This window comes from Flavobacterium sp. (assembly GCF_044369455.1).
GTDB lineage: Bacteria > Bacteroidota > Bacteroidia > Flavobacteriales > Flavobacteriaceae > Flavobacterium.
Window position 1 is genome coordinate 1 of the sequence record NZ_JBIPLW010000002.1, and the last position, 57,671, is coordinate 57,671.

General features: G+C 34.4%; 45 protein-coding genes (1 of these 45 running past the window's edge). 14 read left to right on the plus strand and 31 right to left on the minus strand.

Features of this window, described 5'->3' with window-relative positions:
* Nucleotides 1–447: 447 nt before the first annotated feature.
* From ACIQ2L_RS02135 to ACIQ2L_RS02145, 3 genes are all read right to left on the minus strand, one after another.
* Nucleotides 448–1,266 (minus strand): hypothetical protein, encoded by an 819-nt coding sequence (locus ACIQ2L_RS02135; RefSeq protein WP_396155978.1) that lies wholly within the window; start codon nucleotides 1,264–1,266, stop codon nucleotides 448–450.
* A gap of 385 nt (nucleotides 1,267–1,651) precedes the next feature.
* The gene (locus ACIQ2L_RS02140; protein ID WP_396155980.1) at nucleotides 1,652–2,308 is read right to left on the minus strand and encodes a response regulator; all 657 of its coding nucleotides are present in this window, start codon (nucleotides 2,306–2,308) and stop codon (nucleotides 1,652–1,654) included.
* A 38-nt stretch (nucleotides 2,309–2,346) separates the two neighbouring features.
* On the minus strand, nucleotides 2,347–3,225 hold the full coding sequence (locus ACIQ2L_RS02145) for a LytR/AlgR family response regulator transcription factor (protein WP_396155982.1): 879 nt from the start codon (nucleotides 3,223–3,225) through the stop codon (nucleotides 2,347–2,349).
* A 459-nt stretch (nucleotides 3,226–3,684) separates the two neighbouring features.
* On the opposite strand from ACIQ2L_RS02145, the gene ACIQ2L_RS02150 reads away from it, so the two are divergent.
* Nucleotides 3,685–4,422 (plus strand): DUF3575 domain-containing protein, encoded by a 738-nt coding sequence (locus ACIQ2L_RS02150; RefSeq protein WP_396155984.1) that lies wholly within the window; start codon nucleotides 3,685–3,687, stop codon nucleotides 4,420–4,422.
* Between the two features lie 52 nt (nucleotides 4,423–4,474).
* Nucleotides 4,475–5,065 carry a hypothetical protein gene (locus ACIQ2L_RS02155; RefSeq protein ID WP_396155986.1) on the plus strand — a complete coding sequence of 197 codons (591 nt, stop codon included), beginning with the start codon at nucleotides 4,475–4,477 and terminating at the stop codon, nucleotides 5,063–5,065.
* Nucleotides 5,066–5,157: 92 nt separating this feature from the next.
* On the opposite strand, the gene ACIQ2L_RS02160 is transcribed toward ACIQ2L_RS02155, so the two are convergent.
* On the minus strand, nucleotides 5,158–6,702 hold the full coding sequence (locus tag ACIQ2L_RS02160; protein ID WP_396155988.1) for a glycine--tRNA ligase: 1,545 nt from the start codon (nucleotides 6,700–6,702) through the stop codon (nucleotides 5,158–5,160).
* A gap of 98 nt (nucleotides 6,703–6,800) precedes the next feature.
* On the opposite strand from ACIQ2L_RS02160, the gene ACIQ2L_RS02165 reads away from it, so the two are divergent.
* Entirely contained in the window at nucleotides 6,801–7,484 is a 684-nt protein-coding gene (locus ACIQ2L_RS02165; RefSeq protein WP_396155990.1) for a ComF family protein, read from the plus strand.
* Nucleotides 7,485–7,557: 73 nt separating this feature from the next.
* Nucleotides 7,558–9,159 (plus strand): Ig-like domain-containing protein, encoded by a 1,602-nt coding sequence (locus tag ACIQ2L_RS02170; RefSeq protein WP_396155992.1) that lies wholly within the window; start codon nucleotides 7,558–7,560, stop codon nucleotides 9,157–9,159.
* On the opposite strand, the gene ACIQ2L_RS02175 is transcribed toward ACIQ2L_RS02170, so the two are convergent.
* The 8 genes from ACIQ2L_RS02175 to ACIQ2L_RS02210 all read right to left on the minus strand — a co-directional run bounded on the left by ACIQ2L_RS02175 (nucleotide 9,156) and on the right by ACIQ2L_RS02210 (nucleotide 19,275).
* Nucleotides 9,156–9,926, minus strand: a complete 771-nt coding sequence (locus tag ACIQ2L_RS02175; RefSeq protein ID WP_396155994.1) for an amidohydrolase — start codon at nucleotides 9,924–9,926, stop codon at nucleotides 9,156–9,158. The genes ACIQ2L_RS02170 and ACIQ2L_RS02175 overlap by 4 nt on opposite strands.
* 43 nt (nucleotides 9,927–9,969) lie before the next feature.
* Entirely contained in the window at nucleotides 9,970–12,804 is a 2,835-nt protein-coding gene (locus tag ACIQ2L_RS02180; protein ID WP_396155996.1) for a GH92 family glycosyl hydrolase, read from the minus strand.
* A 37-nt stretch (nucleotides 12,805–12,841) separates the two neighbouring features.
* The gene (locus tag ACIQ2L_RS02185) at nucleotides 12,842–13,681 is read right to left on the minus strand and encodes an endonuclease/exonuclease/phosphatase family protein (RefSeq protein ID WP_396155998.1); all 840 of its coding nucleotides are present in this window, start codon (nucleotides 13,679–13,681) and stop codon (nucleotides 12,842–12,844) included.
* 111 nt (nucleotides 13,682–13,792) lie between these two features.
* Nucleotides 13,793–14,557 (minus strand): succinate dehydrogenase/fumarate reductase iron-sulfur subunit, encoded by a 765-nt coding sequence (locus ACIQ2L_RS02190; RefSeq protein WP_396156000.1) that lies wholly within the window; start codon nucleotides 14,555–14,557, stop codon nucleotides 13,793–13,795.
* 7 nt (nucleotides 14,558–14,564) lie between these two features.
* On the minus strand, nucleotides 14,565–16,574 hold the full coding sequence (locus ACIQ2L_RS02195) for a fumarate reductase/succinate dehydrogenase flavoprotein subunit (protein WP_396156002.1): 2,010 nt from the start codon (nucleotides 16,572–16,574) through the stop codon (nucleotides 14,565–14,567).
* 67 nt (nucleotides 16,575–16,641) lie between these two features.
* On the minus strand, nucleotides 16,642–17,307 hold the full coding sequence (locus ACIQ2L_RS02200) for a succinate dehydrogenase cytochrome b subunit (RefSeq protein WP_396156004.1): 666 nt from the start codon (nucleotides 17,305–17,307) through the stop codon (nucleotides 16,642–16,644).
* Between the two features lie 160 nt (nucleotides 17,308–17,467).
* A complete protein-coding gene (locus ACIQ2L_RS02205; protein WP_396156006.1) occupies nucleotides 17,468–18,343 on the minus strand; it encodes a hypothetical protein in 876 nt (291 codons plus the stop codon).
* A 77-nt stretch (nucleotides 18,344–18,420) separates the two neighbouring features.
* Entirely contained in the window at nucleotides 18,421–19,275 is an 855-nt protein-coding gene (locus ACIQ2L_RS02210; RefSeq protein ID WP_396156008.1) for a ChaN family lipoprotein, read from the minus strand.
* Nucleotides 19,276–19,335: 60 nt separating this feature from the next.
* Between ACIQ2L_RS02210 and ACIQ2L_RS02215 the strand changes: the two genes are divergently transcribed.
* Both ACIQ2L_RS02215 and ACIQ2L_RS02220 read left to right on the plus strand, forming a co-directional pair.
* On the plus strand, nucleotides 19,336–20,628 hold the full coding sequence (locus ACIQ2L_RS02215; RefSeq protein ID WP_396156010.1) for an aminopeptidase P family protein: 1,293 nt from the start codon (nucleotides 19,336–19,338) through the stop codon (nucleotides 20,626–20,628).
* A gap of 164 nt (nucleotides 20,629–20,792) precedes the next feature.
* Nucleotides 20,793–21,575 (plus strand): alpha/beta fold hydrolase, encoded by a 783-nt coding sequence (locus tag ACIQ2L_RS02220; protein ID WP_396156012.1) that lies wholly within the window; start codon nucleotides 20,793–20,795, stop codon nucleotides 21,573–21,575.
* A 95-nt stretch (nucleotides 21,576–21,670) separates the two neighbouring features.
* On the opposite strand, the gene ACIQ2L_RS02225 is transcribed toward ACIQ2L_RS02220, so the two are convergent.
* From ACIQ2L_RS02225 to ACIQ2L_RS02245, 5 genes are all read right to left on the minus strand, one after another.
* Complete coding sequence (locus ACIQ2L_RS02225) at nucleotides 21,671–24,442, minus strand: PD-(D/E)XK nuclease family protein (protein WP_396156014.1); 2,772 nt, start codon at nucleotides 24,440–24,442, stop codon at nucleotides 21,671–21,673.
* A gap of 64 nt (nucleotides 24,443–24,506) precedes the next feature.
* Complete coding sequence (locus ACIQ2L_RS02230) at nucleotides 24,507–25,901, minus strand: OmpA family protein (RefSeq protein WP_396156016.1); 1,395 nt, start codon at nucleotides 25,899–25,901, stop codon at nucleotides 24,507–24,509.
* A gap of 123 nt (nucleotides 25,902–26,024) precedes the next feature.
* Nucleotides 26,025–27,224 (minus strand): glycine C-acetyltransferase, encoded by a 1,200-nt coding sequence (gene kbl / locus ACIQ2L_RS02235; RefSeq protein ID WP_396156018.1) that lies wholly within the window; start codon nucleotides 27,222–27,224, stop codon nucleotides 26,025–26,027.
* Nucleotides 27,225–27,246: 22 nt separating this feature from the next.
* Nucleotides 27,247–30,426: a UvrD-helicase domain-containing protein gene (locus tag ACIQ2L_RS02240; protein ID WP_396156020.1), complete on the minus strand. Its 3,180-nt coding sequence runs from the start codon at nucleotides 30,424–30,426 to the stop codon at nucleotides 27,247–27,249.
* On the minus strand, nucleotides 30,423–30,947 hold the full coding sequence (locus ACIQ2L_RS02245) for a GNAT family N-acetyltransferase (protein ID WP_396156022.1): 525 nt from the start codon (nucleotides 30,945–30,947) through the stop codon (nucleotides 30,423–30,425). Before ACIQ2L_RS02245 ends, ACIQ2L_RS02240 begins: the two co-directional genes overlap by 4 nt.
* A 114-nt stretch (nucleotides 30,948–31,061) precedes the next feature.
* Here ACIQ2L_RS02245 and ACIQ2L_RS02250 point away from each other — a divergent pair, with 114 nt between their 5' ends.
* A complete protein-coding gene (locus ACIQ2L_RS02250) occupies nucleotides 31,062–31,670 on the plus strand; it encodes a superoxide dismutase (RefSeq protein WP_396156024.1) in 609 nt (202 codons plus the stop codon).
* Nucleotides 31,671–32,096: 426 nt separating this feature from the next.
* Here the strand turns inward: ACIQ2L_RS02250 and ACIQ2L_RS02255 are convergent, their stop codons facing one another.
* From ACIQ2L_RS02255 to ACIQ2L_RS02270, 4 genes are all read right to left on the minus strand, one after another.
* Nucleotides 32,097–33,995 (minus strand): amidophosphoribosyltransferase, encoded by a 1,899-nt coding sequence (locus ACIQ2L_RS02255; protein WP_396156026.1) that lies wholly within the window; start codon nucleotides 33,993–33,995, stop codon nucleotides 32,097–32,099.
* Nucleotides 33,996–34,206: 211 nt separating this feature from the next.
* A complete protein-coding gene (locus ACIQ2L_RS02260) occupies nucleotides 34,207–35,133 on the minus strand; it encodes a PfkB family carbohydrate kinase (protein WP_396156028.1) in 927 nt (308 codons plus the stop codon).
* 88 nt (nucleotides 35,134–35,221) lie between these two features.
* The gene (rnhA, locus tag ACIQ2L_RS02265; protein ID WP_396156030.1) at nucleotides 35,222–35,701 is read right to left on the minus strand and encodes a ribonuclease HI; all 480 of its coding nucleotides are present in this window, start codon (nucleotides 35,699–35,701) and stop codon (nucleotides 35,222–35,224) included.
* 15 nt (nucleotides 35,702–35,716) lie between these two features.
* Nucleotides 35,717–36,286, minus strand: coding sequence for a phosphoribosylglycinamide formyltransferase (locus tag ACIQ2L_RS02270; RefSeq protein WP_396156032.1), 570 nt, complete (start codon nucleotides 36,284–36,286; stop codon nucleotides 35,717–35,719).
* 246 nt (nucleotides 36,287–36,532) lie between these two features.
* Between ACIQ2L_RS02270 and ACIQ2L_RS02275 the strand changes: the two genes are divergently transcribed.
* The 6 genes from ACIQ2L_RS02275 to ACIQ2L_RS02300 all read left to right on the plus strand — a co-directional run bounded on the left by ACIQ2L_RS02275 (nucleotide 36,533) and on the right by ACIQ2L_RS02300 (nucleotide 41,769).
* On the plus strand, nucleotides 36,533–36,769 hold the full coding sequence (locus ACIQ2L_RS02275) for an acyl carrier protein (RefSeq protein ID WP_007137004.1): 237 nt from the start codon (nucleotides 36,533–36,535) through the stop codon (nucleotides 36,767–36,769).
* Between the two features lie 175 nt (nucleotides 36,770–36,944).
* The gene (gene fabF, locus ACIQ2L_RS02280; RefSeq protein WP_396156034.1) at nucleotides 36,945–38,198 is read left to right on the plus strand and encodes a beta-ketoacyl-ACP synthase II; all 1,254 of its coding nucleotides are present in this window, start codon (nucleotides 36,945–36,947) and stop codon (nucleotides 38,196–38,198) included.
* 7 nt (nucleotides 38,199–38,205) lie between these two features.
* Nucleotides 38,206–38,946, plus strand: a complete 741-nt coding sequence (gene rnc / locus ACIQ2L_RS02285) for a ribonuclease III (RefSeq protein ID WP_396156036.1) — start codon at nucleotides 38,206–38,208, stop codon at nucleotides 38,944–38,946.
* 112 nt (nucleotides 38,947–39,058) lie between these two features.
* Entirely contained in the window at nucleotides 39,059–39,547 is a 489-nt protein-coding gene (locus tag ACIQ2L_RS02290) for an IPExxxVDY family protein (RefSeq protein ID WP_396156038.1), read from the plus strand.
* Between the two features lie 5 nt (nucleotides 39,548–39,552).
* Nucleotides 39,553–40,980 (plus strand): pyruvate kinase, encoded by a 1,428-nt coding sequence (gene pyk / locus ACIQ2L_RS02295; protein WP_396156040.1) that lies wholly within the window; start codon nucleotides 39,553–39,555, stop codon nucleotides 40,978–40,980.
* Nucleotides 40,981–41,013: 33 nt separating this feature from the next.
* A complete protein-coding gene (locus ACIQ2L_RS02300) occupies nucleotides 41,014–41,769 on the plus strand; it encodes a Bax inhibitor-1/YccA family protein (RefSeq protein WP_396156042.1) in 756 nt (251 codons plus the stop codon).
* Nucleotides 41,770–41,823: 54 nt separating this feature from the next.
* Here the strand turns inward: ACIQ2L_RS02300 and dinB are convergent, their stop codons facing one another.
* Nucleotides 41,824–42,906, minus strand: coding sequence for a DNA polymerase IV (gene dinB, locus ACIQ2L_RS02305; protein WP_396156043.1), 1,083 nt, complete (start codon nucleotides 42,904–42,906; stop codon nucleotides 41,824–41,826).
* Between the two features lie 177 nt (nucleotides 42,907–43,083).
* Here dinB and ACIQ2L_RS02310 point away from each other — a divergent pair, with 177 nt between their 5' ends.
* Complete coding sequence (locus tag ACIQ2L_RS02310; RefSeq protein WP_396156045.1) at nucleotides 43,084–43,551, plus strand: CYTH domain-containing protein; 468 nt, start codon at nucleotides 43,084–43,086, stop codon at nucleotides 43,549–43,551.
* On the opposite strand, the gene ACIQ2L_RS02315 is transcribed toward ACIQ2L_RS02310, so the two are convergent.
* The 9 genes from ACIQ2L_RS02315 to ACIQ2L_RS02355 all read right to left on the minus strand — a co-directional run.
* Nucleotides 43,552–44,091: a septal ring lytic transglycosylase RlpA family protein gene (locus ACIQ2L_RS02315; protein ID WP_396156047.1), complete on the minus strand. Its 540-nt coding sequence runs from the start codon at nucleotides 44,089–44,091 to the stop codon at nucleotides 43,552–43,554.
* Between the two features lie 75 nt (nucleotides 44,092–44,166).
* Nucleotides 44,167–44,595, minus strand: a complete 429-nt coding sequence (locus ACIQ2L_RS02320) for a hypothetical protein (protein ID WP_396156049.1) — start codon at nucleotides 44,593–44,595, stop codon at nucleotides 44,167–44,169.
* Between the two features lie 74 nt (nucleotides 44,596–44,669).
* Entirely contained in the window at nucleotides 44,670–46,313 is a 1,644-nt protein-coding gene (gene pgi, locus ACIQ2L_RS02325) for a glucose-6-phosphate isomerase (RefSeq protein ID WP_396156051.1), read from the minus strand.
* A gap of 98 nt (nucleotides 46,314–46,411) precedes the next feature.
* A complete protein-coding gene (locus ACIQ2L_RS02330) occupies nucleotides 46,412–47,644 on the minus strand; it encodes a peptidoglycan DD-metalloendopeptidase family protein (protein WP_396156053.1) in 1,233 nt (410 codons plus the stop codon).
* A 10-nt stretch (nucleotides 47,645–47,654) separates the two neighbouring features.
* Nucleotides 47,655–48,587 (minus strand): tryptophan 2,3-dioxygenase family protein, encoded by a 933-nt coding sequence (locus tag ACIQ2L_RS02335; protein WP_396156055.1) that lies wholly within the window; start codon nucleotides 48,585–48,587, stop codon nucleotides 47,655–47,657.
* On the minus strand, nucleotides 48,587–49,363 hold the full coding sequence (locus ACIQ2L_RS02340; protein WP_396156057.1) for a DUF3108 domain-containing protein: 777 nt from the start codon (nucleotides 49,361–49,363) through the stop codon (nucleotides 48,587–48,589). The genes ACIQ2L_RS02335 and ACIQ2L_RS02340 overlap by 1 nt, the downstream gene beginning before the upstream one ends.
* 445 nt (nucleotides 49,364–49,808) lie before the next feature.
* Nucleotides 49,809–51,680 (minus strand): OmpA family protein, encoded by a 1,872-nt coding sequence (locus ACIQ2L_RS02345; RefSeq protein WP_396156059.1) that lies wholly within the window; start codon nucleotides 51,678–51,680, stop codon nucleotides 49,809–49,811.
* 18 nt (nucleotides 51,681–51,698) lie between these two features.
* Nucleotides 51,699–52,619 carry a type IX secretion system membrane protein PorP/SprF gene (locus tag ACIQ2L_RS02350; protein WP_396156061.1) on the minus strand — a complete coding sequence of 307 codons (921 nt, stop codon included), beginning with the start codon at nucleotides 52,617–52,619 and terminating at the stop codon, nucleotides 51,699–51,701.
* 36 nt (nucleotides 52,620–52,655) lie between these two features.
* A protein-coding gene (locus ACIQ2L_RS02355) for a fibronectin type III domain-containing protein (protein WP_396156063.1) crosses the window boundary here: on the minus strand, nucleotides 52,656–57,671 show its 3' portion. 4,263 nt of this gene lie beyond the right edge of the window; the window shows 5,016 of its 9,279 coding nt (coding positions 4,264–9,279); the start codon falls outside the window, past its right edge; it ends in the stop codon at nucleotides 52,656–52,658.

Below are 57,671 nucleotides of genomic sequence, written 5' to 3' on the forward strand. Positions count from 1 at the left end.
TTTTTAACGCACATGCTTTCAATTACTTTGCTGTCTGCTTTTCCATCTGATTTTGAAACCTTTAGAATAGACAAACCACTTAAGAGCAGTTCGCCTCCTTTTAGAACATTTTCAAGATCGGATTGGGCTTTGCCTAAAACAGGCATTATCATTAAAACTAAAAATAAATAAAATTTCATTTTAATTTATTAAAGTTAACCTCTTAAAAATTAATATTGCCCTACTTATACTTATTAATAAAAATCAATATAAATAGAGCAATATCTAATCATATTAGAAAAATTGAAAGTATAATATAATTCCAATACTAATTGCCATTATAATTACTCCAAAAAAATAGTTGTAATTTATTTTTCGATTCTGGTAATAAAACCGTGAAAGTTTGAAAGTATAAACTATAAATAGGACTGAGAATAATAGAAGAGGTAAAAATTTCATATTTTTAGATTATTGGTTACTTGTCCATAATGCAAATGAATATTTCATAACATTTAGTGAGTTTTTCAACATTATTTTTTCTTCTTCACTGAAAGATTTTGAAGTATCAACATTGTTTATTTCATTTTTTATAAACTCTTCAATGTTAAAGTTTGTATTATTTGATAACTCGTAAAGTGCTTGCATAACAGTTAAATAATAATTGCTATATTCCGTGCTATTAGTTTTTGCTTTAACAATTTCACCCATTTTAATAATCACTTTATAATCATTTTCAATAGAAGATAATTCTGTATAATTATTAAGATTTTCAATTAACAATTCTTTAGGGAAAGCTTTTTTCAACTTATTGATATCTATGTCATACTCTTTAGAAACCATTATACATAAAGGATTATAAAATTCATCCATAAATTCTTTTGTTGATTTGTATGTTGCCTGATTAATATTAATAAATTCTTCACAGAATTTATTATGTAAATAACCACATCTTTCAAACTCACTTTTATATGAATTAACGAACTCATCTTTAGGATGATTAACAGGTATTGACGCAGATCTATTTTCCCAATGAAAAGCCCAAGTGGTAGTGCAAAGACCTCCAAGAACAGCGCCAGCTGCAGTTCCTAATGGTCCTAATGCCGATCCCGCTGAACCCCATGCCCATGCACCACCTGCATCTACACCTGCATAATACCATCCATTTTTTGGTCTACAAAAGTTGTCATCGATTTCATTGTCAGCTTTTATAAAATCTTTATTGTTGTTTGCAATTCCTGAATCTGCAAATAATATTGTGGCCATTAAGCCGAATAATAAATTTTTCATAATTTTGTAAATAATTTTAATTATTGCAGTCCAGCTTTGTGTCGTCGAAAACATTTTAAAGTTGGGCTGTTTTTTTTGGTTGGTTTGGTCGTTCAGCTATTTAATAACAAACCTCTAAAATAAACAGTAGTTTCTAATTCTCATTTTAGCGTCAGTTCGAGTTTCCGCCGCGGCGGATGTATCGAGAACATCTTACTAAGGATAATACCAACAAAAAACTAGAAAAGCATCTTTTGTATCGTGTCACTTTTGTGGTGGTCAGCCACTTTACACTACCTAATAACGAAGTTAAATTACTATTAGTTTGATTTTGATAGTGTAAAATTAAGAGGTTAAAATGACTTTTTGGTACACAAAAAGTGTACATTTTTATAAAATTTAAATTTTATAGATACCCTTGTTTTCGGGCTTCTTTAAGTATGTCTTCATCGGTGCCTTTGTCAATACCGAAAATTTGTTTGAGAATCGCTTTTCTCTTATTGATAGCACTTATAGACAGATTGAGCAAATCAGGAATGCTTTTCGTTTTTACACCTTGAGACAGCAATAACAGAATTTGACGATTATAATTATCCATCACTTTATTCTTCTCTTCCCAATTCTTTTGATGAAAGACCACCGTTGCACTATAATAAATTCCTCCTTTTAATATAGTATCAAATGCCGCAATAAATTCTTCAGATTGAAAGTCACTTTTAATCAAAAAGCCTTGCGGATTGTGTTCTTGCATTAGTTTGTAGAGTACTATGGATTCTGAATGAGATGTAAGCACTATAATTTTTGATTTAGGATGATACTTTTTTACAACCGGAATTAAATCTTCTCCTGAATGAATGTTTTTCTCTTTAAACGGTGGTAAGGTTACATCTAAAAATACAATATCAAAAGAATGATTTGCTGAAGTAATAGTATTATAGGCTGATTCGCAGCTATACGCTGTCGTTGTAATTAATTTATATCCTTGGTTATTTAAAGATAAAATTGATTTGTAACCCTCGATAATTGGTGGATGATCGTCAACCATTAATACATTTACTTCCATACTGTAGTTTTAGCAAAAGTAAATGTATTATTTTTCTTCTAAATCTCCAAATAATTTCCGGCAGCGATTCGGCTAATGATTAAATCGACGTTCTCTTTATAGGATTTTGAAAACGGAAGTTTGGTGGTCGAGTTCTTGATATAGCAAACGGTATTCCCAGTATGAATTCGGGAAACTTGGTTTACATTAATAATATAACTGTTGTGAATTCTAAGGAACTGGTGTGAAGGTAAAACCGTTTCGAAATGTTTCAGCGTTTTAAATGCAGTAATCATTTCACCATTATTTAAATGAATATCGGTTGAGTTGTTATCGGCTTCAAAATAGAGTACATCTTGTGACTCTATATAACGGTAATCTCCATACGATTTTACACAAATGATAAGCGATTGGTCTTTTTGAAATACAATAGGTTTTTCAGAAGTTGGGATAGTATTTAGTTGCACATCGTTTTCTGTTTCTAATTCTTCAACCAACGTTTCGTCCAAAACTTCAAAAGTAGCTGCAGGATTTTTGGCTTCTACATGAGGCAAGTTTGATTTTATGGCTCTGTCAAATTTCAGAATGGCTTTCCTGAAATCATTAATATCTAATGGTTTTAATAGATAATCAATGACTTCATATTTTAGAGCGTCATAAGCCAAGTCTTTTTTGCTGGAAGTAATGATGATTTTTGGAACTACAGGCAAATAGCGATACAATTCATTTATGAAGGACAAAGAAAGTTTACTTTTTTTATCCGATGGATCTATTTCTAGAAAAACAAGATGTGGCTGATGTTCAAGAATCAGATTTACGCCATCATCATAATTATTGGCGGATGCCAAATACGATAAATTACGAAAACGCTCCGCAATGGCCTGAGTTTTCTCGACATCGTCCTGACTGTCATCAATAATAATAAAAGTTTGGCTCATCTCGCTTTTCCATTGATTTAGGGAAAGCATTACCAAATTGAATAAAAGGTAGTTTTGGGGAAACTTTTTTGTGTTTTTCGTTCTGACGAAAATAGAAGATGTTATTTTAATTTATTAAAAATGTTGACAGATATGGCAATACTGTTAATATGTGCTTTTTAATTTAAGTACATACTTACAAAAAACTAACATCCTAATTTATTAATGTTAACCCGTTGGGTGTAATTATTAAAAACGTCAGTTCGAGTGTTTTTTGTGCAGAGAAACGGAACAAAAAATGTATCGAGAACCGTTTTTAATGAAATTTTTCTTGTTCTCGATACGATTTTCTATCGAAAATCACTCGAACTGACGAAAAATTATCATTAAAAACTAATTACACGGAACGGGTTAATGTTAAATAAACCTGAGTTTTTTCAAGTGCTATATTTTGCATTATATTTGAAAAAAAATATTGTAATGAAAAAAATTATTATTCTTTTGTCCTTGTTTCTTTATTCAAGTGTAGGTTTTGCTCAAGACGTACTCACAAAAAAAAACGGCGAAGATATTTTGGCTAAAGTTCTCGAAGTAAACACTACAGAAATAAAGTATAAGAAATCTGAAAATCCAAATGGCCCTACTTTTACGATTTTAAAATCGGAGGTCTTATTAATTCGCTATGAAAACGGAACTAAAGATGTTTTTAATGAACCACAAAAGGTATCGTCGCAGCCGGAATCTGTTATTGAAAACCCTATTTCCTTTAAAAAAAATGAAATAAAAGGAAATGCATTGGCCTTGATTTTAGGGAGTTTAGCGGTTACTTATGAGCGCATTTTAAATGAGGAGTCGGCTGTTGGTTTTGCACTTAATGTACCCGCTAATAATTATGTTTTTGATATTAATTATACGGCAACTGCATATTATCGTTATTATTTTGGAGAAAAACCTGCTGCCGGATTTTTTGGTGAAGCATTTGGTATGTTAAATAGTGTTGACGATTATGTTTATGATGACAATTTTAACTATGGCTACGAAAGAAAAAACTTGACCGATTTTGCTATAGGTGTAGGTCTTGGTGGAAAATGGGTAACTAAGAAAGGATTGGTTTTAGAATTGAATGCTGGTATTGGGCGCAATTTATTTAATAGCCAATTTGATCGCGATTTTACTATAATTGGAAGAGGTGGCGTTAGTATTGGTTACCGATTTTAAAATGATGTTCCTTAAAGCATTTTTTTATAATTGAAAAAAGAAATCAAGGTGTATGAAAAAGAGTATTGTTTTTATGTTGTTTTTGTTTTCAAGCATAGGTTTTGCACAAGACTTATTGACTAAAAAGAACGGCGAAGATATTTCGGCTAAAATTCTTGAAGTAGATATTACAGAAATAAAGTATAAAAAATTTGATGATTTAAACGGTCCTATTTTCACGATATTGAAATCGGAGGTTTTACTCATTCGCTATGAGAACGGGACTAAAGATATTTTTGCTGGTGATGAAAAAATCGGAAGGGATATTTTTTTAAATGACAATCCTTTTGCTCAAGGACAATCAGATGCTTTACAATATTATAAAGAATATAAAGCCGCTAGTACTGGCACGTTGATTACTAGTCTTTTTTCACCTTTTTTAGGTCTTGTTCCTGCTATAGTGACTTCTTCAACACCTCCGAAAGAAATAAATTTAGATTATCCGAACAAAACTTTTTTGGGTAATCCCGAGTATGTGAATGGGTATACTACTAAAGCTAAAAAGATTAAGCAGGATAAAGTATGGACTAATTATGCTATTGGTTCTGGCACTTGGTTAGTAGTAGCGACTTTATTAATTGTTGTTTTTACATCAGGTTTCTAAAGAAAAGCATTTGTGTTTGGTTACATCAGTTTTATAAAAAAACGGGACTAAATTTTTAGTACCCGTTTTTATTGTTAAAGAATTAAGAAACGTTACAAAGTTCGCATTAACCAATTTTTAACTGAAACTTCAGAAGTTATTATGTCGCTAAGTTCGGTAATTTTTACGCGGTCTTGTTTCATAGAGTCTCTATGGCGGATAGTTACTGTTTCATCTTCCAAAGTTTGGTGGTCAACCGTAATACAGAAAGGTGTTCCCAGTGCATCTTGTCTGCGGTAACGCCTTCCGACGGCATCTTTTTCGTCATACGCTACATTGAAATCCCATTTCAAGTCATCGATTATTTTTTGGGCTGCTTCAGGCAATCCGTCTCTTTTAATTAAAGGAAAAACGGCCGCTTTTGTTGGTGCTAAAACGGAAGGCAATCTCAAAACCGTTCTCGTTGAACCATCTTCCAAAGTTTCCTCTTGTAACGCTGTGGCAAAAACCGCTAAGAACATTCTATCCAAACCAACCGATGTTTCCACTACGTAAGGAACATAGTTCGCATTGGTTTCGGTATCAAAATATTGTAATTTTTTGCCTGAATACTGTTCGTGTGCTTTCAAATCGAAATCGGTTCTCGAGTGAATTCCTTCCAATTCTTTGAAACCAAAAGGGAAATTAAATTCAATATCGGCAGCCGCATTGGCATAATGGGCTAATTTTTCGTGGTCGTGGAAACGGTAGTTTTGTTTGCCTAAACCTAATGACAGATGCCATTTTAATCTTGTTTCTTTCCAGTAGTCGTACCATTTCATTTCTTCGCCCGGTTTTACAAAAAATTGCATCTCCATTTGCTCAAATTCGCGCATGCGGAAAATGAATTGGCGTGCTACGATTTCGTTACGAAACGCTTTTCCAGTTTGTGCAATTCCAAAAGGAATTTTCATTCTGCCTGTTTTTTGAACGTTGAGGAAATTGACAAAAATACCTTGTGCGGTTTCTGGACGCAAGTATAAATCCATGGCGGTATCGGCAGAGGCACCGAGTTTTGTGCCAAACATCAAATTAAATTGACGCACTTCGGTCCAGTTTCTGGAACCCGTTTCTGGATCTGCAATTTCTAGTTCTTCTATTAATGCTTTTACATCTTCCAAATCGCCAGCGCCCAATGAACGTCCCATTCGTTCTAGAATCTCTCTTTCTTTCGAAAGGTATTCCATCACACGTGGGTTGGTGGTTTTGTATTGTTCTTCGTCAAAAGAGTCGCCAAAACGTTCTTTTGCTTTTTCGATTTCTTTTTTGGCTTTTAGGTTTAATTTTTCGGCATAATCCTCAATTAAAACATCAGCGCGGTATCTTTTTTTAGAGTCTTTGTTGTCTATCAATGGATCGTTAAACGCATCAACGTGTCCAGAAGCTTTCCAGGTGGTGGGATGCATCAAGATTGCGGCATCGAGCCCAACAATGTTTTCGTGCATTTGCACCATGGCTTTCCACCAATATTCTCTGATGTTTTTCTTTAATTCTACTCCGTTTTGCGCATAATCATAAACAGCGCTCAACCCATCGTAAATTTCGCTTGACGGAAAAATAAATCCGTACTCTTTTGCATGCGAAACTACGTTCTTAAATAAATCTTCTTGTTTTGCCATAGTGGTGCAAAAATATAAAAAGCAATTATAAAAAAAGCGGTAATAATCAATTAGAATAGAAATATTTTATACTTTTATGTAAGAAAATTATTTTTATTATGTGGAAGCATCTGTTAAATTTATTCTTTCCTAAGTCGTGTGCCGGTTGTGAATCTTTTTTATTGAGCAATGAAAAAGTCATTTGCACCCAATGCAGGCATGAGATTCCGTTGACAAATCATCATAAAATTGAGGAGAATGAAATCTTTCAAAAATTTTATGGTAGAATTCCACTAGAATATGGTTCAGCTCTGTTTTATTTTCATAAAAAAGGCATTGTTCAAGAAATGATGCACAAACTAAAGTATAAAGGACACGAGGAAATTGGGGAAGTCATTGGGAATTGGTATAGCGAAGAATTAAAAGACGTAGAAATATTAAAAAACATCGATTACATCATTCCTGTTCCGTTACATAAAAAAAGATTAAAAGAACGTGGCTATAATCAGGTAGAAGGATTTGGAAAGACGTTATCATCAAAACTTGAAATTCCTTATGATGACCAACTTTTATACCGAAAGTTATATACTAAAACACAAACCAAAAAAGATCTTTTGGGCAGAGCCGATGTTATTTCAACCGTTTTTGATGTTGACTTTGCAGAAAATCATCACAACAAACATTTTCTGCTTATTGACGATGTGCTCACGACAGGTTCTACGCTTGAAGCTTGTAGTCGTGCTTTGCTAAAAATTCCGAACGCTAAAATTAGTATTGTCTGTATGGCGATGTCACATAACTAATTGTTAAGTTTCCCAAAAAACATTTCATTCACACTGAATATAATTGTTATTTTGTGCTTTGAAAAACAGCCGTATGTCAAAATCTATTTTCAAGTTAATGTGTTTACTAGCAATAGTCATCCTGTCAAGTTGTGCTAAGCGAGGTAACATTACTGGCGGATTAAAAGACACTATTGCACCTATTTTAAAGTCGAGTTTCCCTAAAAATGGTTCTGTAAACTTTAATGGTAAAGAAATCAAATTAGTTTTTGATGAGTATGTAAAGTTGAAAAACGTAAACAAACAGTTGATTATTTCTCCACCGATGAAAAATCAGCCTGAAATTCTGCCTTATAATGCTAGTAAAGTAATTACCATTAAACTAAAAGACACGCTTCTTCCCAACACTACGTATAGTTTTAATTTTGGACAAAGTATTGAAGATAACAACGAGGCAAATCCGTATCCGCAATTCAAATATATATTTTCAACTGGAGCGTATATCGATTCCTTGAAATTGAATGTTACAATAAAAGATGCCTTAGAAAAAAAAGTGGATAATTTTGTTTCGGTGATGTTATATGAAATTAATGAAAAGTTTAACGACTCTACTATATACAAAGAATCACCACGATATATTACCAATACTTTGGATAGTTTGAAAGTAGTTACCTTAGAAAATATCAAAGCTGGAAAATATATTTTAATTGCTTTGAAAGACAACGGGAATAATAAATTTAACCCCAAAGCAGATAAAATCGGTTTTCAAAAACAATTCATTACCATTCCGAACGATACAATTTTTGAAGTCGAGTTGTTTAAAGAAAAGCTTCCTTTTACGGCTTTTAAACCTACTCAAGCATCGGACAACAAAATGTTAATGGGTTATGAAGGCAGTCCAAAAGGAATAAAAGTTACAGTAAAAAACGGTTCTGAAATCCTTCCAAATGTGGTAACGCAATTTCCGAAAAAAGATTCGGTACACATTTGGTTTAAACCTATAAAAACAGACTCGTTACAAGTTCGAATTGAAAAGGAAACGTTCTTAAAGGATTTTACTGTTAAACTAAAAAAACAAAAGCCAGATACGCTAAGTATAAGTGCCGAGTTTAGTGGTACACTTCCGTTGCGTGAACGATTTACGTTGAATAGTTCGACTCCTTTGATACAATTTGACAAATCAAAAATAAGCATCAAAAACAAGGACTCTCTTGCTATTGATTTCACTACTGACTATGATGAATTTGAACAAAAATTCTACTTAGATTTTAAAAAGGAAGAATTACAAAAGTATAAAATTAAATTGTTTCCAGGTACGTTGACTGATTTTTTCGATAATAAAAACGATACGTTAACCTACAGTATCGGAACTAAAAACCTATCCGACTATGGTAATATGAAAGTGGTTTTAGAAAATGTAAAACGGTTTCCTTTGATTGTTCAGCTTACTGATAAAGATGGGAAAGTCAAATATACCGAATACACTGAAAAAAATACTACCATTAACTTTGACGCTATTGAACCTGCTACGTATACCTTAAGGGTTATTTATGACGACAATAAAAACAAAATATGGGATACTGGGAGTTATTTAGAAAAACGGCAATCCGAAGAGGTAATTTATTTTTCAAAAGACATTAAAATTCCCTCCAATTGGGATTGGGAACAACTATTTGATTTAGGAATTAAAAATTAGGTATTTTGGATTTCAAAATCGTCCTTATCTTTTAGAAAAGCTAATTTTTTTCTAGTTTCTAGTAGTTTTACCTTATCTAATTCTACTATAAAAACAGCATCCGCTTCTTGTGGTTCTAAAACATATTCACCCATAAAATCAATCACTTGAGTATGCCCAACATACTCATGACGGTTATGGTCTTTCCCAATGCGGTTTACTCCAATGGTATAACACATATTCTCTACCGCACGTGCCTTTAATAAAATATCCCAAGCATTCACGCGAGGTTTTGGCCAATTGGCAACATAAAGTAACACGTCATAATTCTCTACATTTCTGGAAAAAACGGGGAAACGTAAATCATAACAAATGAGTGGGCAAATTTTATAGCCTTTATATTCTAGAACCAATTTATCTTTTCCGGCAGTATAGCATTCATTTTCTCCAGCCAATGAAAACAAATGCCTTTTGTCATAGGTTTTTATTTCTCCCGTTGGAAAAACGAACACCAAACGATTGTAGTAATTTCCGTTTTCTTCTATTACTAAACTGCCTGTGATGGCGCAGTTTTTGGCTTTCGCCAGATGTTGAAGCCAAGCAATCGTTTCACCTTGCATGGTTTCTGCCACTGCTTTTGTGTTCATCGTAAAACCCGATGAAAACATTTCGGGAAGCACAATCAAATCGACGTCTTCCATAAAACCAGTAATTTTTTGTGCCAAATGGCTTCGGTTTTCTATTGGGTTTTCCCAAATTAGGGATGTTTGTATTAGGGCTATTTTCATATATGCTGAACTTGTTTCAGTATCTTTTTTTCGATACTCTTTATTACTTAATAGTTATTTCATCGATAAAAATAAAAGCATCGCCACCAAAACCTTGATGCCATTCGGGTAGTTTCCCGTAGTTGTATGCTTTGACTTTTATATATCGAGCATTTATGGGTTTTGAAGTGAAGCTGAAATCTTTAATACTGTTTTCTTCTTGCTTTGGATTGACGTCATTAGTAACTGAACCAACCAACGTAAAATTTACATTATCAATTGAAGTGTAATATTCCACTTTTGTTGGCATAAAAATCCAGGAACGTTGGTCTTGCAAATAATTAGAATGGAATTCAGAAATAGTTTTTGTTTCCTGCAAATCGACAATCGCTTCAAAATCCTGACTTTGATACCCTTGCCAATCGCCTTTTCGCCAGTTTTCAGTACCAAAAATCCCATCAATCAAACCTTCTTTTCCACCAGCGTGATATTGCGGATTATAGGTTGATTTGATATCGATGGTGAAATTGTTTGGTTTTTTGAAGAAGTTTGCGGAGATGGTTTGACTTTGCTCAGTACTGTTTTTAATATAAGCTTGTATCATGGAAGAAGCTTCAATATAAAATGGTTTTGTATAAGGAATATAAGTGCTCTTTATGGTGGAATAATCTGTATCATTTTCAAAAACGATATAGAAAATGGCATCGCCTGGATTTTGAGAAGTAATTTCTATCATCATTTTATCTTTAAAGGATTTGCTTTCTGATTGAATTACTGGAACTGGCACAATATTTTTTATATTCGATTCTAAGATTCCAACTACTGCAACTGTTTCATCGTCTGAATCTTCATCAAAATAAACCAAATCTATTGCTTCTGATTTTTTTAAAATAATTTTGGATTGTTTGCTTTCAAAATTTACCTTTATTTTATCATAAAATGGAATCGTTGTACTCCAGCCGATTTCACCTGGAGTAACTTGATAAATTCCCATCGAACTCAACACATACCATGCGCTCATTTGTCCGCAATCTTCGTTGCCTATTAATCCGTCGGGTGTGTTTTTGTAGAAATTATTTAAAATATAATGCACTTTTTCGGTTGTTTTTTCGGGTTTTCCAATGTAGTTGTACAAATACGCCATGTGATGACTGGGTTCATTTCCATGCGCATATTGACCAATTAATCCGGTAACATCTACTTGTTCTCTTCCTGTAGTTTTGCTTTCGGAGTTGAACATTTCATCTAGTTTGGCTTCAAATTTATCGTTTCCGCCATACGCAGCAATCATTCCAGTAATATCTTGTGGCACAAAAAAGGAATATTGCCACGAATTCCCTTCGGTAAAATTATTATTGATTTCGCGTGGGTCGAATGGTTTATCCCAACCGCCATTTTTCTTTGGTCGCATAAAACCGGTATTCCAGTCAAAGACATTTTTCCAACTTTGAGAACGTTGCATGAAATAATCGTACTCTTCTTTTTTGTTTAAAATTTGAGCCATTTGCGCAATACACCAATCGTCGTAAGCATATTCTAAGGTTTTGGAAACGCTCTCGTGTTCGTCATCCATAGAAATAAAACCCTGTCTTTTGTAGGCATGTAAACCTAAATGGTCTAGCATAGCAGAATGTTTGGCCGCTTCAAATGCTTTCTCATAATCAAACCCGGTAATGCCTTTTGCCATAGCATCTGCCATCACCGAAACCGAATGATACCCAATCATGCAATCGGTCTCGTTAGAAGCCAATTCCCAAACGGGCAATCGACCGCCTTGTTCGTATTGTTTTAAAAACGTATTGATAAAATCGGCGGTGCGTTTCTTTTCAATCAAAGTATATAAAGGATGCGCTGCTCTAAACGTATCCCAAAGTGAGAAAACAGAATAATAATCAAAACCTTCAGCTTGGTGAATTTTATTGTCGCGACCGCGGTATTTTCCATCAATGTCTTGAGCAATATTGGGCTGCACCATGGTGTGGTATAAAGCAGTGTAGAAAATAACTAACTTAGCTTCGCTCTGTTCGGCTTCGCCTCGAGTTTCTTTATTGGTTTCAGTAATTTGAATTTTAGAAAGTTGGTTATCCCAAAGTTGTTCTGCTTGTTTTTTTACTTTATTAAAATCCCAGTGTTTGATTTCGGAACTGTTTAATTTTGCGCCTTCAAAACCTGTTGGCGAAAGAGATACTTTAACTAAAATCTTTTCTCCTTTTTTGACTTTACCTTTTTTTGGATAAATAATAAATCCATCTTGCATAGAATTATTGTAAAAATCAAAAATCATTGGTTGATTAAATTCAATTCTAGCCCAAACTTGTTGATTTTTTGCCCAAGCTTCACTTTGTCGATATATTTCAATTGTTGTTTCGTTTATGATTCGATAGTCTTTGTTTAACAACTTATCACGATGATTCAAATCTAACATGATATGAGGATAACCTTCTTCTTGAAACGTATATTCATGAAAACCCACACGAGTAGAAGTTGTTAATCGAACATCAATATTAAATTTATCTAAATGAACAGCATAAAATCCTGCAGTGGCTATTTCATTTTCATGTTTAAAACTGGAAGAATAAATCTTGGAATCAAGAGTAGTAACACCCATGGTTGGCATCAGCATGATATCGCCGTAATCGGAACAACCTGTCCCGTTTAAATGCGTGTGTGAAAAACCGTAAATTACGTTATCCGAATAATGATAGCCCGAACATCCGTCCCAACTTCCATCAATACGAGTGTCGGGAGACAATTGCGCCATTCCAAAAGGCACTGTTGCTCCAGGATACGTGTGGCCATGACCGCCAGTTCCAATAAAAGGGTTGACATATTGATGGAAGTTTTGGCTTAAAGCTAAAATAGAGAAGAAAAGAAATAGAAATGAAAGTGACTTTTTCATTGAGTCGTTTTGTTTATTTCAAAGATATAAAATGCATTTAATAAAAACATATTTCAACATAAACAGGCAAATGATCGGAAGGGTATTTTAAATCTTTTGAATCGCTAAAAACAGCATATTTATTAACTTTTAGATTTTTTTCTTTGGACAAAAAGATGTAGTCGATTCGTTTATTCACCGCTTCATTGTGTTTAAATCCATTAAAAGTTCCGGATGGGCCAAAAGGTTTCTCTTCAGAAACCTCTTGACTGTCAATCATTAATTTCCTTAAATTGATAATTCGTTCTTCTGTAGGTTCTGAATTGAAATCACCTAATAAAACGACAGGATAATTTTTGGTGTTGAGCATTTTGATTTTTAAGAGAATTACTTCTATTCCTTTGGTTCTGGCTATTTCGCCTTGATGATCTAAATGAGTGTTGAAAACCCAGAAGGATTGCTTTGTTTTTTTTTCTTTTAATAGGACGTAAGTACAAATCCTATTGAGTGCTGCATCCCAACCTTTTGAAATAATTTCGGGAGTTTCAGATAACCAAAAGGTTTTTTCTGTCAGTAATTCAAATCGTTCTTTATTGAAAAAGATATTGGACGATTCTCCTTTTCCGTTGCCATCTCTAGCAATGCCAACAAAAGCATACTTAGGTAATGCATTCGAAATATCAGTAACTTGATTGGCCAAAGCTTCTTGAATTCCGAAAATATCAGGTTCATAAAAAGCCAATTGTGCACAAAGAAATTCTTTTCGATTTATCCATGCATTTTCGCCATCATTGGGATTGTCAAATCGAATATTATAGGTTATTAGTTTTAAATTTTGCCCCCTAATATTTGCGCAAAAGACTGTAATTGCAACTAATGAAAAGAGAAAATCTTTCATATCAACTGAAATCTATGGATTATTTATGTAAATGTAATTCTTTTGAATTTATTGTATAAAAAAACGTCCCGACGTTTCGAGACGTTTTAATGTATTTTCTAAAAAAATGGATTATCCTTTTAAACTAGCCGATAAATATTCTCTATTCATACGTGCAATATTTTCTAAAGAAATTCCTTTTGGACATTCAACTTCACAAGCGCCGGTATTGGTGCAGTTTCCGAATCCTTCCTCGTCCATTTGCCGTACCATATTTAATACACGTTCAGTAGCTTCTACTTTTCCTTGTGGTAATAAGGCGTATTGAGACACTTTTGCGCCAACAAACAACATAGCAGAACCATTTTTACAACTGGCAACACACGCACCACAACCTATACAGGCAGCAGCCATAAAGGCTTTATCAGCATCCTCTTTTGGTATTGGAGTAGCATTAGCATCGATGGTTCTTCCTGAAGTATTTACAGAAACAAAACCTCCAGCTTGCTGAATTCTATCAAAAGCGGAACGATCTACTACTAAATCTTTTACCACCGGAAAAGCTTTACTTCGCCATGGCTCAATGAATATAGTATCACCATCATTAAATTTACGCATGTGCAATTGACAAGTGGTTGTTCCTGTTTCTGGGCCATGTGCTCTTCCGTTTATGTACAAAGAACACATTCCGCAAATTCCTTCACGACAATCATGGTCGAAAGCAACTGGGGATATTTTATCATTGATTAATTGCTCATTTAATTGGTCTAACATTTCCAAAAATGAACTCGCAGTAGAAACATTATTTAAATGATACGTTTCTATGTTTCCTTTAGCTTTAGCATTTTTTTGACGCCAAATTTTAAGGGTTATATTGATGTTTTTTGCTGAAGACATAATCTAATTATTTATAGTTTCTAGCTGCAATTTTAATAAACTCGTATTTCAATTCCTCTTTGTGAAGTACTTCTTGTTGGATATCATAGCCCATGTATTCCCATGCACTAACAAAAGAAAAATTCTCATCATCGCGAAGTGTTTCTCCTTCAGAATCTTGATATTCTTCACGGAAGTGTCCGCCACAAGATTCATTACGTTGCAAAGCATCCTTTGCCATTAAGTGACCTAAATCGATAAAGTCGGCAACACGAAGTGCTTTTTCAAGTTCTGGATTCAATTCATCTGAACTTCCTGGAACGTATACGTCTTTATAGAATTCTTCTTTTAATGCTGCTATTTCTACAATAGCTTCTTTCAAGCCCTTTTCATTTCTTCCCATCCCCACTTTATTCCACATAATTAAACCCAAACGTTTGTGGAAATGGTCAACTGTTTTTGAACCGTTGTTGTTTAAGAATGTATCAATTGTTGTTTTAACATTATTTTCTGCTTCCGCAAATTCGGGTGTATCAGTTGAAATTTTTCCTGTTCTGATTTCGTCTGCTAAATAATTAGAAACGGTATAAGGCAATACAAAATAACCATCGGCTAAACCTTGCATTAACGCAGATGCACCCAATCTATTGGCGCCATGATCAGAAAAATTAGCTTCTCCAGCTACAAAACAACCCGGAATAGTGGATTGTAAATTATAATCTACCCAAACACCACCCATGGTGTAATGTACAGCAGGATAAATTTTCATTGGCGTTTCATATGGATTCTCGTCAGTAATTTTTTCATACATCGCAAAAAGGTTTCCATATTTTTCTTCCAACCATTGTTTTCCTAATTTCGTTATTTCTTCCTGACTTGGATTATGATTTCCTTTGGCATAAGCCGACTGTCTTCCTTTTGTTTGTATTTCAGAGGAAAAGTCCAAATAAACCCCTTCATTGGTGTCATTGGCTTCAATACCATGGCCAGCATCACATACTTCTTTTGCAGCTCTCGAAGAAATATCTCGAGGAGCAAGATTTCCATAAGAAGGATATTTTCGTTCTAAGTAATAATCTCTATCTTCTTCTTTTAAGTCAGTAGGTTTTAATTTTCCAGCACGAATAGCTTCTGCATCTTCTTTTTTCTTTGGCACCCAAATACGTCCAGAATTACGAAGCGATTCTGACATCAATGTCAATTTAGCTTGGTTGGTGCCATGAACAGGAATGCACGTTGGATGAATTTGAACAAAACAAGGATTAGCAAACAAAGCGCCTCTTTTGTGAACTTTCCAACCTGCCGTTACATTACTTCCCATAGCATTGGTAGAAAGGAAATATACGTTTCCGTAACCACCAGAAGCTATAACCACGGCATGAGCCGAATGTCTTTCTAATTCTCCAGTAACTAAGTTACGAGCAATAATTCCTCGCGCTTTCCCATCAACTTTTACCAAATCTAGCATTTCGTGACGGTTAAACATTTGAACTCTACCCAAACCTATTTGTCTTGATAAAGCAGAATAGGCGCCCAATAATAACTGTTGTCCTGTTTGTCCTGCAGCATAAAAAGTACGTTGAACTTGAGTTCCACCAAACGAACGGTTGTCTAATAATCCACCATAATCTCTTGCAAAAGGAACGCCTTGTGCCACACATTGGTCAATAATATTAGAAGATACTTCAGCTAAACGATGCACATTTGCTTCACGCGCTCTATAATCGCCCCCTTTGATCGTGTCGTAAAATAATCTATAAGTACTATCGCCATCGTTTTGATAATTTTTTGCCGCATTAATTCCACCTTGAGCCGCAATAGAGTGCGCTCTTCTTGGTGAATCTTGAAAACAAAATGCTTTAACATTATAACCCATTTCGCCAAGAGAAGCTGCAGCAGAAGCGCCAGCTAATCCAGTTCCAACAACAATAATGTCTATTTTTGGTCTATTGTTTGGAGCAACTAATTTTAAATGATCTTTATAATCTGTCCATTTTTTTGAAATAGGACCTTCTGGTATTTTAGAATCTAGTTTCATCTGTTTTTTATATTGTTTTTTAAAGGTCAGATGTAACGCTTAACAGCGTTTCATTTATAAAGTGAAATTAATGATTAAAATGATGAAACAATGCTATAAAAATAAATCCGAAAGGGACTATTATTGCAAATGCGTATCCTAATTTATGAAGAGCTTTCGAAAACTTGTTGTTAAACCCAACAGATTGAAAGGAAGAATTAAAGCCATGCCACAAGTGTAAGGACAACAATAAAAAAGAAATACAGTAAATCCCAGTTCTTATTGGACTTTCAAATTTGTGTACTAATTCCTCATAATATCTTGTTGGCTCTTCAGGGTTTGATTCAACATATTTATAAACCATTTCAGGAAACCAAAAATCATAAAAATGAAGTCCAAGAAAGGCCAAAACCACTGCACCTGAAATAATCATGTTTCTAGATGCCCACGAAGCATTTGCTGCACCATTGTTTTTGGCATAAGGTATTGGTCGCGCCGCTCTATTTTTAAAATCCAAAACAAAACCCATTACAAAATGAAAAATAACTCCTGCTACCAAAATAGGCTGCATCACAAACTGAATCAAAGGATTGTATCCCATAAAGTGAGAACAAGCATTAAAAGTTTCTTCACTAAATACAGAGGTTAAATTCATACCAAAGTGAAGCGCTAAGAACGAAATTAAGAATAGTCCAGAAAGAGCCATGGCGACTTTTTTAGCAATGGACGAACTCAAAACAGAAGATTTTGCCATAAGATTGTATATTTTATTTAAAAAATCACACAAAAATACAGCTATTTGCTATCAACTACAACCTTTTTCTTGTAATTTATAATGAATTTAAAATGGGTTTAACAGTTGTTGATTTTTAAAAGTTTAAAACGACTTTTTGAGGAATAATCGTTAAACAAATCTACTTTACATAAGTAGGAAGCAAACCACGTAATCCCATGTCAACAACATTTTCACCAATTGATGGTTCGTATTTGCCATCAGCTGTAATTTCTTGCCATTCAAAACTGTTGTTTATAGAAAGTGAAAGCGTGACCACAACATCTTTGGTTTCGTTACCATTAATTACTAAATTACTAGCAAACTTTCCTGTAACAACACATGAATTTAAGTTTCGTGGAATTGGAGAAGTTGCTTCGATTGGGTTTGGAACCGTAGTTGTTCCTGCTGGTGCTTGTCCTGATGTTGAATAAGGGTTGTCGTTTAAGGCAAAAGCCCAATATCCTTGTGCTCTATTTTCATTAACAGGAAAAATGGCATTCCCAATAGTAAAAGTTTTTATATAGGTATTAAACCCAACAAAACTCGCTAAGGTTCCGGCATAATCCACTCCTGCATTACGGACATTGATTTGATAGTTCTGATAGGACAAGGAAACGCGCATCCATTCATAACTTCCTGCAGTTATTTGGCTTAAAGGAATTTTAATAAAAGTTTCTCCTTGAGAAACAACTTTTGATTTACTAAAATCAATGGCATTAGCTCCTCCTAAATTTGTTTCTGGCGCATGGTATAAAATAGCTCCAGCTCCAAGCTGTGTGTTGGCATTTGGAGCCATTTCAAGATAATGAGCAGAAATAGCATTAAAAATTGGAGATTGAGCTGCATTGCCTGGTGCTATCGTTGATGGTTGTCCTAAATTATTAAGCCTGGCTTGACTAGGGTCAAATTGAAACTTAACAATAAGCATGGGTTCATCCGCTTTGTCTTCACTACAAGAGAAAAAAGGAATTGCTATTGCTAGTAATAACAGTAAAATAAAATAACGCTTCTTCATTAGATTTTGATTATATTTCGTTGCGTTCCATCCAATTTGGATACGCCTCCGATGAATTGACTTTTGTTTAGACGTTGTTAATGTGTTTTTGTTACGTCTTCATCTATAACGAGAATATAGTCTGCTTTATTATAATCATCTGTTGATATTTTTTTTAATTCTTTTTGCTCGATGGTGGCAATCGTTATTATTTCTAGGCTAGGTGCTGTCTTTTTTAGATACCAATAGATACCTTCAAAGTTATCCGAATGATAGGTTCCGTTGTAATGAATGAAGATTGAGTTGTCTTTTCGATTTTTTAGAATAAAATAGGCCATTGTCGCATCTTTTACGGCCTGTGCCTTGGGCATGTTGGGGCTTGTATGATCTCCCATCATTTTCATCATGTTGACATAACCAGGCAATTCAGCGTCATATGCAATTGGCAAAGGAGCTATCCATGACTTCTCTTCTGAAGTTAAATTTTCCAAGCCTTCAAATCCTTTTTTGAAAACAATTGAAGCAAATTTTCTTGGAATATTAGTAGCAATAAATGGTATTTTTCTTTCCTTAGCAAAATCAACTAATGGTTTGTAATCGGTTTTATAATTGAGCCAAAGTCTCGCAGTGGAGTCCAACTGTTTTTGATTGATTTCACCTTTTAAATATTGATCTAATTGTGCCTGATTATCAGTCTCTATCATTTCAGCACCAAGAATTAGTGCTTTTTTCTCTGCTAAATCTTTGGTTAATTCTAATTCTAACCAATGTGAAATAGCATTATTATGATATTCCCCAAACAAAACTATTTGAGCTTTTTCGGTAGCTTTGAGGAGTTTATCATAGTTTACTTTCTTACCGTTTTTATCAAAAAGTTGGTACGCTTTCTTTTCTTGAGAAAAGCCAATTAAATATGTGAATAGAAAAATAACAACAAAAATTAATCGTTTCATAGCAGTTCTTTTTAATTCCAATGTTTTAACTTTGGAACATACAATATTAATAATTTCATAATGAAATACCATCAAATAGACCGTCAATTGTTCATTAAAAACAGAGCTAAATTCGTTGCTCAAATGAAACCAAACAGTGTTGCTATTTTTAATTCTAATGATATTTATCCAGTTTCTGCCGATAGTTCTTTGCCTTTCGCGCAACATCGTGATATCTTTTATTTATCGGGTGTTGACCAAGAAGAAAGTATTTTGTTACTGTTTCCCGATGCGCCATACGAACATTTAAAAGAGATTTTATTTCTAAAAGAAACCAACGAACATATTGCCATTTGGGAAGGTGAGAAGTTGACAAAAGACCGTGCTTTTGAAGTTTCGGGCATCAAATCGGTGATTTGGTTGCAAGATTTTCACAAAACGTTGAAAGAAATTATGGCCTATGCCGAAACGATATACATTAATACTAATGAACATTATCGTGCAGTGATTGAAACCGAAACCCGTGAAGCCCGATTTGTAAAATGGTGGAAAGAAAATTATCCGGCACATAAAGTAGAAAAAGCCAATCCTATCTTGCAACGACTACGTTCTGTAAAGGAAAGTGAAGAATTGGACTTGATTCAGGAAGCGTGTACCATTACCGAAAAAGGATTTCGAAGGGTATTGAATTTTGTCAAACCAAACGTCATGGAATATGAAATTGAAGCCGAGTTTGCTCACGAGTTTCTTCGCAATCGTTCCAAAGGTTTTGCCTACACCCCAATTATTGCTTCGGGAAATAATGCTAATGTATTGCACTATATCGAAAACAACCAACAATGCAAAGCAGGCGATTTGATTTTATTAGATGTTGGTGCGGAGTATGCCAATTATTCGAGTGATATGACGCGTATGGTTCCTGTTTCAGGAAAATTTACAGAAAGACAAAAAGAAGTGTACAACGCCGTTTTGCGTGTAAAAAACGAAGCAACTAAAATGCTCACTGTAGGCAATCTTTGGAAACAATACCATGTTGAAGTTGGTAAAGTAATGACTTCAGAATTGCTTGGTTTGGGTCTAATTGACAAAGCCGATGTGCAAAACGAAAATCCGGATTGGCCAGCGTATAAAAAATATTTCATGCACGGAACATCACACCATATCGGATTAGACACGCATGATTACGGTTTATTACATCAGCCAATGCAAGCTAATATGGTATTTACCGTTGAACCGGGAATCTATATTCCGGCGGAAGGTTTTGGAATCCGAATTGAAGATGATGTGGTGATTCAGTCAACAGGCGAACCGTTCAACTTAATGCGCAATATTCCGATTGAAGCGGATGAGATAGAATCGATAATGAACTCATAGATATATTATAAATTTTGAATTTTCAATTATAAATGACGGCTCACTGAAATGGGTCGTTTTATTTTTAACATTAAGAAGTTAAGAAAAGTTAAGAGTTTCATTAAGCTTAATTTTTCTTAATAAAATACCTTAACTTCTTAATGGTAAATTCTATTTTTGTATTTATGAAAACCATCACCTATAAAAACACCAAAATCTCTTTTACCGACCAAGGTAAAGGCACGGCTGTGGTTTTATTGCACGGTTTTTTAGAAAACAAATCCATGTGGGATAACTATATTATGGTTTTGACTAAAAACAATCGTGTAATTACCATTGATTTACTAGGTCATGGCGAAACCGAATGTCTTGGTTATGTTCACGCTATGGAAGACCAAGCTGATATGGTTTATGCGCTGTTGTTGTTTTTAAAATTAAGGAAAGTGGTTCTGGTTGGCCATTCTATGGGCGGATATATTGCGTTGGCTTTCGCCGAATTATTTCCCGATTATGTCAAAGGTTTGTTCCTTTTAAATTCTACTTCACGCGCCGATAGCGAAGAAAAAAAAATTAATAGAGACCGAGCCATTGTTGCCGTAAAACAAAATTATGGTGCTTTTGTTAGCATGAGTATTGCTAATCTTTTTAGTGAAGACAATCGCGAACGTCTCGTAGATGCAATTGAAAAAGTAAAAAAACAAGCGCTCAAAACACCTTTACAAGGAATTGTGGCCGCACTCGAAGGCATGAAAATCAGAAAAGACAGAGAAGTGATTTTGCATTTTGCACCTTATCCAATTCAGGTGGTTTTAGGGGAAAAAGATGGTGTTTTGATTTACGATGACACTATAGATCAGATTGAAGGAACTAAAGTGGAACTTACCACTTTTCCTGATGGACATATGTCTCACATTGAAAATGAAGCTGAATTGAAAAAAGTAATGTCGGATTTTTTAAAAAGGGTTTAACCACTAAGAACACTAAGGAGGCACAAAGAGCACAAAGCCCTGTTTTGCTTAGTGTGCTTCGTGTAAAATCTTCGAGTGCTTCGTGGTTAAGAAAATCATACTTTCTCCTCAAAAGGAACGTCTTTATTCAAAATTTCCTGTAATAAAATCACAATCTGTTCCAAATAGTTTTCCATGATTTCGCCCGAAATGGTTGCTATAACATCTTTGTCTTGTTTAAACTGAAAAGGTAAAAATCCGGATTTTAAATTCTTAAAAGAGATGATTCCAGCTTCTATTGCGTTCCCCTTTGCAAATGGCTCATGCATAAAAGCATAGGCCAAAACTTGAATGATTTTCTCGTTTTTGATGTCTTCCGTTAATCCAGTCCAATTTTTGAGCGTTACATTTTTCTGTTCTACTTTTCCGGTTTTATAATCAACAATTCGAATTTTACCGTTTCGGAGTTCGATTCGGTCAACATTTCCTGCGATTTTTACCGGAAAAGGTAACTTTGGATGTTCTAAAATGCGTTCTAATTTTTCTTCTAGGGCAATGATTTGAATTTGTTCTCCCTTTTCAATGGATTCTAACTCTATTTTTAGAAAATTTTGTACGTTACGCTTTGCAACTTCAAAGGCCAAAAGATTCTTCCCTTTCTTGATTTCACCTTCTTTATAGACTTTCTTAAATTGATTTGCTACTTCTGAATCAATTTTAGCTTGACTGCTTTTGATATCGTCTGAAGTTAATAATCGGCCAATAAAAGGTTTGTAAAGCTCTTCTAAAGCACCATGAATAATTGTTCCCAAAGTATTCATAGCAATGTTTTCTTCCACCTCATCGGTTTCGGAAATACGCAAAACCCGCTGAAAATAAAACTGTATCGGATTGCGAATATAGGTAGTTAACGAAGAAGGTGAATACCCGTTTTTTGCTATTTCGCCTAAGCGTAACATTATACTTTCAGTCTTTGGAACCACAATGGGTTGATGCGCAATATTGGGAACGTCTGCATTATAATGATGAAAAGTCAGGTTATGATTGGGTTGTTTTTCGACTTCAAGTTGTGTGATGAACCTACTTTTTTCACCCGCATCAAATCCTTCACTATCGGAATTGTAAATCAAATAAATATTCTTTGCCCGTTGTAATAGATGATAAAAGTGATAGGTGTAAATAGCATCTTTTTCTTTGAATGTTGGCAAACCATATTCTTTTTTTACATCATGCGGAATAAAAGAATTAGTGCTTTTACCTGCTGGAAATTTACCTTCATTAACCGAAGTAATAATCACGGTTTCAAAATCAAGTACACGACTTTCTAAAACTCCCATAATCTGCAATCCGTTTAAAGGTTCACCTTCAAATGAAACTTCTGCTAATTCAATTACTTGTTTGTAAATGGCTTGCAACGTTTTAATGTCATCTATGTGGAGATGGTTTTGAAAATAGGAAATCATTTTATTAATGACTTTATAAATAGAATACACAAAGGCATTTGTTATCTTTTCTTCCTCGTTTTCATGGCTCAAATTGGCTTTTATTTTGAGTAGGATTATAGATAGGTTTTCTAAAATAGTTACCGAAGTGGTGTCCCATTTCTGAAATAATGAATCGAATAATTCATTCCCTTCTGGATGCAACGCTACTAATTTTTTATAGGGAATAAATGTAAAATTGTTTCTATTGATTCTAGTGACTAATTCCTTTGTATTTACAAAAGGTTCAATTAAAGGATGTGTTAAAATATCTAAAACATCTTTATAATAGAACACATAACTTGTGGCATTTCGAGTTAAAGCGTTGCAGTGTAATTTAAATAATTTAGAAATTAATAGCTGTGCTGGATTATTTTTACTCGAAAAACCCATTGTGATATTCAGCGCATCAATACTATCGGGTAACGAATGTAAAATAGGTAGCAATAAATGTTCCTCACCAAGTACCAAAGCAACATTTTGTATGCTGGAACTATTTTCTTGAATGAGTTTATCAATAATACTGCCCGCAATTTTGGCTTGTCCGATTGATTTTGAGGTGCTAATAACCTGAATGTTTTTTTCATCTTTAAAATCATTTACAATCCATTCATAGGGATGCGTTTTATAATAAATCCATTCCGACTTGAATCTCCGTTGAAATAATCCAGCATCATGAAAAGAATCATAAAGCAAGGTTTCATCAACATCCCAGTAGACTCTGGCATTTTCTATAGCTAAAAGATGCTGAATAATCTTTTCTTCTGCTTTATTAAGCGCGTTGAAACCTGCAAAAATAAATTGCTTTTCACTATTGTTTTCCGAAAAATGATTGAGATTTTCAACTGCTTCTCTGTAAATTAATCCTTGATAACCAATCCCTTTATTGATGAGATATTGATAAAGAGAATGATAATAATTAGGTAGTTTTTTCCAAAATGATAGATACTTTTCTATCAATTCGGTTCTTTTTTCTAGATCTACTGACCAATGCTCTATTTCCTTAATATTTTCAAGGTATTTTAGAATAGCATTAGAATCTAAAAGATAGCGATCTATTTCATTAAAATCTTGGAGTACCGTTTTTGCCCAATTGGCAAAGTTTTCAAATGATTCTTGTTTGTCTTTATCTGTAATTGAGAGATATACTCCATAAAATTCAAATAGTAGTTCAACACTATCAACGGAACGAATTCCTGCAACGTCTTGAATAAAGTCTTCTATGCTAATTATTTCGGGAGCAAAAATGTTATTCCGTACTAATTTTTTTAATTCTTCAAGTAAAAAGACTTTAGCTCTTTTGTTAGGTAATACAATAACTAATTCTGAAAGATTATTGGTCCCGATGTTTTCGGATGTCTTTAAAATTTCTTGAGCGAGTAGATGAAGAAATGACGGTTTTGGCATAGTATAAAAATAAAAAAAACGCTCCGAATATCGGAGCGTTTTCTTGAAAATATTTTAGGGTAAATTATTTTGCTAATTTAACTTCAACTCTTCTGTTATTAGCTTTACCAGCTTTAGTTTTATTGGTATCGATTGGTTTAGATTCTCCGAAACCAGAGGCAGATAATCTGAATTCATCAACACCTTGTTCAACTAAATATCTTTTAACTGCAAGTGCTCTTCCATCAGATAGTCTTTGATTTGCATCATCTTTACCATCGCTATCTGTATGACCTTCAATGCTAAATTTAGAACTAGGATATTCTTTCAAAATTGCAGCAATCGCTTGTAAAACAGGATATGTTTGTTGTTTGAAAGAATCTTTGTTAGTATCAAACAAGATTGTTTTTGCATAATCATTCAATCTTTTCATAACGTCTTCAGATACTTCTGGACAACCATTATTAGCTACTGTTCCAGCAACATCTGGACATTTGTCATCTTTGTCTAAAACTGTATCTCCATCTCTATCTGGCCAAGGACATCCTGCGTTTTCTTTTGGCCCTTTAACATCTATACATTTATCATTTTTATCTTGAGTTCCGTCGCCGTCAGTATCAGGACAACCAGCAAATTCTTTTAAACCTTTAACTTCTGGACAAGCATCATCTTTGTCAACAATTGTGTCACCGTCAGTGTCAGGACAACCATTGTATTCAGCTGGACCAGCAACTTCTGGACAAGAGTCAGAAGCGTCAGTAATTCCATCACCATCAGTATCAGGACAACCGTTAAATTGTTTTAAACCAGCAACTTCTGGACAAGCATCATCTTTATCATAAATTCCGTCACCGTCTGTATCTTTTCCACCAAATTTGAATGTAAGACCAGCAAAATGTTGCATGTGTGAAGGCATTTCTTCACGTACATCTTCGAATGACTGTTTGTACGTTGAACGCCATGACAAACCTACCATTTCGGTAAACCAATACGTTAAACCTAAACCTCCGTTTAACGTCCCTGCGTTTAACTCATCACCTATCCAAGTATACCCTCCACCAATATGAATAGAAGGATCAATTTTTTTAGATTTTATTAAACTCATTAAGCTGTAGTTGATAACTCCATCAACTGCATAATAATTCTTGTCTCCTGGATTAACTACGGTATATGGCCCATCACCAACTCTTGGCAATACATACCTAGAGATTTTATTTACAGATCCAGTAACCCCAAACGAGAAATTATTTCCAACGTATCTAGATACGTTTACAAAAGAAACTGCAGGAAGAATGTTCCAATTATCTTTTGCATTAAAAAATTGTGAAAATTGATCTTCTAATTTAGAAGCAGCACTTACTCTAGTGTCTACTGCGTTAACCCCAAACGATATCGCCCAAGGATTGTTACTATCTTGAGCTTGTGAGCTGAATCCAGCCAACATTACCAAAGCAACGAATAATTTGTTAAGATGTTTCATACTTGTTTTGATTAGATTATAATAGTTATAATGCGACAAAAGTAATACCTTAAATTCTAATATCAAAATCAAAATGTTAAAATATGTGAATTATATGTATAATAGTGTCGAATTATGGGATATTCATTGTTTATTATGAATATTTAACATTTTTCCAACCTCAATAAATGCTTTTATTGCTTTATCTAAATGCTCCTTTGTATGAGCTGCTGATAATTGAACTCGTATTCTGGCCTTATCTCTTGGCACAACTGGGAAAAAAAATCCGATTACATAAATTCCTTTTTTTAATAATTCATCCGCCATGACTTGTGCTAATTTAGCATCATATAGCATAACAGGAACAATTGCTGAATCACCATCAATAAAATCAATGTCAGCTTTTCTCAATCCTTCTTTGAAATAATTGGTGTTCCATTCGAGTTTGTCTCTTAGTGTGGTGTCTTTTTCTAAAAGTTCGAAAACTTTAATCGAAGCACCAACAATTGCAGGCGCTAAAGAATTTGAGAATAAATAGGGGCGTGAACGCTGACGTAATATCTCGATTATTTCTTTTTTGGCTGTAGTATACCCGCCCATAGCGCCGCCAAGGGCTTTCCCTAAAGTTCCGGTGATAATATCCACTCTTCCTATTACTCCTCTGGCTTCCATAGTTCCTTTGCCAGTTGCCCCTATGAAACCAGCGGCATGACATTCATCTACCATTACTAAAGCATCATATCTATCCGCTAAATCACAGATTTTATCTAATGGTGCGACCAAGCCATCCATCGAAAACACCCCATCTGTAACGATAAGTTTAAATCGATGTTGGGCTTCAACCGCTTTCATTAATTGGGCTTCCAAATCTTCCATATTGGAATTTTCATAACGATAACGAGCTGCCTTACACAAACGAACTCCATCAATTATGGAAGCGTGATTTAGAGAATCTGAAATAATGCAATCTTCCTCTCCAAGTAAAGGTTCGAATACGCCTCCATTAGCGTCAAATGCTGCTGCATAAAGTAGGGTGTCCTCTGTTCCATAAAAATCCGCTATTTTTTGTTCCAATGTTTTGTGAATATCTTGCGTTCCGCAAATAAATCGAACGGATGACATTCCAAATCCATGAGAATCTAATGCGGCTTTTGCCGCTTGAATAACTTCTGGATGTGATGATAAACCCAAGTAATTATTAGCACAAAAATTTAAAACCGTTTCCCCATTTACCGTTATTTCGGCTCCTTGTGGCGAAGTAATAATTCGTTCTTTTTTGAAAAGCCCATTTTGCTCAATAGTGTTCAGTTCATTTTGTAGATGTTGTTGAAGTTTTCCGTACATATTTTTGTTTGAAGTTTGTTTTTTACAAATTTACTACTTCTATAGTTTCTCCAATATAAACCAATGCTTTTTTAGTAACATTAAAAACCATTTTTTCAATTGCGCTTTGGTAGTTTTCTAACTGTTGCGTATATTTTTCTTGGTGAGAACCTGTTTTGTAATCTAATAAGTAAATCTCGTTTTTGTTTGCAAGAACAATTCTGTCGGGCTTCACAATACCGCCTTCCTTTTGAATTATCGTTTTTTCATTAAATACTGTATGCTGTTTTGAAAAAAACAATTCCAATTCGTCATGAGTCACAATATCCCGAATAGTTTTTAAAACGAAATCCTTTTGACCAAGAACAATTAATCCATTTTCAATAGCTTTGATTAGTGCTAAATCTATATCCTCTTTGGTTTTTACAAAAGATAAGATTTCATGAATAATATTACCGTACTCTATAGCTTTTTGCTGATTAGTATTCCACATCAAACTTTCGCGTTGTGCAATTTTAATGCTTTTTGGGTTTAAAGTTGCTATAATTTTCGGGATGGTTTCTGTGTTGTCAATGTTTACTTTGGTTTCAGATAATTTTTCGACATTACCAAAAGTATATTCTAGTCTATCCTCGTTAAAATTATCTTTTGTTTCTATAAACTTTATGAAAAAAGTTGCCATATTATTTGGATACTCACCAGAGGTTTTTGCTTTATGCTGCATACTTGAAATAATATACAACTGTTCTTCTGCTCGAGTCAAAGCAACATACAAAACATTAATATCATCTAATAGTTCTTCCTGCTTTTTCAGATTATAAACAATTTCTGCAGCTTCCCCAAAAGAAGTAACGGAGCTATTTTTATCTACCAAAACTTTTGGCAACCCAAGTTGTTTTTCATCGGCGTTAAGCCACATCTTTTCTTTTGGTCCTTTACTGTAGTCATCATCTGCAAAAGGAAAAATTACTACAGGAAACTCTAATCCTTTTGATTTATGGATGGTCATAATCCGTACGGCATTATTTCCTTCGGGTGAAGGAATACTGAGTTTTTCCAAATTGTTTTCCCAATAACAAAGAAAATCCGAAATCCCCGATTGCTTTTTCAAGTCGTGTTCCAATACCAAATCTAAAAAATAGTTCACATAAGCATTTCGTTTGCCAAATGGTATTATCTTAGAGACAATAATTTCTGTTGCTTCATACAAAGACTTCTTTCGAATATTTGCAAACGATAGATCAAGGTTAAATCCGCTTAGCCACTGTTGAAATTCCGTTTCGTCATTTTTTGTCATTCCTTCAGCAATAAAATCATGTATTGGTAATCTGTGCTTTTGAGAAACTACGTAATATAAGAAATTAGCTTTCGATTGTAAGTCGTTATTGTTTTTAAGATAATACAAAAAAGCAAGTAGACCCTGAACTTCAGAAGAGGCAGAAAGCAACAAACTTTCAGTTGACACTATTGGAATCTCGTTTTCGGTCAAATAGTTAGCAACGAGAGTTCCGTGAGCCTTTTTACGTGTTAGAATCACAATGTCTTTATTTTGAAATCCATTAGATCTTACTTTCAATACAGTATTTAAAGTGGCTTTCAAAAATAGTTCATTCTTAGCAGGATTTTCTTCTTCAGAATCTGTTTTTAGTTTTTCTTGTTCATTAATGCTTGAGTCTGTTTTTGGAATAAAAGTGATGTTTACATATCCTCCTTTTTTATTATTTTCTCGCTGATGACTATGGTTTTTATATAAGTCTTTATAATCTTCATTCGTAAACTCATCAGCAATAAAACCAAAGAAATTGTTATTAAAATCAATCACTTCGGAATAACTTCTCCAATTTGTATTTAATGAAAAAAGTTCTTTGTCTGGGTTATTAAAGGGATTATTATCTTTACTCAATGCGATAAATTGTTCTGCTTTTCCACCGCGCCATCTATAAATCGACTGCTTAGGATCGCCAACAATCAAAAGAGAACCTCTTTCTCCTGATAAATCTTCACTCGATAAAGAATTGTCTATTAACGGAATCAGATTGTACCACTGCATTTCTGAAGTGTCTTGAAATTCATCAATAAAAAAGTGTTTGTATTTTTCTCCCAATCGTTCATAAATAAAAGGAGCCGGTTGGTTTTGAATTTGGTCGTAAATTAGCTTGTTAAATTCGGATATAGAAAGAATTCCTTGCTCTTGCTGAATTTTACGCAACTCATTACTTACAGTGTTTAATAATGAAAGCGGTGTGATATTTTTGAGAAAGGCAGTGTAGAAGTTTTTGGTTTCAAATTTTTTATAAATAGAAGCTAAAATTTCAAGTAAATCAGGTATGAATGCTTCAATAATTGCTTTATCTGCAGCGTTTTTATTGATGGTAATATCTTCAAATTTATGAAACGTTTTATTTTTTGGATTAAATTTTTTTTGTTGAATATTTAGAACATGATTTGGGAATGTTTGACGAGAAAACGAATTGAGGTCAACGCCTTTGTTTTGAATCAAAATGAGCATCTCAGTTGCCATTTCTGCAGTTTCAGATTCCACCTGCTCACAAAATTCTGCAAGTTTGTTTTTAATTACTATAAAATCTTCTATCTTTTTATTTTGAAAATGTGTGATTTCTTCGCGATTGTTTTCGTTTAAAATCAACTTCCCCGTTTCCATAATATCACGAGAAATGTCCCAAGATTTATCATCGTCCGTTTTTTCCATCGTGAAATCGACTAACAATTTAGTCAATTGCTCGTCATTCCCAGCTTCTGCAATGATAGCGTCAACAGCCTCGGTTAGTAAATTTTCCGTGTCGAGAGAAACTTCAAAACTAATGGGTAAATTTAAATCGTGTGCAAAAGCCCGAATCACTTTATGGGTAAATTTATCAATGGTTGAAATATCAAAAGCTGCATAATTGTGAATAAGATTTTTGATTATGCTTTTAGCTTTTTCTGTGATTGACGGCAAACTTAAACCCGTTTCAACTTGAATCTGCTGCATCAAACTCAATGCTTTTTCGGATGGGTTTTCTTTAGCAAATTCCGACAGACTTTCTACCACGCGGCTTTTCATTTCGTGCACCGCTTTGTTGGTAAACGTAATGGCGAGAATGTTGCGGTAAGCGTCCGGTCTATTGGATAACAAAATGATTTTTAGATATTCCTTTACCAAAGTGTAGGTTTTCCCGGAACCTGCAGACGCGTCGTATATAGAAAACGCTGGTTTTTTCATTTGTTTTTTTGAATTACATAAACAAAATTCAACTTAGAATCTTCACCATAATATTCAACCTCAAATTCATCTATTTTGACAGCCCCAATTTTTTCAATGGCTTTTTGAGAGCGGTAATTGTATGCGCCGATATGAAAGTAAACTGTTTCAACAAATTGAAAAGCATAATCGAGCATCAGTTTTTTCAAAGTGCTATTGTATCCACTTCCCCAAAAATTTCGACCAATAAAAGTATAGCCAATTAAAATAGAATTTTCATCTTCATTATAATCATAATAACGACTACTGCCTATAACTTTATTGGTTTTGCTATCTCGAATTAGAAAAGCCCCTTTTGAAAGTACTGCACCTTCAAAATAATTCTGAAAAACTTCACGTTGATAACGCGATTTGTTTGGATGTTGTTCCCAAACCAATGGGTCTGAAGCAACAGTAAACAAGACTTCAAAATCATCTTCATGTAATGGATTGAGGATTATCAACTCGTTTTGTAAATGATTAGGCTGAAGATTAAAGCTCATCAAAATTGTAAAATTGGTTTTTTCAATGGAATTATATAAAAATAGTATTTCTTTTTACAAAGTTAAATGTATAAATTTGAATTCATTTTAATACTAACTAAAAATAAAAATATTATGGCCTTTGAATTACCACAATTACCTTATGCCTATGATGCATTAGAACCACATATAGATGCTAGAACGATGGAAATTCATCATTCAAAACACCATAATGCATACACAACCAATTTAAATGTTGCTATTGCTGGCACTGATATGGAGGGAAAAACAATTGAAAATATTCTTATAAACTTGGATATGAAAAACATGGCGGTTAGAAATAATGGTGGTGGATTTTATAATCACAATTTATTTTGGAACATTATGGCGCCGAATGCTGGCGGAAAACCAACGGGTGAATTAGCAGCCGCTATCGATAATACTTTTGGATCATTTGAAGAATTTAAAGCGCAATTTACTAAAGCTGGCGCTATACGTTTTGGCTCGGGTTGGGCATGGCTTTCGGTTCACAAAGGAGGAAAATTAGAGATAACTTCTACTGCCAATCAAGACAATCCATTAATGCCCGAAATTTCAAATGGTAGTTTTCCGATTTTAGGGATGGATGTTTGGGAACATGCGTATTATTTAAACTATCAAAATCGTCGTCCAGATTATATTGAAGCTTTTTTCAATGTAATTAATTGGACAGAAGTAGCTCGCCTTTATGCACTAGAAAAATAAAATCCTTTTATCTAAGGTTATGAAACCGATTGTGAAAGCAGTCGGTTTTTTATTTGGCATTTATATAAAAAATAAACAGGCGGAATCTCTTCCACCTGTTTGCCCCAAATCTACCATAAACTTAACCTACTAAATACTATGGTACTACAAAACTAATGACAAGTTACTAAAAAACAAGGTTTTTTGTTAAAAATATATTGGGATTATAGGCAAATGCGAGTAGAATGACCTTTTTTTTAATGATTTTCAGACAATTATAAAATAAAAAAGGTGAAAATTTCTTTTCACCCTTTTTGCCCCAAATCTACCATAAACTTAACCTACTAATGCTATGGTTCAACAAATATAAAGGTGATAGAATGCTAACAACAAATAATTTAGATGAACTACATCAAAAATCGTTAAAAGGTAATAAATGTTAAAATTTTAGTAGGCACGCGCATCTTTTCCCTCGTAAAAATTCATAAATGCCTTGTTTGCAACCCGATTTCCGCCCGGTGTTGGATAGTCACCGGTGAAATACCAATCCCCTAAATTTTTTGGGCAAGCAATGTGCAAATTTTCTACAGTTTGAAAAATAATTTTTACTGTTGCTTTAATATCTTCCGAGGTTAATAACTCGGATATCTTATCTGAAATTTCTTGGTCTGTAAAAGGTTTGTAGATTTCTGTCACGTAATTTATAACGTCGTTGTCGTTGTAATTAGCTTGTGCTTTACATTTGGCATAAACGTCGTCAACAATAGCGTATAAATTGCGTTCTTTTAACAAAGCCAAAGTTGCCTGAAAAGCTACCAATCCTTCTAATCGAGCCATATCTATACCATAACAATCCGGAAAACGGATTTGCGGTGCCGATGAAACTACTACAATCCGTTTTGGATGTAATCGATCCATCATTTTTAAAATAGACATTTTCAAAGTTGTTCCTCTAACGATACTATCATCAATGATTACCAAATTATCTCCGTTTTTTATAACTCCATAAGTAACATCGTAAACATGAGCAACCAAATCATCCCGACTACTATCTTCGGTAATAAAGGTTCTTAATTTGGCATCTTTTATAGCAATTTTCTCCGTCCTGATTTTTACGGATAAGATTTCTTCTAGTTTTTCTTTTGTTAAGATTTTTCTATTGTTTAGAATAAATTGATTTTTTCTTTGATTCAAGAAATCATTCGCCGCTTCAACCATTCCGTAGAAAGAAGTTTCAGCTGTATTTGGGATATAGGAGAAAACGGTATTGTCTGTGTCATTATCTATTGCATTAAGAACTGCGGGAAGAATTAATTTTCCTAACTCTTTTCGTTCCTGATAAATTTCGGCATCGCTTCCTCTAGAAAAATAAATGCGTTCAAAAGAACAAGCTTTTTTTATCGTTGGTGTAATTATTTCTTCTTCTGTAATCGTACCATTTTTCTTGATGATTAGAGCATGTCCTGGTTGTAATTCCTGAACTTTTTCAAAAGCTACATTAAAAACCGTTTGAATTACAGGTCTTTCAGAAGCCACTACTGCGATTTCATCATCTTCATAAAAATAGGCAGGTCTAATTCCGGCAGGATCGCGAAAAACAAATGCATCTCCATGACCTAATAGTCCCGCCATAGCATAGCCTCCATCCCAACCTTTGGAGGCGCGTTTTAATATTTTAGGAATGTCTAATTTTTCTCCGATAACGGGAGATGCTTCTCTTTTTGACAAACCATTGTTTTTACATTCTTGATATAAATCGGTAACCGCATCGTCTAAAAAGTGCCCTATTTTTTCCATTACAGTGACGGTATCGGTCATTTCTTTTGGATGCTGACCTAACTCTACCAAACTATTAAAAAGCTCCGTAACATTGGTCATGTTAAAGTTACCCGCCAAAATCAAATTTCGATGCATCCAATTATTTTGGCGTAAAAAAGGATGAACACTCTCGATACTGTTTTTACCAAAAGTTCCATAACGAACATGACCTAAAAACAATTCACCTATATAAGGAATGTTTTCTTTCTGTAATGCAACATCATCCTGATATTCAGGATGTAAGTTTAACTCTTCATTGATTCTCTCATTGATTTGCGCAAAAACATCCTGAATAGCTTGCGCTTTGTTTGAACGAACTCTGCTGATGTATCTTTCTCCAGGTTTAACATCTAATTTTATAGAGGCAAACCCGGCTCCATCTTGCCCTCGGTTATGTTGCTTCTCCATCAGTAGATACATTCTTTGTATCCCAAAGAAAGCCGTACCGTATTTTTCTTTGTAGAATTCTAACGGTTTTTTTAATCGTAAAAGGGCTATCCCACATTCGTGTTTTATGGCGTCGCTCATTGTATTGTAGTTGTTTAGTTGTGTTTAATTGCCACAGATTTATATTTTTATGAAAGTTTTAAAATATCATGAGTCCTGTTTGTAATTGATATGACTTATTATTTTTTAAATTATAATCTGTGAATCAGTGGCAACTTTTATTTTAAACAAAAATGCTCCGACCCGAGCCCTGAAAGGCGAACAGAGCGGAGCTAAAATTCAAGGCATAAATTTATGATAATTCTATTTCAAATTGTGTTAACGCTTTGAATTGTTTTAGACGTTTATTCACTTCTTCTCTCTCTAGTTCTAACATTCTTTCTGTTCCAAATTTCTCAACACAAAAAGAAGCTAAATTAGAGCCTTGAATAATGGCTGTTTTCATTGTTTCGAAGGATATGTTACCTTGTTGTGTAATGAACCCTGAAAATCCCCCTGCAAAAGTATCTCCTGCTCCAGTTGGATCAAACACATCTGCTAATGGCAATGCTGGTGCAAAGAAAATATGTTCGTCATGAAAAATCAATGCGCCATGTTCTCCTTTTTTTATCACTACGTATTTTGGGCCCATCGTATGGATTTTCGCAGCGGCTTTTACCAAAGAATATTCTCCTGATAATTGACGCGCTTCTTCATCGTTAATCGTAATTACGTCAACACGTTTGATAACATCTAACAATTCAGGTAAAGCACAATCCATCCAAAAATTCATCGTATCCAAAACTACTAATTTTGGTTTTTGTGTCATTTGGTTTAAAACACCTGTTTGTACAATTGGGTGCAAGTTTCCTAGCATCACAACATCTGCATTTTTGAAATTTTCAGGAACAACTGGATTAAAATCAGCTAAAACATTTAATTCCGTGGCCAAAGTATCTCTAGAATTCATGTCGTTGTGATAACGACCGCTCCAAAAGAATGTTTTTCCTCCTTTAACTACTTCAAGTCCTGAAATATCAATATTTCTAGCGGTTAATAAATCTAAATATTCTTGTGGAAAATCATCGCCAACAACCGAAACAATTGCCGACTGTAAGTTAAAATGCGAAGCGGAAAGTCCGATAAACGTTCCTGCGCCACCTAAAATTTTGTCTGTTTTACCAAAAGGTGTTTCGATAGCGTCAAAAGCGACTGTTCCTACTATTAAAAGTTTGTTCATTATCAGTGTTTCAAATTAAAGGCGCAAAGGTAAGTTTTAAGTTGCAGAGTTGCAACCTCGAAGTTTAGTAAGTAGAGTTGCAGGGTATTTACAATAACTTCTGCTCTTCTTTTTCATAAAAAGCATCCACAGATAAATTAGGTAAACCCGAAGCATAAACCGCCAATTTATCACAGCGTTCGTTTTGAGGGTGATTGTTGTGGCCTTTTATCCATTTGAAATCGACTTGGTGCTGACGGTAAATCTTTAGGAAACGCAGCCATAAATCTGGATTCTTCTTGTCTTTAAACCCTTTTTTCTCCCAACCAAAAACCCATTTTTTTTCCACAGAATCCACAACATATTTTGAATCGGAAACAACCAAAACTTTCATATTGGGTTTTGTTATTTTTTCCAAACCTACAATTACCGCTAATAATTCCATTCGATTGTTGGTTGTATGGCGGAAACCTTCGTAGAATTCTTTTTTATAGTTTGTTCCGACCAATTCCATTACAACGCCGTAACCGCCGTTTCCAGGATTTCCTTTGGCAGCGCCGTCGGTATAGATGTGGACTTCGTGTTGCATTTTTTAGGTTGCGGGCTACGAGTTACGGGTTAAAAGCTCTTCGATTACTTCAGGGAAATATTGGTATTCTAAAACGTGAATTTTATTGGCAATTTCTTCTGCAGTTTGGCAGTCTTCGATGCTTACTGATTTTTGAAAAATAAATTCGCCTTCGTCATAATTTTTGTTGACGTAGTGAATCGTAATACCAGTTTCTTTTTCTTGATTCTCTAAAACAGTTTGATGCACTTTCATGCCATACATTCCTTTTCCACCGTATTTTGGGAGCAATGCCGGATGGATGTTAATTATTTTGTTTGGATATTCAGCAATAATGTATTCAGGGAATTTCCATAAAAATCCGGCTAAAACAATCAAGTCAGGTTTGAGCTCAGAAATTCTATCTAAAACGAAACTATTCGAAAGTTGTTCCTTACTGAAGATGAGTGTTGGGACATTATGTTTCTTTGCTTTCTCTAAAACCTCTGCATTTGAATTATTAGTAAATACGCCAATCACACCAATAGTATGGCTGTCTTTGAAGTAATGAATAATAGTATCCGCATTGGAACCCCTACCAGAGGCAAAAAGCAAAATCTTTTTCATATCAAGAAATTTTTTTTTCAAAGGAATATGGAATCTCCGTGATTACTATTGTACTTGGCCATGACGTTCTCATAGAAAATAAAATTACAACACAAAAAAAAGAATAAATACCCGAATTAAAACCATGATATAGTAAGATTCTGAAATAATTTTTTTATTTTCGTGTTCACATTTACTAACAAAAACGTTGTTTTAAAATAAAGTTTTTTATTTTTGCCAACAAATTTAAATTTAAAAATAGAAATTATGTCAGACATTGCATCAAGAGTTAAAGCGATTATTGTAGACAAATTAGGCGTTGATGAAAACGAAGTTGTAACAGAAGCTAGCTTCACAAATGATTTAGGAGCTGATTCATTAGACACTGTTGAGTTGATTATGGAGTTCGAAAAAGAATTTGATATTCAGATTCCAGACGACCAAGCTGAAAACATCGCTACTGTAGGTCAAGCTATTTCTTACATCGAAGAAGCAAAAAAATAATAATTACTAATCCGTGAGACTTGAACTAGTTTCACGGATTTTTATTATTTTTACAAAAAGTGAACACTGATTGACATTCAATCTCAAAATATTGAAATACCCTTGTCTCTTTAATGATTATATTTGAAGAAAACATGGGTATTATTTATTTAAATACAATTCTAAAAAATAAATTATGACATTAAAACGAGTTGTAGTAACAGGTTTGGGGGCAATAACACCAATCGGAAATAATATTTCCGACTATTGGAACGCTTTGATAAATGGTGTTAGCGGTGCCGCTCCAATTACCTATTACGATACCGAAAAGCATAAAACTAAGTTTGCCTGCGAAGTCAAAAACTTCAACATTGAAGAATATATGGATCGCAAAGAAGCAAGAAGAATGGACAAGTTTGCACAGTATGCTGTTGCAGCAAGTCAAGAAGCCATTGCCGATGCTGGTATTACAGATATTAATGTTGACAAACAAAGAGTTGGTGTGATTTGGGGTGCTGGAATTGGCGGATTAGAGACTTTTCAGGAAGAAGTAATCAGCTATGCTCATGGCGATGGAACACCCCGTTTTAATCCTTTCTTTATTCCAAAAATGATTGCTGATATTGCTCCTGCACACATTTCAATGAGAAATGGTTTTATGGGTCCAAATTATACTACCGTTTCAGCTTGTGCCTCTTCTGCCAATGCTATGATTGATGCCTTTAACTATATTCGTTTAGGGATGTGTGACGTCATTATTTCTGGCGGTTCAGAAGCCGCGGTCACTATTGCGGGAATGGGCGGATTTAATTCGATGCAGGCCTTGTCAACAAGAAATGATAGTCCGGAAACGGCGTCAAGACCTTTTGATGCAACTCGTGACGGATTTGTTCTTGGCGAAGGTGCGGGTGCGTTAGTTTTGGAAGAATACGAACATGCCAAAGCACGTGGGGCGAAAATATATTGTGAAATTGGTGGTGGCGGAATGTCCTCTGATGCTTATCACTTAACGGCACCTCATCCGGAAGGAATTGGCGTTATTGCTGTTATGAATAATACGCTTCGCGATGCCGGAATGAAGCCAGAACAAGTGGATCACATTAATACCCACGGAACTTCAACGCCGCTTGGTGATGTAGCCGAATTAAAAGCCATCAGTGCTGTTTTTGGAGATCATGCCAAAAAGATTAACATCAATTCTACCAAATCAATGACGGGTCATTTACTTGGTGCTGCCGGTGCTATTGAAGCAATTGCTTCTATTTTGGCTATGAAATATGGAATTGTCCCTCCAACAATTAACCACACTGCTATTGACGAAAACATTGATCCAAGTTTAAACTTAACGTTGAATAAAGCTCAAAAAAGAGAAATCAATGTGGCCATGAGTAATACTTTTGGATTTGGTGGACACAATGCTTGTGTTTTATTTAAAAAATTACAAGACTAATTTTTAGATGAAAATTCTAAAAAATATATTTCAAAAATCCCGTTCAACTGAGGACGGGATTTTTTTTAATGAAATTCAAAATATTATAGGTTTCAAGCCTCAATCAATAATTTATTACCAAAAAGCCTTTACCCATCGTTCGACAAATAGAATAGATTTGAAAGGAAATCCGATGAATTATGAGCGGTTAGAATTTTTAGGAGATGCTATGTTAAGTTCAGTGATTGCTGCATATCTTTATAATGAAGCTCCGGCTGGAGATGAAGGATATCTGACCAAAATGCGTTCAAAAATTGTGAGTCGAGAACATTTAAACGAATTGGGAAGAGATTTAGATTTAATCCGGTTTATAGAAAGCAAAGTGCCTACACAACACTTTGGGGAAAACATTCACGGGAATATTTTTGAAGCTTTAGTTGGGGCTATTTTCCTTGACAAAGGTTATGATTATTGTGAAAAATTTATCCGAAAAGCAGTTGTCGAACCTTATGTTGACATTGCCAAACTCGAAGGTAAAGTTATTAGTTATAAAAGTATACTGATTGAATGGTGTCAAAAAGAGAAAAAATCATTTCATTATGACGTTTTTGATGACAATGGAAATGATGGTCAAAAATATTTTGGTGTAAAACTAAGCATCGAAAACAAAGTAATAGCCAAAGCCAGAGCAACATCCAAAAAGAAAGCGGAAGAAAAAGCATCTCAACGTGCTTATTTTGCACTTCAGGAAAAAATTAATAATAAATAATACAAATTCACAAAAACTACAACGTTTTCGTTTATAAAATTACGTTAAGCTATATGTTAGTTTGTAATAATCTGTAACAGATAAACTATATTTACCACTAATTTTGCAATATATGGCGGTTCACAAGTTGCATATAGAAGAATATGATGAGATAGATTATCAACTAATTGCTATTCACACTTCTTTGGAAGATTTCCGATTAGCCTATTTTATTAATCAAAACTTACCGATTACTCTTAAAAAAAGCAACTACAACATACAAATTTGCAATAAAGACGGTGAAACTCAGTTTACGAGATTTATTTTTGAAGACGAAAAAACTAGCGTTTCATGGGATTTAATACAAAACAGAAATGACCTTTTACTTTCTCCACAAAGGGTAAATCAAGGATTATTTGCTGAAAGTAAGAGTAAATTTTCAACAAAAATTTATCTACTCCCAGAGTTTAAAACAGTAGATTACTTTTTAAAAATAGAAAATGATGAAGTTGCTATTGATGTCTCAAAAATAATGCGTCAAATCAAAAAAATAGAAAGAATTAGTACCGTATATTCGGTTGATGTAGAAAAAATAAAATCAAAAAATAATTTAATTTTTTAAATATAATGCCAACAAGAAAAAAGACTAAAATTGTAGCGACACTTGGTCCTGCTTGTAGTTCAAAGGAAGTTATAAAGAAAATGATTGATGCGGGAGTTAATGTATTTCGAATTAATTTTTCACACGCAGATTATGCTGATGTTAAAGAAAGGATAGATATTATAAGAGGTTTGAATGATGAATTTGGTTATACTACCGCAATTTTAGCTGATTTACAGGGACCAAAACTTCGAGTTGGTGTAATGAAAGAGGATGTAGTTGTAAATCCTGGTGATATTATCACTTTTCAAACTGCAGAAGATGTGCCTGGAACAAAAGATCGGGTTTATATGAACTATAAAGAGTTCCCTAGAGATGTAAATCCGGGAGAAAAAATTCTTTTAGATGATGGAAAATTAATGTTTGAAGCGATAGAAACAAACGGAACTACCGAAGTTGTCTGTAAAGTAATTCAAGGCGGGCCATTAAAATCGAAAAAAGGAGTTAACCTTCCAAATACAAAAGTATCACTACCTGCTTTGACCAAAAAGGATATTAAAGATGCCTTGTTTGCTATTGAACAAGAAGTAGATTGGATAGCCCTTTCATTCGTCAGAACACCCGCAGATTTGGAAGAATTGCAAGATTTAATTGCAAAGCATTCTGCTTATAAAATTCCGATAGTTGCCAAAATAGAAAAACCTGAAGCTGTTGAAAACATTGATAAGATTGTTGCTTTTTGTGACGGATTAATGGTGGCTCGTGGTGATTTGGGTGTCGAAATTCCGGCGCATGAAGTTCCGTTAATTCAAAAGAAATTAATTCACAGAGCAAAAACGGCAAGAATTCCGGTAATTGTGGCAACACAAATGATGGAAACGATGATTACCAGTCTAACACCAACGCGTGCTGAAGTAAATGATGTAGCGAATTCGGTTATGGATGGTGCGGATGCTGTAATGCTTTCGGGAGAAACTTCTGTTGGTAATTATCCTGTAGAAGTAATCGAAAAAATGACACAGATTATAGAAGCGGTAGAAGATTCTCCGCTAATCATTGTGCCCCAAAATCCGCCTCACGTTAGAACAAAACGGTTTATCACCAAATCTATTTGTTACCACGCCGCGATTATGGCCAATGAGATTAAAGCAAAAGCTATTTCAACACTAACAAATAGTGGTTACACCGCTTTTCAAATTTCGGCATGGCGTCCTTCAGCACACATTTTGGTATACACCTCTAACAAAAGAATTTTGACTCAATTAAGTCTGCTTTGGGGAGTTAATGCGTTCTTTTATGATAAATTTGTAAGTACTGATGATACTGTAGATGATGTAAATGACATCGCTAAAGAAAAAGGGTATGTAAAAAAAGGCGATATGCTTATCAATTTAGCTGCGATGCCAGTAGCCGATAAAGGAATGGTAAATACCTTACGGGTATCTGAAATATAATAAATTTTTATTACTTTTGAAAACAAAAATACTATGAATTCAAACAACCCATTTTTTAAAACAAAATCGTTTAAAGAAAACAGCGAAGTAACCCATGATGCTGTTGTAATTGATTACAATCAAACCATGACTGTTTCGGGAACTATGAATAAAAGTTTCCTAATGTTAATCCTGCTTGTTGCAAGTGCGGCCATCACTTGGATAATGACTTTTAATGGTCAAAATCCAATTGTGTTTTCTATTGGCGGCGCAATAGTTGGACTCGTTTTGGTCTTGATTGCTACATTTAAACCTCATTTATCGGGGTATTTAGCACCAGGGTATGCTATTTTTGAAGGATTATTTATAGGTGGTATTTCGGCTATATTTGAAGCTATGCATCCAGGAATTGTGATTCAAGCCGTTAGTTGTACGTTCGTAACGTTTATGGTTTGTTTTGGATTGTACAAATATGAAATTGTACAAGTAACGGAACGTTTTAAATCGGTTGTTCTTGCAGCAACTTTGGCTATTGCTACTTATTATTTGATTTCATGGCTGTTGTCAATGTTTACCAGTTTTCAGCCGGTTCATTATGGAAATTCATGGATGAGTATTGGAATTAGCGTGTTTGTAATTGTAATTGCCGCTTTGAATTTATTTTTAGATTTTGATCAAATTGAAAAAGGCGCGCAACAAAAAATGCCAAAATATATGGAATGGTATGGTGCTATGGGATTAATGATAACTTTAGTTTGGTTGTATATAGAATTCTTGCGACTGCTATCAAAGATTTCAAGTAGAGATTAATATCTGAATTTTTGCAACTATAGAAACCGATCTTATGGTCGGTTTTTTTTATAGCTAAAACTCAAACTTCAATTGCACCACCACAGTCTTCTTAATTTCGGTATTTAAGTTATTTAAAGAAATACCGAGCAATCTTACTGACTCTTTCATCCGCTCTTGAAACAAGAGTTCTTTAGCAGTTTCTAAAAGCAATCCTTTGTCAGAGATAAAGTAAGGCAAGGTCTTGCTTCGGGTTTGGGTCGTAAAATCGCTGTATTTGATTTTGAGTGTTACTGTTTTTCCTGAAATGGTATGCTTCTTTAACCGCTTTTCCAATTCAGCTGCTATTTGCTCTAAACGTTCTATCATAAAAATTTCTGACGTCAAATTTTCATTAAAGGTATGTTCGGCGGCTACCGATTTTGTTGTTCTATTCGGCTTGACTTGACTGTTGTGAATGCCACGAACAATGTTATAATAATGCAAACCGCTTTTACTGAAATGTTCTTCTAGAAACTCTTTCGTTTTTGATTTCAAATCTTTCCCCGTAAAAATGCCCAAATGATACATTCTGTCGGTGGTTACTTTACCAATGCCGTAGAATTTTTTGATGTCTAAGTGCTCTAAAAAAGCTTCTACTTCTTCTGGGTTTACTGTTTTTTGTCCGTTAGGTTTGTTGTAATCGCTGGCAATTTTTGCCACAAACTTATTGACCGAAATTCCGGCGGATGCTGTTAAACCCACTTCATCAAAAATGCGTTGCCTTATTTCTTGTGCCATTAACGAAGCACTTGGATTTCCTTTTTTATTTTGAGTTACATCGAGGTAGGCTTCATCTAGCGATAATGGCTCGACTAAATCGGTGTATTCGTGGAATATTTTTCGAATTTGTTTCGAAATTTCTTTGTAGCGTTCAAACCGTGGTCGAACGAAAATTAAATCGGGACAATTCCTTTTTGCTTGAACGCCATTCATGGCGGAGCGAACACCAAACTTTCGTGCTTCATAACTTGCCGCCGAAACTACACCTCGAACTTCGCTTCCGCCAACAGCCAATGGCTTGCCTTTGAGTTCTGGGTTGTCCATTTGTTCTACCGATGCGTAAAAAGCATCCATATCGATATGAATAATTTTTCGGTATGAAATGGATTCCGTCATCTCACAAATTTATATTATTTTTACCTCACCAAGTGATTATTTGTTATTGGTGTTTGGTGTATGCTTCGCAGATGAAAAACTAGCCCCGGTTATAGCGGCATCCTTTTTATAAATTGCGGGTTTAAACCCGCAATTTATAAAAAGATATAGCGGAAAACGGGATTAAGCTCCTAAAAAATGATAGAAATAGAACGTAAATTTTTAGTGCTTTCGAAAGATTTTATTACTGAATCGTTTTCTAAAAAGAGAATTGTTCAGGCGTATTTAAATTCGAATCCGGAAAGAACGGTTCGTGTTAGAATAAAAGAAAATAAAGGTTTCCTAACCATTAAAGGAAAAGGAAATTCGACAGGGGCAACTCGTTTGGAATGGGAAAAAGAAATTCCGATTGAAGAAGCGGAAAAGCTCTTGCTTATTTGTGAATACGGAATCATTGATAAAATTAGACACGAAATAAAAGTGGGTCAACATGTTTTTGAAGTTGATATTTTTACTTTGGAAAATGACGGTTTGCTTCTTGCTGAAATCGAATTGGAATCGGAAGATGAAGCTTTTGAAAAACCAATTTGGTTGGGAAAAGAAGTAACAAACGACGAACGGTATTATAATGCCTATTTAAGTAAAAACCCTTTTAAAAATTGGTGATTATTTTTTAGGTTCGATTACGTCTAAAGTGACAATAACCATTCCAGAGTTTTTGTTAGATGCAATATCCATAAATGCTCTTTTGCTTAAATCTATTTCACGTGCTTTTGAAAATGGTCCGCGATCGGTAATTTCAACTAATACAGATTTCCCATTAGCTTCATTAGTGACTCTGACCATTGTGCCGAACGGTAATTTTTTATGGGCTGCGGTATATCCGTTATTATCAAATCGTTTTCCGCTTGCCGTTCGTCTGCCATTAAATTTATTGTGGTAATAAGATGCGTGGGCATTCTTTTTAAGAAGTTTTACTTTTAAATCGGAAAGATTTAATGTATCTATTTCTAAGCCGTTTTTTAGTTTGGATTTAGCAGTATCCACTTTAGTCACAGCAGCGCTTTTATCGTGTTCTTTACTTTGAGAAACTTTAGCTGACTTTTCTTTATTCTTATCCTTTTGTTGCGGCTTGTTATCAACTAAAACACTCCCAAAAAGTGATGTGGTTAAAGTCAAAATAAGTATAACTATTTTATTATTCATGTATAATAATTTAAATGAAAACCACTTTGCAAAAAGTGTTCCTTGATAAAAAAAGTCCTTTAAAGGACTTCTGTTTTATTTGCTCAACCAAGTTGACCATGGAATTCTAATCAATATTAGGAACAGTCCTAAACCATAAAAAACAGCAATTGATCTGAATTTTCCTTGACTTGTAGCTGCTTTTTTGTGTTTTGACCAACCGATAGTTATTAAAATAATAGCAATGATATTGAGTAATGGATGCTCTAATGATGTTAATCGAACTGCAGCATCCGTCATATTTCCTAATGAGGCTTTCCCTAATGGAGAAACAAAATACAACAGCAATCCAACAACTAATTGTATATGTGTTCCTATCAAACCAATTAAAGCAGTTTTTCTGTCTTTGGTTGTAAATTCTTTTTTGGAAGACATTCCTAAAAAGGAATTTATTACAGCAAATACTAATAATAATAACGCTAAATATGCCCAACCCGAATGGAATTTTTGAATAAAGTGATACATAATTTTATTTTTTGAAAAACAAATATAACGAAAAAGGCATAAAAAAATGGCAACCTTAGCTGCCGTTTTAACAATTATTTATGTTTCAAAAAGTGTTGCAGTAAGAACTCTGTAGACGAGTCGTGTTTGTTAATTAATCCTGAATTAATTTCTTCTAAAATAGAATTGGCTAATTGTTTTCCGAGTTCAACGCCCCATTGGTCATAACTAAAAATATTCCAGATAATCCCTTGCACAAAAATTTTATGCTCATATAAGGCAATTAAAGAGCCCAAACTTTTTGGCGTAAGTTTTTCTATTAACAAAGTGTTTGTTGGTTTGTTGCCTTTAAAAACCTTAAATGGCAATAGAAAGGATGCTTTTTCTCCAATCACATTTTGTTTTTCAAATTCGGCTTTAACTTGTGCTTCGGTTTTTCCATGTAATAAAGCTTCGGTTTGCGCAAAAAAGTTTGACATGAGTTTATCATGATGATCTTGGTTGCCATATAATGGTTTTATGAATCCGATAAAATCGGTTGGAATTAATTTTGTCCCTTGATGAATTAATTGAAAAAAGGCATGTTGTGAATTTGTTCCGGGTTCGCCCCAAATAATGGTTCCTGTTTGATAATTAACAGTTTTCCCATCGCGTCCAACACTTTTTCCATTGCTCTCCATGATGCCTTGTTGCAGATAAGGAGCTAACTTTTGTAAGTATTGCGTGTACGGAATCAACGCTTCGCTTTCGGCTCCGAAAAAATTATTGTACCATATACTAAGTAACGCTAAAACCACTGGAATGTTCTTGTCAAAATCAGCGGTTTTGAAATGTTCATCCATATCGTGAGCGCCTTTTAGTAAATCGTCGAAATTGTCAAATCCGACCGCTAAACTACTAGACAAACCAACGGCACTCCAAAGTGAAAATCGTCCGCCAACCCAATCCCACATGGGAAAAATATTGTCTGGATTAATTCCGAATTCCGTTACTTTTTGAATGTTAGTTGAAACGGCTACAAAATGTTTGGCAACGTCTTCTTGCTTTGCTGATTTTAAAAACCAGGTTCTAATCGTCTCAGAGTTGGTAAGTGTCTCTTGGGTAGTAAAGGTTTTAGATGCAATTACAAAAAGGGTGGTTTCAGGATTTATTTTTTTGATGATTTCATTTACATGATCTCCATCAACATTGGAAACAAAATGAACGTTCAGATGGTTTTTATAGAATTGTAACGCTTCTACAACCATTGCCGGTCCAAGGTCCGAGCCACCAATTCCGATATTGACAACGTCGGTAAAAGTTTTGCCTGTATACCCTTTTCTCTGACCTGAAATGACGTCGTTACAGAAAGATTTTATTTTGTTTTTTACTTCGTACACTTCTGGTAATACATTTTTCCCATCAACTAAAACTGTTGCCGTCTCTGGAGCGCGCAAAGCAGTATGAAGAACAGCTCTGTTTTCGGTTTGATTAATATTTTCTCCGGAAAAATAACTTTGAATAGCTGACATTAAATTAACTTCTTTGGCTAAATCTTGAAGTAATGTAAACGTTTCCTGATTTATTATATTTTTTGAGAAATCTACTAAAAAATCATTCCATTGAATGTTAAATTTTGCCGCTCTTTTAGCATCATTAGCAAACATTTCTTGCATTGAAGTGTTTTTGATTTGAGCATAATGTTCGTTTAGTTTTTCCCAAACAACTGTGGTGGTTGGATTTATATTTGGTAGTGCCATTTTTAAATTTTTTGAATGACAAATTTACAACTATGATTGGTATAAAATTCAGTAATAATTTACGCTAACGTTATAGTTGAGAAAAAAACGACAGTTTTTTAATTATTCTCGGAAGAAACACTATCCAATTCTCTTTTTAGCGGTGTCATATAAGTCAAAAACTTTTGTCGATACTTGGTGTCCATTGGAGTTGATGTTGGTAGTTTTAATCGTAAAGCATCAACTTGCACACCATTTTTCCAAAAACGGTAGCAAACGTGCGGTCCTGTTGCCAAACCCGTACTTCCTACTCTTCCTATTACTTGTCCTTGAGTGATTCTTTGACCACGTCTTACCAGTATTTTTGACATGTGTAAATACTGAGTTGAATAGGTTCTATCGTGCTTCACTTTTACAAAATTACCATTCCCAGTAGTATATCCCGCTTGTTCTACAAAACCTGCAGCAGTTGACATAATTGGAGTGCCTGTTGGCGCAGCATAATCGGTTCCGTTGTGAGCTTTCCATCTTTTTTGCACCGGATGAAATCTATTTTTAGTATATCTTGAAGTAATATTGACAAATTTCAAAGGTGCTTTTAGAAAAAAGTTTTTCAAGGTTTTCCCTTCTTCGTCATAATACTGAAGCTTGCCTGAGTTTCCTTCTGGAGAAAAAGGGAAGGCGTAAATATTCTTGCCTCTATATTCAAAAAAGGCTGCTTTTAAACTATCAACTCCATCGTAAATAGTATCATTGATATATCTTTCGGTAAATTTCAAACCAAACTTATCTCCTTTCTGTAATTTAAAGAAGTCAATAGACCAAGCGTAAATTTTGGCTATTTTTGGAGCTAATGACGGATCTACTTTAAGATTTTGAAGTGTTTCTGATAAGGAACCGTTTAAAGCGCCTGCAATCGTTCGAGTTTTAAATGTTAACGGTCTGGTCTTTTTTTTCGTAACAATAGAATCTCTAAAATCAATCACATAATAATTAATTTTGTCTGGTTGATAGATAAAAACTTCTATTTTATTGGTTCTGTCTTTACTACGAAGAATGGTAAAAGGTTTGCCTCTTCTTATGGTTCGAACATCAAAAGTGTCTTTTACTTTCGCTACAATGTCATAAACTTCTTTTCCGTCTAAATTTTGACTTTCTAAAATACTTCCAAAAGTATCGCCCGATTTAATGGTGTCGTTCAGCACATTAAAATCATGTAGATTGAATCCAAACTCGACTAATTTAGGTTTAGCTTTTGGAATAATAATTTCTTCTTCATTAGTTTTATTACAAGAAAATATAAATAATGCAAGAAGAACTATTAGAGTTATTTTTTGAGAGATTTTTGACATTGTACTTATGTTAGTATCCTTCTCCCCAATTTTTTAATTCTTCTTCACTCCAAAGTTCTGGGAAAAATATTCTTCGTTGGTATTTTGGATGCATGTATTTTTTCCAATCACTTCCTCCGGTCGCTTCTCCATGACCTTTCCCACTTTCTATATATTTTTTAGCAGCATTCAAATGTCCGATTACCCAGGTAATATTGACCGTTTGATCATAATGGCGCATTGCTTTCACTAATTCGGCATTTATTTGATCTAATTCGGGCAATTGTTTGAATTTTTGCCAAATATTAATGGTGTTGTATTCTTCCATATAACGAAGAAATTCTTCTCTGTACTTTCTTTCGAATTCTAAAATCAAAAATGATTTTTCACCAGTTTGATAATCTTTTCCCGCGGCTTGCCAATACAAATGTTCAAACGCATGAGAATAAGGTGTATTTCTATCTATAGAAGCTCTAAATCGATAATCTATAAGATTTATTAAGTCGGTTGACGAAAATTCTATTAATCGGTATTGGGCACTTTGAAATCCGCTTGCAGGAGTCAAGGTATTTCTGAACTTCATATATTGTTCGACTTCCATCCCATCGCCCATGATATCAAAAGAAGTAGTAAGCATATCGAAATAGCGGCTAATTCTTCTTAGCTTTTCTGTAAAGAAATCTGTTTGTGGTTTTTCTGTATGACACAATTGGTTGATTTCCCAAAGAATCATTTTAAATAATAATTCATTTACCTGATGGTACATTATAAATACCATTTCGTCTGGAAGAACTGTTCTTTGTGTCTGCAAATTCAGCAATACATCCGTTTGTATATAATCCCAATAGGTAATTGGTTTTGACCAAAGTAATCCTTCAAGATGTGTTTCGGTTTTTTGATTGATAGCATCAAACTTTTGTTCTAATGCATCTAATATAGAGTCTGAATTTGTTTTAGCAGTCATTAATTATTTAATTTAACCATAAATGGATTTTTCAATCCTTTAAACCCTTCCAAATCGGCTTTTATAGATCCAACAGCTAAGCTAGCTTTTATTCTTAAAGGGATTTTATTATTATCATCAGAAATCCAAACTGTTAAGCTTTCTTTTTCTTTGAAAACTCTTCCAGATTGAACCAACGGTCTAAAAATCATCGTTGGAGCAGTTCCAAATTTAGTTTTTAAATTTTCCTTTCCTATATATTTTAACTGAAATTTAAAAATTTCGTCGTCAAAAAACATGTCAACAATTATTGACTCTCCAACTTTTAATTTATCAATGTTGGGATGATTTCTTAAAAAATAAAATGTTGAAATGATATCTTGAACGTGCTCAGTTACTGAAAATGTTTTTTCTGTATTTTTTTTGTAATCCTTTATTAAAATTTTATTGTTGTCTTGATTAAAAAACCCTTCTTGATTTTTAGTATATCCTCCTTCGTCTATTTTTCTAACGAATTGATAGGGTTTATTGGTCACTTTATCAAAATAACTTTCGTAATTGTCATCAACCTTAAAGAAAAAACGTGACATTCCAACAGTATACCCTTTTCCGATAGCGTGATATACTTTTTTATTGTCTCTTATCGCATCTTTAATTTCAAGTGTCGCATAACCTGCATTAATAAACCCATAATGTATTCTAAACTTAAACCACTCACCAGAATCATAGGCATATGGCTTTTGTGTATCGAAACTTACAGTTATAAAGACTAATGCTAATAAAAAATATTTTTTCATGCTTTTTAATTGCTTTTATACTGTCATTGCAATATCTGTTCCAAATGTACCAAAACAAAAAAACCCAATCAAATTAATGACTGGGTTTTTATGCTATTAACCAACCAAAAAACTATAAATTATGAAAATTTATCCAAAAAATAAAAGGAAACCACTCCTCACTTTTTTTATGATGCAAAGATACTTTACATTATTGCATAATTAAAAGCGATTTGTCAATTTTAACAGTTAAATAACAAAGGATGCGGTGATTTATAGTTTTTCTATGAATTATCTTTAATAAAAGTGTATTTTAGACAATTACTGCTTAGCCCATAATGTCTGTTTTGGCTTTTCTAATATCTTTAACAGAAATAATGTAATTATTTTAAAATTAAACTTCATTAGTATTAAATAACAAAGCCGAGCTTTAAGCTCGGCTTTGTCTTATATTAATGTTTTGAAATTACTTCACAATCAAAAACTCAGAACGTCTATTTTGAGCATGTTGTTCCTCCGTACATTGCGTTCCACAATCTACTTTTGGTTCTAATTCACCCATTCCTTTTCCAGAAACTCTACTAGAATCAATTCCTTTAGAAACGATGTATTGAACAGTTGATTTTGCTCTGTTCTCTGATAGTATTAAGTTATAGTTATCTGCACCTCTGTTGTCCGTGTGCGATTTTGCCATGATAACCATCTTATCATTGTTTTTCATCACTTGAACCAATTTATCTAACTCAAAAGCGCCTTCTTGAGTAATATTACTTTTGTTAAATTCAAAATAAATTGGTTTTAATACAATTTCGGTTTCCGTAACAATTACATCTATTGGTTGTAAAGCAGCATCCACTTTGACTTTTGGTCCTTTGCTTTTGGCAACGGCAAACGTATTGCCTTCATAACCATCTTTTGAAACTTGAATTACGTACGGTTTGTCGCATTCCACTCTGTAGTTTACTTCGCCTTTTTCATTTGAAATCTCTGTTGCGATAACATTCTTCTTGTCATCAAGGATAGAAACACTTGCATTAGATAATATAGCGCCTGTTTTAGCATCGGTAACAATCGTTTGTACATCAACTCCACATATCGGACTCACTCCAAAAATATCGTCTTTTGCGTTTCGGTTACTCGATAAAAATCCTGCTCCTTTTGCACTGTTAAACGTAAAAGCAAAATCATCTTTTTCGGTGTTAACGGGTTTGCCTAAGTTAGTTGCCTCTGAACCATTTGATAAATCAATTTGATACACATCTAATCCTCCAAATCCTGGTTTCCCTGCTGACGCGAAGTATAGCGTTTTGTTATCATCGGCAATAAATGGAAAACTTTCATTACCTTCCGTATTTACTTTGTTTCCTAAATTTTGTGGCTCACCATAAGTCCCGTCAGTATTAATAGCTACTTTCCAAACATCGTTTCCTCCGATGCTTCCTGGTCGGTTAGACGAAAAGTACAACGTTTTCCCATCTCTACTTAAGCATGGATTTGCTGTTGAAAATTCTTTGCTGTTGAATGGGAGTGACGTGATATCGCCCCATTTGTCTCCATTTTTGGTAGCTTTAAATAGAAATACTTGGCTAAATTTAGCGTTGGCTTTTTTATCCTTAGGTGTTGCTATTTTTTCTTTAAAACTCTCACTTGCAAAATAGGCGGTGTTTCCGTCTGCACTTATTGTAATTGGACCATCATTCCATTTAGAATTCAAATCACTAACTTTAGTAGCATTGGTTACCGTTCCATCTGCATTATAATCGGCTTTATAAATATCTAAGAAAGGCTCTTCTGTCCAACCGTCTGTTTTTCTTGCTCCATTTCTAGCACTTGCAAAGTATACTTTGTCATCATACAATACCGCTCCAAAATCAGATTTATCACTACTAATATCGGAACCATTTACATTGAATAATTTTGTTTTATCCAATAATCTTGGGATGTAATTTGGATTCTCATTAAAGGCTTTAGCTCGCATATCATTTGGTGCTGCTGCAGCAAACTTTTTCATCTGTTTGTTGGCATCTTCATATTTCCCATTGGCTTTTAACATTTGGGCATAACGATAATAGGTTTCTGCATCTTGACTAGTTTCGGTTGCTTTAGCATACCATTTTACTGATTCTGTCGAGTTGAAAACATTGTAATAACTATCTGCCAATTGCTTGTATACATATGGGTCAGATTTGCCATTTTCAACCAATTTTAAATATTCTTTAGCTGCATCATTATATTCAAATCTGTTGAATAATTTATCGGCTACTTTTGTGTTTTTGTCTTGTGCCGATACCGTAAAACTGATGGCTATAAAACTTACTACTATATATAGATTTTTCATTGTTAGGAGTGCTTTAGGTTAGAAATATCTTGATGAACGTGATACTTTTTTCGGGAAGTTTAAATCAAATAAGATCATCACCTCATGCGAAGCAGGAGCCACTGTTCTTAAATCTGAAACTACACGATCATAAGCATATCCTATTCTTAAATTTGGAGTTATGGCAAAGTTCACCATCGCACCAAAGGAATCTTCCAATCTATAAGTTGCTCCTAACTCTAATTTATCGTAGAGCATAAAGTTGGTAGAAACATCAACAGATGTTGGCGCATTAACAGATGATTTTATCATCGCAAACGGTTTGAATTTTAAGTTTGGATTCAAATCAAACACATAACCTCCTGTTAAGAAATAATGAATAACATCGGTTCCGTATTCTCTTCCGCTGAAATCTAAATATTTCGATTTTAACATATTTGGAACCGAAAAGGCAACATAATATTTATTGGTATAATAAAATACCCCAGAACCAATATTTAAAAAAGTAGTATTTGGATTAGATGCAAAAAACGGATCGTTTGGTGAAGGTTGTGGTAAGGTTGGATAAATTGTCTCAAAATCGATTTTATGCATGGTCAAACCTCCTTTTAAACCAAAGGCCAAACGGTGTTCTCCTCCTAAATTTAGAGTATACGAGAAATCGGCATACACGTTATTCTCTTCTACGGGACCTATCTTATCTGAAATTACCGAAAGTCCAAGGCCTACATTTCTGCCCACAGGGCTATGTAAAAAGAAGGTTCCTGTAGTTGGAGCGCCATCAAGGCCAACCCATTGTGCTCTATAAAGTACTCCTCCTGACATAGACTCTTTTGAACCAGCATATGCCGGATTCATTACGCTCATATTGTACATGTATTGTGTGTAATGCGGATCTTGCTGCGCTCTTAACTCGTTAATCGCTAAAGCCAATATCGCAATGAAATAGATTTTCTTCATCTTGTTTTGTTTTATTTTGAATGCTAATTGTTAAGTTTATTGTGCTCTATTGATGTAAATCCATCCTGTTTTAACTTCTCCTGAACGTTGTTCAATATTGTAGAAATAAGTTCCGTCTGGAAGTTCGTCGCCGTCATCGGATTTTCCTCCCCATTCGTTAACATAATTTTTACGTGAGTAAACCTGCATTCCTAATCTATTATATATGATAAGATTTTTAACATCAAAACCAGTTAAATCAAAGGTGTCATTAAAATTATCATTATTTACGGAAATCCCTCTTTGAATAACACAAGCAACTGATTCAACTACAAAAGGGAGTGATGTATTAGAACAGCCACTAAATGTAACCGTTACTGTATAAGTTCCCACGACTGTAACTACCAAACTTTGATCGGTTCCAACTTCAACTCCTTGTGCATTAATCCAAGAATAAGTAGCATTTTCAGGAACAAATGATCCATTTTGTGGGGTAGCTGTTAATATATACCTCACACTTTGACATCCACCACTTAGTTCTACTAGAATAGGTGATGTTATAGAAATAGTTGCACTACTGTTATTGGCATTTTGACATGTTGCTGTATTAACTGCAAGATTATAGGTAATTGTATACTGTTGCCCTGGAGATACTTGACTTAAATTCACCTCTCCTGTCGAAGGGTTAACTAGTGGCGTTGGTCCAAAAACACCTCCGCTTACAAATCCAGCAACTAAATTAGGTGTTGGATTAACCGTTTCTCCAGCACATATAGGTGAATCATAATTAAATCCTACAATTGGTGTTGTTGAAGGGGTAATAATTACTTGAAAAGGAGCCGAAGTTGTAGCATTTTGACAAGTAGCTGTATTAACACCAATACTATAAGTAATATTATAAGTTCCTGGAGTAGTAGCATTATTTGCTAAACTTATTTCCCCTGTTGAAGCATTTATAGTTATACCTGTTGATGGATTAGCCGTAAAGGTACCGCCGGAAACAAATCCAGTTGCTAATACTGGAGCTAGTGAAGGTTGTGCTATCACACAAATAGGTGAACCATAAGTAAATCCAACATTTGCGTTTGTTGAAGGAGAAATAACAACTTGAATTGCTGAAGAAGTTGTTGCTGCTCTACAAGTAGCTATATCTGCTGCCAAAGTATAGGTAACATCATAGGTTCCAGCAGTTGCAGAATTACCTAAAGTAAGTACTCCGGTAACAGGATCAATTACTACACCTGTTGAAGGATTAATAGTAAATGTACCTCCTGTAACAAACCCTCCGTTTAATGTTGGTGCTAAAGTTGGCTGAGAAATTTGACAAATTGGAGTCGTATAACTAAATCCAACTTCAGCTGGTGTAGCTGGATTAATTACTATTGTAAATGAAGTTGAACCAACCAATTGACATATTCCAGGATTAGCTGCTACATCATAAGAAATTATATATGTTCCTGCACTAGTATTGGCTAAATTAATCTCTCCAGTACTCGGATTTATATCAACCCCTGTTGAAGGGTTTGAAGTAAATACCCCTCCAGTTGTAAATCCAATCGCTGATGTGTCAGGTAATGGATTAACTGTGTTTAATTGACAAACTGGAGTTGCATAAGTAAATGTAGTAACTGGGGTGATTACTGGATTAATAACTATGTCAAAAGTATTAATAGATACTGTTAAGCAACTATTCCCTGCTAACGTATATGTAATTGTATATGGCCCAGCTGTACTATTAGTTAAATCAATTACACCTGTTCCTGAGTCAATAATTAACCCTGTAGTAGAACTAAAAACACCTCCCGTAGTAAACCCTGAATCTAAAATAGGGCTTAATGTAGCTTGAGCATTTTGACAAATTGGTGTTGTATAACTAAATCCAACTACCGGTGTTATCACATTAGTAATAACAATTGTGAATGTTGTTGAACTGAATACCTGGCAAGTACTTAAATTTGCAGCTATGGTATAGGTAATATCATAAGATCCACCCGTAGATCCTGCTAAATTGATTTCACCTGTTGAAGGATTGATGTCAATTCCAGTTGCAGGATTTGATGTGAATACTCCTCCAGTTGTAAATCCAGCTGCAGAAGTATCTGGTAATGGATTTACAGTTGAATTTTGGCAAACTGGTGTTGTATACGTAAATGTAGTAACTGGGGTGATTACTGGATTAATAACTAGGTCAAAAGTATTACTAGTTACTGCTAAGCAGCTATTCCCTGCTAATGTATAGGTAATTGTGTAGGGCCCAGCCGTACTATTAGTTAAATCAATTACACCTGTTGCTGAGTCAATAATTAACCCTGTAGTGGAACTAAAAACACCTCCCGTTGTAAACCCAGAATTTAACGTTGGGGTTAATGTAGCTTGAGCATTTTTACAAATAGGAGTAGTGTAACTAAATCCAACTACTGGTGTTATGACATTAGTAATAACAATTGAGAATGTAGTTGAACTAAAGGCTTGGCAAGTTATTGGGTCAAAAGGAACGGTATACGTTATGTCATAGTTACCTGGTGTAGTCCCAGATAAAGTTATCTCTCCAGTTGTTGGATTTAAATTTATTCCAGAACTTGGATTTGAAGTAAATGTTCCTCCTGTTGTAAAACCTGTAGCAGAAGTGTCTGGTAATGGATTTACAGTTGAATTTTGACAAATTGGTGTTTGATATGTGATTGTTGATACTGAAGGTATTTGATTTACAGCGTCAATAACAATATTTACTGGAGTTGATAAACAACCTGTAGTTACATCTTTTACAACCAATGTATGAGGACCAGATGGCACATTACTAAAAGTAGTATTGGTTTGGAAAGGACCACTATCAAGACTATATTGATACGTTGAAACTAGATAACTATACGTTCCAACATTGCTATAAACCTCTGGGTCTAATGGAGTCCAATCAGTTGAAATCCATGTTGTACTAGGAATAGTAGCTGAGTTTAACCTTCTATAAGTATACCCTGTTTGACCGCCTGGGGTAAACGTTGAACCATCTATTCTTCCCCAAACATCAATCTCAGTTCCCGTTGCAGTTGTCAATCTAATATTATCATTATTATTAACCCCTGCGCATGTTGTAAAAGTTTGGTTTGGAGTAACTCCAGTAATATTAGCATCATTACTTACTTTAATAACATTAGTACTATTATTAGGAATAGTACCTGCTAATTGCAAATCACATTGTAAATTTTCTGAAGTAGATGTTGGTCCCCAAGTATAGAACTTCAATTTATAATTTGCTAAATTAACTGCAACTCCTGTTCCGTTATAAATCTCAACATAACTTAAAGAACCTGTATCCGCATCGGTTACTTCTGAAATAAATAAATTTGCAGGAAGTGGTCCTCCAGCAGAAACTGGAGCGGTAACCGTTATGGAACCTGTTGGAACTGTACATGAAGATTGTATTACTGTAAATGTTGGTGTAGGGACCGTATTAATAGTTACCGTAAATTGTCTCTCACTAATACACCCATTGGTTGCAGTTGCATATACAAAAACGGGTTGTGTCGATGTAATTGGAACATTTATATCTAAAGGTGTTCCGACTCCTCCAGGAGCACTGTAATAATTTCCAACTGTGCCTGGAAGTATATCAAATACTAAAGCTGGTAATGTATACGTATCACATGCAGCGACAGAAGTCTGATTAAGAACTGGTGATGCTAATATTTCAACTTGAGTAGTTGTTGTAAATACAGCACAACCTCCAGTTGCAGGAATTGTATAGGTCACTGTATAAAGACCAGGTGTGCTAGCAACGGGTATTATTTCACCTGTAATTGCATTTAATAATAAACCTGCTGGTGCAGCTGAATACGTTCCTCCTAATGTACCTGTTCTTGTAACACCTTGCGTAATAGAGATATTATTACAATATGTTGCTGCTGAATAAGCAATGGTTGCACTCGCTGGAGCAGTAATAATTACCGTTCTTGAAGTTGTAATAAATGGAATGGTATTACAAGTCCCTCCAATAGTTGTAGCCGAAGTACTCGTAATAATATAATTTCCAGGAGTAGTAAGTGCTAAATTAATCTGCCCAGTCGCCGAATTCAAATTAGTCCCTGAATCAACAAATACCAATCCTGGCGTGGAACTATAAACCCCCGCTGTTGCTCCTGGTGATAATATAGGCGTCGGATTTGGTTGGTTTTGGCAATAATTTGTTTGTGAATAATTAAATGTATTAATTGGGAAACAAGCTGTAGTTCCTCCTCCAGTATTCGTTTGCGTAAACGTTACTGTACCAGCTTGGTTCGAGAAGTTTGTAATCATAATTACATAAACTTGACAAAGCTGAGCATTGGGGATACACATAATTTCTTGCGGTGCTGTAGAATAGCTACAGGCATGAAGCGTTCCTGGACAACCTGTAACTGGTGTTGGTATTGGAACAGTTTGTGCAAGTGGATTAGCTGGAACTCCGGTACAAGCAGTATTTAAATCTGTAAATGGACCCCAAGCAACATAATCAACATCTATCCCTACTCCTGCAGTAGAAACTTGAGATATCAAATAACTTAATGGCCCTGCTTGATTAACTTGTAAAAAGAAGAATGCAGGGTTAGGAGATGTAAATAAACATCCTATTTGTCCTAAACTTGGCACATTGGTTGCGTTAGCGTAGGTCACAGTCTGACCTGTACAGAAAGCGGGTGCTTCTGTACAAGGTAAAGTACCTATACATAAATTAAAATTAGTAAATACCGGAACCGTTCCTGTTGAAAATACTCTTATAAAATAAGTTGTTCCTGCCACTAAACCAGCTCCAGTATTACAACCAACTTCTGTCAAACCTGAACAAGTTCCTTGATAAATAGCATAACTTAAAGGTGTTGCAGGAGTAACGTTATTAAATGAAATAACATGAGTTACGGTTGTTGCTGTAAACGTAAACCAAACATCATCATTAGCCGCACCAGCACCACCACATGTCGTAGCAGGAAGTGATGCTGTTGCACCTGCTAAAGTTCCCGGAGTGGTTTGAACACAGTTCAGATTTTGGTTAACTATTGCAAATGTGGCATTATCACATGCATCATTTACAGGTAATGTTGC

Bases quoted from the DNA above. Each gene is read 5' to 3' on its own strand.
- ACIQ2L_RS02135 (WP_396155978.1), bottom strand. From the start codon at position 1,266: ATGAAAAATTTATTATTCGGCTTAATGGCCACAATATTATTTGCAGAT.
- ACIQ2L_RS02140 (WP_396155980.1), bottom strand. From the start codon at position 2,308: ATGGAAGTAAATGTATTAATGGTTGACGATCATCCACCAATTATCGAG.
- ACIQ2L_RS02145 (WP_396155982.1), bottom strand. From the start codon at position 3,225: ATGAGCCAAACTTTTATTATTATTGATGACAGTCAGGACGATGTCGAG.
- ACIQ2L_RS02150 (WP_396155984.1), top strand. From the start codon at position 3,685: ATGAAAAAAATTATTATTCTTTTGTCCTTGTTTCTTTATTCAAGTGTA.
- ACIQ2L_RS02155 (WP_396155986.1), top strand. From the start codon at position 4,475: ATGAAAAAGAGTATTGTTTTTATGTTGTTTTTGTTTTCAAGCATAGGT.
- ACIQ2L_RS02160 (WP_396155988.1), bottom strand. From the start codon at position 6,702: ATGGCAAAACAAGAAGATTTATTTAAGAACGTAGTTTCGCATGCAAAA.
- ACIQ2L_RS02165 (WP_396155990.1), top strand. From the start codon at position 6,801: ATGTGGAAGCATCTGTTAAATTTATTCTTTCCTAAGTCGTGTGCCGGT.
- ACIQ2L_RS02170 (WP_396155992.1), top strand. From the start codon at position 7,558: ATGTCAAAATCTATTTTCAAGTTAATGTGTTTACTAGCAATAGTCATC.
- ACIQ2L_RS02175 (WP_396155994.1), bottom strand. From the start codon at position 9,926: ATGAAAATAGCCCTAATACAAACATCCCTAATTTGGGAAAACCCAATA.
- ACIQ2L_RS02180 (WP_396155996.1), bottom strand. From the start codon at position 12,804: ATGAAAAAGTCACTTTCATTTCTATTTCTTTTCTTCTCTATTTTAGCT.
- ACIQ2L_RS02185 (WP_396155998.1), bottom strand. From the start codon at position 13,681: ATGAAAGATTTTCTCTTTTCATTAGTTGCAATTACAGTCTTTTGCGCA.
- ACIQ2L_RS02190 (WP_396156000.1), bottom strand. From the start codon at position 14,557: ATGTCTTCAGCAAAAAACATCAATATAACCCTTAAAATTTGGCGTCAA.
- ACIQ2L_RS02195 (WP_396156002.1), bottom strand. From the start codon at position 16,574: ATGAAACTAGATTCTAAAATACCAGAAGGTCCTATTTCAAAAAAATGG.
- ACIQ2L_RS02200 (WP_396156004.1), bottom strand. From the start codon at position 17,307: ATGGCAAAATCTTCTGTTTTGAGTTCGTCCATTGCTAAAAAAGTCGCC.
- ACIQ2L_RS02205 (WP_396156006.1), bottom strand. From the start codon at position 18,343: ATGAAGAAGCGTTATTTTATTTTACTGTTATTACTAGCAATAGCAATT.
- ACIQ2L_RS02210 (WP_396156008.1), bottom strand. From the start codon at position 19,275: ATGAAACGATTAATTTTTGTTGTTATTTTTCTATTCACATATTTAATT.
- ACIQ2L_RS02215 (WP_396156010.1), top strand. From the start codon at position 19,336: ATGAAATACCATCAAATAGACCGTCAATTGTTCATTAAAAACAGAGCT.
- ACIQ2L_RS02220 (WP_396156012.1), top strand. From the start codon at position 20,793: ATGAAAACCATCACCTATAAAAACACCAAAATCTCTTTTACCGACCAA.
- ACIQ2L_RS02225 (WP_396156014.1), bottom strand. From the start codon at position 24,442: ATGCCAAAACCGTCATTTCTTCATCTACTCGCTCAAGAAATTTTAAAG.
- ACIQ2L_RS02230 (WP_396156016.1), bottom strand. From the start codon at position 25,901: ATGAAACATCTTAACAAATTATTCGTTGCTTTGGTAATGTTGGCTGGA.
- kbl (WP_396156018.1), bottom strand. From the start codon at position 27,224: ATGTACGGAAAACTTCAACAACATCTACAAAATGAACTGAACACTATT.
- ACIQ2L_RS02240 (WP_396156020.1), bottom strand. From the start codon at position 30,426: ATGAAAAAACCAGCGTTTTCTATATACGACGCGTCTGCAGGTTCCGGG.
- ACIQ2L_RS02245 (WP_396156022.1), bottom strand. From the start codon at position 30,947: ATGAGCTTTAATCTTCAGCCTAATCATTTACAAAACGAGTTGATAATC.
- ACIQ2L_RS02250 (WP_396156024.1), top strand. From the start codon at position 31,062: ATGGCCTTTGAATTACCACAATTACCTTATGCCTATGATGCATTAGAA.
- ACIQ2L_RS02255 (WP_396156026.1), bottom strand. From the start codon at position 33,995: ATGAGCGACGCCATAAAACACGAATGTGGGATAGCCCTTTTACGATTA.
- ACIQ2L_RS02260 (WP_396156028.1), bottom strand. From the start codon at position 35,133: ATGAACAAACTTTTAATAGTAGGAACAGTCGCTTTTGACGCTATCGAA.
- rnhA (WP_396156030.1), bottom strand. From the start codon at position 35,701: ATGCAACACGAAGTCCACATCTATACCGACGGCGCTGCCAAAGGAAAT.
- ACIQ2L_RS02270 (WP_396156032.1), bottom strand. From the start codon at position 36,286: ATGAAAAAGATTTTGCTTTTTGCCTCTGGTAGGGGTTCCAATGCGGAT.
- ACIQ2L_RS02275 (WP_007137004.1), top strand. From the start codon at position 36,533: ATGTCAGACATTGCATCAAGAGTTAAAGCGATTATTGTAGACAAATTA.
- fabF (WP_396156034.1), top strand. From the start codon at position 36,945: ATGACATTAAAACGAGTTGTAGTAACAGGTTTGGGGGCAATAACACCA.
- rnc (WP_396156036.1), top strand. From the start codon at position 38,206: ATGAAAATTCTAAAAAATATATTTCAAAAATCCCGTTCAACTGAGGAC.
- ACIQ2L_RS02290 (WP_396156038.1), top strand. From the start codon at position 39,059: ATGGCGGTTCACAAGTTGCATATAGAAGAATATGATGAGATAGATTAT.
- pyk (WP_396156040.1), top strand. From the start codon at position 39,553: ATGCCAACAAGAAAAAAGACTAAAATTGTAGCGACACTTGGTCCTGCT.
- ACIQ2L_RS02300 (WP_396156042.1), top strand. From the start codon at position 41,014: ATGAATTCAAACAACCCATTTTTTAAAACAAAATCGTTTAAAGAAAAC.
- dinB (WP_396156043.1), bottom strand. From the start codon at position 42,906: ATGACGGAATCCATTTCATACCGAAAAATTATTCATATCGATATGGAT.
- ACIQ2L_RS02310 (WP_396156045.1), top strand. From the start codon at position 43,084: ATGATAGAAATAGAACGTAAATTTTTAGTGCTTTCGAAAGATTTTATT.
- ACIQ2L_RS02315 (WP_396156047.1), bottom strand. From the start codon at position 44,091: ATGAATAATAAAATAGTTATACTTATTTTGACTTTAACCACATCACTT.
- ACIQ2L_RS02320 (WP_396156049.1), bottom strand. From the start codon at position 44,595: ATGTATCACTTTATTCAAAAATTCCATTCGGGTTGGGCATATTTAGCG.
- pgi (WP_396156051.1), bottom strand. From the start codon at position 46,313: ATGGCACTACCAAATATAAATCCAACCACCACAGTTGTTTGGGAAAAA.
- ACIQ2L_RS02330 (WP_396156053.1), bottom strand. From the start codon at position 47,644: ATGTCAAAAATCTCTCAAAAAATAACTCTAATAGTTCTTCTTGCATTA.
- ACIQ2L_RS02335 (WP_396156055.1), bottom strand. From the start codon at position 48,587: ATGACTGCTAAAACAAATTCAGACTCTATATTAGATGCATTAGAACAA.
- ACIQ2L_RS02340 (WP_396156057.1), bottom strand. From the start codon at position 49,363: ATGAAAAAATATTTTTTATTAGCATTAGTCTTTATAACTGTAAGTTTC.
- ACIQ2L_RS02345 (WP_396156059.1), bottom strand. From the start codon at position 51,680: ATGAAAAATCTATATATAGTAGTAAGTTTTATAGCCATCAGTTTTACG.
- ACIQ2L_RS02350 (WP_396156061.1), bottom strand. From the start codon at position 52,619: ATGAAGAAAATCTATTTCATTGCGATATTGGCTTTAGCGATTAACGAG.